The sequence below is a fragment of the Agaribacillus sp. DX54 genome, from assembly GCF_056858335.1.
Window position 1 is genome coordinate 1 of the sequence record NZ_JBXEQE010000042.1, and the last position, 46,305, is coordinate 46,305.

Below are 46,305 nucleotides of genomic sequence, written 5' to 3' on the forward strand. Positions count from 1 at the left end.
AATTGCAGGAGTCGGCGGTAAGGTGTTATCCAAAGAGTAGTCATACTATGACTCAAAGTCATAGTATGACTACCAACGTTTTTAGTTCAAACTACAATATTCACGATTTTTTTAGGTACAATAATCACCTTTCTAGGCGTTTTCCCTTCAGTCCAGCGTTGAATTACCTCTGAGGCCAGGACTTGCTTTTCAATATCTTCATGTGGCATATCCAGGGCGAAACTCATTTTAGCCCTCATTTTCCCATTGACCGACACAGGATATTCATAGGCTGCTTCTTTAAAATAATCTTCATTATAGCTGGGAAAAGAAGCGTTTAATATGCTTTCCTCATGGCCAAGTTTTGCCCAAAGCTCCTCCGCTATATGAGGGGCGTAAGGGGAAAGAATGACAACGAAATTTTCCAATATCTCCCGGTTGTTACATTGTAACCTCGTTAACTCGTTGGCACAGATCATGAAACTGCTTACAGAAGTGTTAAATGACAGTCTGTCAATGTCCTCCTCAGCCTTTTTGATGGTTTGGTGCATAATCTTCAGGGCCTCCTTACCGGGGGCCTCTTTGCTTACCCTGAAATTCCCCTGGCTGTCGTGGAAAAGGTTCCAGAATTTTCTCAAGAACTTAAATACGCCATCGATACCGTTGGTATTCCAGGGTTTAAATTGCTCCAAAGGCCCCAAAAACATTTCATACAACCGCAAGGTATCGGCACCATATTTTTCGACAATGTCATCGGGATTTACTACGTTGTGATACCTTTTGGACATTTTTTCAATTTCAGACCCGCACATGTATTTGCCATCTTCCAGTATAAATTCCGCATCTGCCAGATCAGGCCACCATGATTTGAATTTTTCGATATCCAGCATGTCATTATCTACCATATTTACATCCACATGCATGGCGCTGGTTTCGTATTGATCTTTGAGGTTTTTGCTAACAAACCGGTTGCTGCCTTGTATTCTGTACACAAAGTTGGACCGCCCCTGTATCATACCCTGGTTCACCAGCTTTTTAAAGGGTTCATCCACATTGACATAGCCAAGGTCGTACAAGAACTTTGTCCAGAATCTGGCATACAACAAGTGGCCGGTGGCGTGTTCCGACCCGCCAATATATAAATCGACATTTTCCCAGTATTCCTGAATTTCCTTGTCAACCAATGCGTCTTCATTATGGGCATCCATGTACCGGAAAAAGTACCATGAAGACCCCGCCCACCCGGGCATGGTGCTTAGTTCATAGTGAGAACCTTCCTGCGGCTTCCAGTCTCTCGCTCTTCCCAGGGGAGGTTCACCGTCTTCGGTAGGTTTGTAGGCATCTACCTCAGGCAATTCGAGTGGAAGCTGTTCCACCGGCAAAGGGTAGGGGATATCATCTTTGAAATAGATCGGCATAGGCTCTCCCCAATAGCGTTGTCTGGCAAAAATGGCGTCTCTCATTCTAAAATTTATCTTCGCTTCACCGATGGCCTGTTCTTCGGCTACCTCCACAGCTTTGTCGATGGCCTCCATGGCCTCCAGGCCATCAAGAAACCCGGAGTTCACCATTTTTCCTACCTTGGTGTCGTCTGCTTCATTCTCAATTTCCGTTCCTTCAATGATTTTAACAATAGGCAGGTCAAAATGCCTGGCAAAAGCATGATCCCTGGAATCTCCTGCGGGTACGGCCATTACCGCACCGGTGCCATAACCCGACAATACGTAATCTGCCACCCAGACAGGTACTTTTTCTCCGCTAAACGGATGAAGGGCATAACTTCCTGTAAACACACCCGAAATGGTCTTAACATCGCTCATACGATCTCGTTCAGACCGGTTTTGGGCGGCCTGGACGTAGGTACGGACCGCTTCCTCTTGTTCCCGTGTTGTCAGCTTTTCCACCAGCTCACTCTCAGGCGCCAGCACCAGAAAGGTAACGCCAAATATTGTGTCAATTCTGGTCGTAAATACTCTAATCTTCACTCCCTCCACTTCAGTAGCAAAATCCAGTTCCGCGCCGGTTGATTTGCCAATCCAGTTTCTCTGCATTTCCTTTAAAGGCTCCGGCCAGTCGATCACTTCCAGGCCCTGCAACAGTCTTTCGGCGTAAGCCGTGATCCTCATCGACCATTGTGGCATGTTTTTTCTTATCACCGGATGCCCACCCCGTTCGGAAAACCCGTCTTTTACTTCGTCATTAGACAGCACCGTACCCAAGGCCGGGCACCAGTTCACAGTTGTTTCCGACAGATAACAAAGCCGGTATTTCAACAAAAGCCGTTGCTGTTGACCTGTTGTCAATCCAGCCCATTCCTTTGCGGAAAACACCGGAGTATCATCGTCGCAGACTGCTTTTACTTTTTCGTTGCCATCCTGTTCAAAAACGGCTACAAGTTCACTTACAGATCTTGCCGATTCTTTTTCTTTGTCATACCAACTGTCAAATAATTGGATGGTAATCCACTGGGTCCATTTATAAAATTTGGGGTCACAGGTTTGCACTTCCTTGTCCCAATCAAATGAAAACCCCATGTTTTTCAACTGGGTTTTGTATTTTTCGATATTCTGCCTGGTCGTAACGGCAGGATGCTGACCGGTTTGGATGGCATATTGTTCAGCAGGCAACCCAAAAGCATCAAATCCCATCGGATGGAGCACGTTGTAACCTTTAATCCGTTTGAATCTCGCCACGATGTCAGAGGCGATATAACCCAAGGGGTGTCCTACATGAAGGCCTGCTCCGGATGGGTAAGGAAACATATCCAGGGCGTAAAATTTGGGTTTACTTTTGTCTACTTTGGATTCAAAGGTCTTATTTTCAGCCCAATAGGCCTGCCATTTTTTTTCAATATCCCTGAAGTTATATTCAGCCATAGGTTAACGAAGGATTTTTGATAACAAAATCAAGAATGCAAAAATAAGGGATTTCGGTTTATAATGAATGTTTATGTTTTGAATTTAAGAAAAATACCCTTTACCCCCCCATTAACCTTTACCAGGCGCGTTGTATAGCTGGTTGATTTTCACCCCCTACGGAACATAAAAGATGTAGCTCACACCCACACCCACACCCAAACTCACACTCAAACTCACACTCAATTCAGTTGTTTTCTGGTAATGATGCCTATGGGCCCTTCATATATACCGCCTTTGTCACCCATGTCGTAGACCCTTACGGCAATGGTGTTATAGCCGTTGAAAAGTAGCTGATCGGTTGGCAGTTTGTAAACCCTTAGCTCGAGCCAGGAACTGCTGATGCCAAATCTTTTTCCATCCCTGGTTTTGCCAATAAACTCACCGTTCAGATAGGTTTCATCATAATCATCAATTCTGCCTAAAACCAGAAATAATTCTTCATCTTTTAATTTGTCATCCAAAAAAAACGTTTTTCGGTACCATGCATGACCATCCAGTTCCCACAGGCCGATATTTCGCCACAGGCTTGGGGTAATAATGTCATTCCAGTCTTCATCATTCCAGTATTTGTTTTTCCAGCGGCTGTCATTTCCGATTTTAAATTTCCATAATCCCTGCAAATCCACGGCGGGCTCAAATTCGTTCACCATTTTGTAAATACCAACCCTGCCGTGCACAATTCCGCCTTCACGGCCTTCATCATATACCCTTACCGCTATCAAATTACTTCCTTTTGGGTTTAACACTTCTGCCGGAATGTAATACAGACGTTTGGCCTTATAAGCTGTGGAATAGCGCGGGGGGAACCCGCCGGAAAAGCCGATCAGTTTTCCATTGATATATACCTCATCAGCATCGTCAATGTAGCCTAGCATGAGGAAAACGTTTTTTTGATTCTTAGTTATTGCGCCGTCAAATTTCTTTCTGTACCAGGCATAACCATCGTAGCCGTAAAAGCCTTCATTTTCCCAGGCGGTAGGAACATAGATACTTTCCCAATCACTGTCGTCATAGTCAGGCATGGCCCAATGTTTATTATCTCCTATGGAAAACTTCCAATTGCCTCGCAGGTTCAGCAAACGCTCCAAGTCGCTTGCCACGGCAGACTGTGCCAGTAGCAAGGACATCATCATTGTTACCACCGGGTAAGTGTAATTTTTCATAGCGATAGTTCATTCACTGATGGTAATCCCCCCGTGCAGCCACCTTACTATACTTTTTATAAACTCTAATGCATTGAATCAAGTATTTAGATTGGGGTGAACTGCACTAGGGGGAATTAACCATATGTGGAATATTAAATGATTGTTTTTTGTATTCTACACTTGTAAAACTAACAAGTTTATTGCCATAGTCAATTTTGAAACCATGTTTCCTCATCACATCGGAGCCAATGATACCGACCACTTTCATACCCGTATTAGCGTGTAAAGAACTGATAATGTTGGTAAGATCAAAGGCAAAGAAATGCGTATAAATAAGACTTTTATCCATAAAAAGCTTTAAGCCGGTGGCCCTTTTAAAATCCCTGTAAGACCCACCCAGCCCTTCAATCATTATGGCCCTGCTTCTTCCCTGGATAATTTTATAGCCATATTTTCTGGCACTCCCGGTGTCTAATATGGTAAGGTCCGATCCTGTATCTAACAGAAAATAGGCTGTTTTACCATTTAAAACCCCTTTTACGATGGGCTTGCTTTTTAGGTTCACTATCTCGAGTATTTTAGGGTGTTGTGCCAGTGTAGTGAAATTGACTAGTAATAATCCGATAATTATGGTAGTTGTGAGTTTCATGACCTTAATTTGTGTTTTGACTTTTTGCGTTTTGACTTTGTGTTATATTCAAAGAAACCGGATTTTAATAAATCAGTTGTCATACGCCAGTAAAGGTTTGTAAAAAAATGTCATCGGATTAAATATAAAGTAAAAAACCGGTCATTTCAGGCCAAAAGTTTGTAACCAATGCCGTGGGCAGTTAGAATGATGGCAGGATGATTGGGGTTTTCTTCGATTTTTTGCCGTAGTTTTAAAATAAAGTTATCGACCGTACGGGTGGTCGGCTGTTCTTCGTATCCCCAGATTTTCTCCAAAAGCTCATTTCTGCTGACCGTCTCATTTTTATGAGCCAGCAGAAACTTCAGAATTTCAAATTCCTTGTGGGACATTTTGGTGTTTTGTCCATCTATTTTAGCTGAGTAACTCTGGAAATTAACACAAAGTTTGCCAATTGTTACCTCGTAGCCAGGACCTGTTTCCTGTGTGGGGGTGTTGCTTCTTCTCAGAACGGCCTTGATCCTGGCCAGCAGCTCACGGAGACTAAATGGTTTGGTAATATAATCATCAGCGCCCAACTCCAGGCCCAGTACCTTATCTATTTCCTCGCCTTTGGCAGTCAGCAAAATAATAGGGGTGTCGATGTTTTTACCCCTCACAGTGCGGCAAACATCAAATCCCGACAATTTGGGCATCATTACATCCAGTATGATCAGGTTATAATTGCCATCCAGAATCATTTTCAGACCCATTTCTCCGTCTTCGGCAATATCGACTTCATATCCTTCAAACTGAAGATTATCCGTCAATCCCATGCGAATATTGGGCTCATCTTCGACAATCAGTATTTTAGACATAAACAATAATTTTTGTTTCCAACACGTGCGGATTAAATTTTGGGTATCAATATCCTGAAGGTGCTGCCTTCGCCCAGGTTACTAATCAGGTCAATTTTTCCCTTGTGTGCATCTACGATATGTTTTACCAGGGACAATCCCAGCCCTGTCCCTTTAGTATTATGTATTTCCCCTTTCCCGGCACGGTAAAATTTGTCAAAAATATGCATTTTATCGCTCTTGGAGATGCCTATTCCATGATCTTTTACAGATACATAGGCAAATTCCCCATCGGTACCGGTTTTAATAATAATCGAGTTGTTTTCACCACTGTATTTCATGGCATTGTCAATCAGGTTAATGACCGCTTCCTCGATGGCCGGCCTGTCAACATGAACCGGAAGATTATCCTGCTGCTTTATTATTTCGTAAACAAAGTCATTATTCTTCAGGTGGTATTCATAAATCTTCAGCACATCGTCGACAATATTATTCAGTTCCTCATTTTTGAAGTGGTAAACCCTTTTATCAGCCTCCATTTTCGAAAAATTCAGAATTTTGTTTACGATGCCAGCCAGCCGGTTGGCTTCCTGACCTATTACCTTGTAATATTCCTTTTTTTTGTTTTCATCCCTGATCCTGTTCATCTGCAGGGTTTCAGCAAACATGCTTATGAGTGATAATGGCGTTCTGATCTCATGAGAGACATTAGATACAAAATCTGATTTGGCTTGGGCCAGTTGCAGGGCCTTATTAAGGTTTCGATAAACCAGCCACAGCCCGGCAAAAAGCGCCAGATTCAGCCCAATCAATAAAAGTATGTTGGTGGTAGCCCTTTCCTGTACCAGTGTTTCCATGGTTTTGCCTTTCAGGATGATGCTCAGGTAATAGTCAGGCAGTAACCAAAAGGCCCTTTTTTGCCCCTTAAGGTTGGCAGGGGTTGGCTCGGTGGCGTAAACTACAGAATTGTCCAGACCGTTGATGGCGGCGATGATAAACTTTTCCTGGCTTATTGCCTGTATTTTGGCCGCCAGGCCCTGCTCAATAAAGTACTGTGGGTGGATTAGAATTCCAGCGTACTGAAAGAAATCCTGATCCTGATCCAGCACAAATACCAGCAGATTATCGATATAAAAGTTACGCTCACCCAGCCCGATATGGCCCAATGGTTCCAGCTTTCTGTAGCCATTCTCCATGAAACCTTTTAATTTGTCCAACTTCCCTCTGTTAGTAAGCAGATTTTTCTTTAGTTGCGACAAGTAGGAATCCCTGGTAATGGTATCGGACTTGAAATAAATGCCGGATTCCTTTAAAGTAACATCGTTAAATAATACGATGGCATTCAAAGACCAGGATTCCTCCAACATTTTCCGGAAATCCAGGTCGCTATCCTTACTGATAGTATCTAACTGTGCCAATATCTTTTTTGACCAGCTTTCAGCAAGGTCGTTGGAAGACTGATTCACCGAAAACAGGATGGCATCCAGTTGGTTATTGTAGATTTCTTTGATCATTTCCTCGTCTTCACTCAGAGAATTTATCTCAAAAACGGTGTATGAAACAGCAGGAATCAGGAAGACGATGATTAAGACTACAGATATTTTGGGAAATGGTCCTTTCATTCAAAGGTTTCAATAAGTTAATTAGCGATTCCGGAAGTCTGAAATACATGACTTTAGGTTTTTTATCCTACGAAAGGACTGCTTGTAAAGATACATTTGCTAAAAGCTGTAAATTAAGTTAACTTCAAATTTCTATTCAACTAACAAAATGTTTAATTTATTTAAAAAAAGACCGGACAATGGAAAAAGTCTCTCATTACCTGAGTTATTCGATCTGAATGATAAACAACTTCAGGTGGGAGACAAGGTGGAGTCTTTAAGGTATGAACTGGGTAAAAGTGAGCTGATACTGGAAGGCGGGCAATACTATTATCAGTCACTCGAAACCGGTAAAAAAGTTATCTGGCTGAAAATGGTGGATGCTATTACAGAAAAACAAAAAGTAAAAAAACTGGAAGAATGAATTAGAAGGAGTGGTATGACCGGTTCTTTTGAAAAATGTCCGCTTTCGATACAATTTTTTCACTGAATAACGAGCTTATTTTCTTGTAAGTCATTGAAAATAAAAGATTTAAAATATCTGGTATATTATTTGAATTTATTGAAGTGTATTAATTAATTTAACAGAATGAGCACAACACAACAGAAACTTACCAGAACAAATAATGACAGAATATTAGGCGGGGTATGTGGAGGCATTGCCAAGTATTTTGGATGGGATGCTACCTTGGTTCGCATCTTGTACGTTGTCATTTCCATATTAAGCGCCGCCTTTCCCGGCACGCTTGTTTACATTATCCTTTGGATATTGATGCCTAAAGAATACTAGAAAACGCACCAGCAAGATTCACAAAAAAAATATCTATCTCATTAAACCTTTTAATACCACAGCTATCTAAAGTCCGAATTCGAATTTAAAAACACTTTAGAAAATTAATGTGGAATTAAAATGATAGATACCATGAAAAACTTTGCATTCACCTTCGAGTCTTTAAAAGGCACTTTTTTCTCCTTGACAGCAGTTTTCCTTTTAATGTTAACGGCTTGTGATTCCAACGATGAGTTGGTCTCAACAGAAATTTCATCGGCAATTACTTCCGATGAAGCTGTTTTGGACAGTTATTTTGAGGACACCGACGATGTGGTTTTTGAAGCTAACGATAAAGTGGCCGCGACCAACGGCAGGTCTGCCATGGATGATGACGAATCATTGACCAGGTGTGCCGAAATAACCCATGATGCGGGAAATAAAACGATAACCATCGATTTTGGCGATGGATGTGAAGGTCCCGGCGGAAAAATCAGATCCGGGAAGATAATTATAACTTACACAGACCGTAAATATGTGCCTGGCGCGATTTGGGTGTACACACTTGAAGATTATACGGTAAATGGTATTGCCCTGGAAGGTACCAAAACCCTTACCAATGTTACAGGGATCGAGCATGACTACCTAAGCTTTAACAAACTGTTTGAAGGAGGAAAAGCCACCTGGCCCGACGGTTCATTCGCTACCCGGGAAGTGAATAAAACCTTTACCTGGATCAGGGCACCCAGGCCTGTCAATGATGCGTTTCATGTAGAAGGAAAGGCGAGTGGTATTACAAAAGATGGTGTGGCCTACGAAGTCGGTATAGTTTCCAAGCTGATCTATAAACGAAAATGCAGGAGGGCCGGTGTGCATATAGCGGTTCAGGGTTTGAAATCCGTGGTGAAAGGCGATGAGGAGGTATTGATAGATTTTGGTGATGGGGAGTGTGACAATCTTGTGACGATCACCAAAAACGGGGAAAGTGAGATGGTCGACCTGACCGATAAAAGCAGAGATCGAAACAGCTAATGTAAAAATTCCTTTATAAAAAACCCTGGTGATTAGGCCGGGGTTTTTTTATGGTTTGTTTCCGGAGACCATTTTTTGTCCGTTTTTACAGAAAATTCGGGCGGATGTAACGTCATCTTTCTGATTTTTTTAAATTTTATAATTAAATGTCGCAACATATTTTTTTTGTTAACGTCTGAATTATAAACTTTGAAAGCAAAGCCAAGATTTAACACCAAACGTTATGAAAAAGATTAATTTAATTATTTTATCAGTTATAGTGATCGCTGTTTCAGCATTTACTTTTAACAGCGTGAACAAGTCAACGCCTGACGTAAAAAACGACCTTAAGATAGAAGCGGGAATTTATGAAGCGAATGTAAAATCAAGCAAAATTACCTGGCTGGGGAGAAAAGTCACTTCCAGCCACAACGGAACAGTAGCACTGGCTTCCGGTTCACTGGAATTTGATGGAAATGGATTAACCGGGGGCACATTCGAGCTGGATATGACCACCATCAAAAACATCGATTTGACAGACAAGAAGAAGAATGCCAAATTGGTGGGGCACCTGAAATCAGATGATTTCTTTTCCGTAAAGAGTCATCCCAAGGCCACCTTTAAAATTACTTCAGTTTCCCAGAAAAAAAAGGGTGACAACAACTATAAAATTGCCGGGGATCTGACTATCAAAGGCATTACCCATCCACTTTCATTTCCGGCTAAAATAGAGGGCAATGGAAATACAGTAAATGCTTTGGCGAAGATGACATTTGACAGGGCCAAATACAATGTCAAGTTTCAGTCCGGCAGTTTCTTCGAAAATCTCGGTGACAAGGCGATTTATGATGACATAGAGATGGAGGTTTCGTTGGTGGCCAATAAATAAAAACGAAAACTATTAGCGCAAATATATTTAACTGTTTGGAATTGTGTAGAAGAAAAACCACCTCTCGGAGGTGGTTTTATTTTATATCAACCAACTTAATCCCCGCCCATTTGTTGGATGAATGACAGTTACGTAGAAAAGCTATTATGAAAATAAACAAAATCATCGTTTGGACCTTTGCGGCCCTGATTTTGGGGATTGTTTACATTACTTTTAACCAACCGGGAGACGAAAGATTTTCTACCCGATTTAAGGAAATTACCTTTTTAAGGAATGAAAATAATACCGGCCCAATCAACCGGATATATGCTATTTATGTGCAGGATTCTGTCTGGCAGGACATAGAATCCTATGCGGCTACCAAACCTTACACCAAGTACGGTAGTACCAAAGTGTATTTTTTTATGGAGGATTATCCCGGAGAATCATTTTTATCCTGGCAAAAGCCAAACGTCCTGCCTTCCAGGCAGAAAGCCTGCATTGCGTTTTATCATAAAGAAAATAATGGGCGGGTGACATTTCGTAAGTATCCTTTCAACGGGGCTCGTAATTGAACCGGGATAAATATGAAAGGACTATCGGACATGGCAGATGAGTTAAATTTTTGTTAAGAAATGTTAAATCACTTTTTTATCTGGTTCGGGAAGAAATAAAGTTGTACATTTAAACCGTTAAAGTGTTTCCCAATGCTTAGGTCCACCGTATCGGTTTTACTAATTTTGCTTGTTGCGCTTTCCGGTAATGGGCAGGAAGTGGGTCAAACTGAGCCTGGCGGGTTGAAGATTGGGGAAAAGGCACCGGACTTCAATACAGTAGATTATCTTGGTAATAAGATAAGTTTAAAGAAACTTCTGAAAAGAGGGCCGGTGGTATTAATGTTTTACAGAGGCGCCTGGTGTCCTTATTGTAATAAACAACTGATGCAACTGCAAGATTCGCTGAAATTGATCAATGAACTGAGAGGCACCGTCATAGCTGTAACGCCGGAAACAGTTGAGAGTATAGGCAAAACGGTAGAAAAAACCAACGCGGAATTCAGGATCATCCACGATCAAAATCTTTGCATCATGAAAGCCTATGACGTGGCATATAAGTTGGAAGCCTCGGTGCTAAAGCGCTACAAAAAAACCGGTATTGACCTGGAGGCTGCCAATGGAAGTAATGGTGCTAATCTCCCGGTTCCTGCCACCTACATCATCAATCAGGATGGTTTGATTGTCTATGCCTTCTTCGACCCTGATCACACCAAAAGGGCTACCGTACAAAAAATATTGGAAAACCTTTGATCGATAGCCGTAATATCTTCAGAAATCCGGCTTAAGTAACCCTTGTTTCCACCTAACCACTCCATTGTTTCTTTTTCTTAGGTTGGGCATCCCGGAACCATTTTTGAATTACCTGTATAACTGGCTTGTTCTGAGGTGTGAAGCCTGAATTGACATTCCTTCTTTTCCCTGACTCATAAATGTGCCATTTCCATAAAAAGCCACCTTTAAACCACGGCTCGTTCCAGAAAGTCTGGTAAATGGACTCATAGGCGTTTAACTGGCCGTCCATGTTAACCGATAATGTATCCGGATTTACCTTCCAATGCCCAATAGTTGCATAATCTATGCTCTTGTAGCCGTATTCAGTGAAAATAACAGGCTTATCTACTTTTTTTGACAGTTGCCTGATTTCCTCATAAGGTTGCTTCCAGTATTCATTCAACTGTGATACAGAAGGTGTTTTTTGATTACCTAATGGAAAGTAAGCATCTATACCTATAAAATCCAGTTGGTCCCAGAAGGTGATATGCCGGTAATTATCCCAGTTGGCGGCATAGGTGAGTTGACCAGGGTAGATTTCCCTGACCCTGGCGATTAGGTTTTTCCAAAAAAATGACCTGGAAATTGCCGATTTCCTGCATTCTGTGCCGATGCATAGCAGGGGCACCTGGTACTTTGCGGCGATTTTCGCATAGTTGAGCATGTATTTTTGGTAGGATTCTTCCCAGATAAGCCACTTTTCTTCATCATCCGGCACAAAATCGCCGGCCCAACCTTGTCCTTTTACCCATAAGTGGGGTTTTATCATTACGCTCAAACCCAATTGCTGTGCCATTTCCACACTCGCTACCACCCCTTCACTTTTTTCGCCCCACCACTGCCTTTTCCCATCAAAATAAACCCGTGGGCTTTCAGTTGAAGTAAAGGCATAAGGTATGATGGAGATCCAATTAGCCTGTATATCTTTAATATTTTTCAATGCCATCGAATCGAAAGGGCTGGGCGGTGCTTCCAGGTTAACGCCTTTGATAAATAAATCAGCCCTGTTTTTTTCATTGTTTGACAGGTAGATGAATAAAAAAGGAAAAACTACCAGTCCCGGAAGGAAGCAATAAGTTAGGACTTTTTTACGCATGATCTAAAGCATATTACTTTAAATTACAAAATTTTGCCTAAACCGATTTGTTCAAGCCTTGTTTTTTTTGAAAAACATGATCAACAAGACAGGTAGAAGGATTAAATCTGCCAGTACCGCCAGCACCAGGGTCAGGCTGACCAGAAGCCCAGTGTAATAAGTACCTCCGAAACCGGATAGAATAAGGGTCAAAAAACCGCCGGCCAGAATTATGGTGGTGATAATAATAGCCTTTCCTGTGGAAAGATAAGTTCTTTTTAAAGCGTAGAGCAGTGATTTTCCTTTATCCAGTTCCAGTTTCAGCTTACTGATGAAATGAATGGTATCGTCAACGGCAATGCCAAAGGCGATTGTGAAAATAATGGATGTGGATAGTTTCAGGGTGATGCCGGAATACCCCATGATTGCTGCCACAACGATCAGTGGCATTACATTCGGGATCAATACAATAATTATCATCCTCACCGAACGAAACAGCAACGCAACAATCGCAGCAATCACCAAAAAGGCAATTCCCAGGCCCTCTATCATGTTTTGGGTGAGGTATTGATTGTTTTTGTCAATCAGTAATGACGTTCCTGTGATTTTTAATTGCACCAGGCTGGAATCAACATTTGACCGGAAAAATGCTTCGAGCCTTGCATTTCTCTCCAGTGACATTTTGCTGCCAATGTCTTTTATTTTGCCACTGATTCTCGATGTTCTGTAATCATCGGCAAAAAGTTTCAGATCAGCGTTATTGCTTTTTAAATAACGCAGGTTCTTTTGGATTTTTTTCCGGCCATTATTGTCATCGGGCAATCTGAAATATTGTGTCAGCCCTCCGTTAACGGCCTGGTTCAATGATTTAATTGCCTGTAAGGGTGAAATAATATTACGGGCCTCGTATTGGTCAGTCAAATAGGTTTCCACTTTTTCCAGTTGTTCCAATATCTCCCAGTCAAAGATATTCCTGCTGGTATCTTTGACCTTAATGGCTATTTCCAGGGGTCTGTAACCGCCGAATTTATTATCAAAAAAAATGAATTCCTTTCTCAACGGATCATCCTCAGGTATATCTTCGAGCAAAAATGTGTTGATCTCAACTCTGGAAATGCCGATCAGGGCTACGGCTATGATCACGAGAGACACATAGAATATAGTGCGGTAGTTGTTCAGTACGGCATTAAAAGCTTTCATTAGCAGCAGCAGCCAGCGCCTGCGGTTTTTTTCATTGTCGACTACCGGAGGTTTTTTAATCAGCATTAAAATAGCCGGTAACAGGGAAAATGCCAGTAAAAAAGCCACAAAAACACCAATGGCCGTATACAGTCCAAATTCCCTGATGGGTTTAATACTGGCCGTAAAGAGGGTGAGAAAACCAATTGCCGTGGTCAAAGAGGTCAAAAATGTGGCCAGGCCTACTTCCTTAAGTGTGATTCTTAATGCTTGCAGCCGGTTCAGCCCGGCCCGCAGTTCCTCAATGTATTTGGTGAGAATATGCACCACATCTGACATCGCTACCACAAACATGATCGAAGGCAACAACACCAGCATCACATCCAGCGGCTTGTTGAATAGGCCCATCACCCCCAGTATCCAGACCACCGAAAGCATAACCACTACCAAAGGTACGATGACATTCCAGACAGAACGGTAGGCAACGATCAGGAACAAGGTCACCAATACCACAGAAATACTCAGAAACACAATCAGCTCAAACTTCATTTTGTCGATATATACACCCTGGGCTTTTGCCTTTCCGGCCAGAAACAGGGGTGATAGTCGATATTTTCCGGCTAGGTACTCTATATCAGCTACCAGCGAATCGCCCTCCGGTTTCAGGATCATGGGTGTGTGTTTGAGCAATAACGCCAGGGCTTTGCCATCTTCGGCAAAAAAAGAACCTACCCATTTTCCTTCTTCATATATCCGTGTACTGTCCTGCTTGTACCTGTCCGGTTCATTAATATGGAGCACGGGGATTTTAAACAAACCGGCAGGGGAAAACACCGGATTAAAAAGTCTGGTGGGAGAGGCCAGGCTCAACACACTCCTGTGATTTTCCAGATCGGTCGTGAAGCTGTCCACTTTTTGCAGAAAGGAAGGAGCAAAAATTCCCGGATCATTTTGAAATCCGATTAAAAGGTAATCATTGTCGTTTTCAAATTTTTCCCGGAATTCCTGATAGTAGGTGAGGTCTTCATCCCCTATAGGGAAAAAGCTTTCGAAATCGTAGTCCAGTTTTAGTTGAGCAATGAAATATAAATGAACAAAAGTGAGCAGAAATATCGATCCTACTGTTATAAAAGCTACTTTTTTCCACATAGAATACAGTTCGGCATTGCGGCACCCCGCCTATTTGATTTGAAAGAGAACAAATTAAAAACAAAAGAGATTGAAAAGAATGCTTTTCCAAATCAAATTTTATATTCTTTGGATTTAAAGATACTTTTGATGAAATAATTGTTAATCTTTAAACGTAAATGAACATGTTTAACGCTACGGTATATGCTGAAAGACGGGAAAAGCTGAAAAAAAGTCTCGGCACTGGTCTTGTCCTTTTTTTGGGAAATGAAGAAAGCAGTATAAATTTCAAAGATAACTGGTATCATTTCCGGCAGGACAGCAACTTTTTGTACTTTTTTGGCCTGAGTTTGCCAGGTCTGGCGGCCGTTATAGATGTTGACAATGACAAAACCACGATTTACGGAGATGACTTGTCCATAGATGCGATAGTGTGGACAGGACCTCAACCCACCATTGCAGCGTTAGCCAGCCGATCCGGCGTGAGACACACAGGTACTGTCAAAGACTTAACCTTGTTGCTGTCCGGGGCGTCACAGGGCGCGCAAAAAATACATTACCTGCCGCCATACCGCCCGGAAAACAGCCTGAAACTGTCCGCCTGGCTGGAAATGGATCAGCAGGCGGTGTCAAAGGGACATTCCATTCCGTTGATAAAAGCCATTGTTTCCCAGAGGTCTTACAAGTCGGAATTGGAAATTACAGAGATCAATAAGGCAGTCGACATCACGGCAGATATGCACCTGGCTGCGATGACCCTGGTTGCCGAAGGGAAAAAAGAGGTCGAAATTGTCGGCGCGTTGCATGAAGTCGCCATAGGCGCGGGTGGTCAGTTGTCTTTTCCGGTCATCTTTACAAAAAACGGTCAGATCCTGCACAATCACTATCATGGGAATATGTTGCAGAACGGTGACCTTGTGCTTGTGGACTGCGGAGCTGAAACCACCAGTGGCTATGCCGGGGATATGACCAGAACTTTTCCTGTTGATGATCATTTTACCACCAGGCAAAAGGAACTTTATGAGATTGTTGTAAATGCCCATGATACAGCCGTTAAGGCCCTGGCGCCGGGCATGCCTTTTAGAGAAGTACACTTAACCGCCTGCAAAGCCCTGACGGAAGGTTTAAAAGGTGCCGGCTTAATGACCGGGGATGTGGATGAGGCGGTAGCTGCCGGGGCGCATACGATGTTTTTTCAATGCGGTCTGGGCCATATGATGGGGCTGGACGTTCACGATATGGAAGACCTGGGAGAACAATATGTAGGCTACACCGAAACCATGAAAAAAAGTACAGCGTTCGGTTTAAAATCACTGAGACTTGGCAAAGCACTTGAACCAGGGTTTGTGCTTACTATTGAACCGGGCATTTACATGATCCCCGAGCTGATTGACCTGTGGAAGAGCGACAACAAACATGCCGCGTTTATTAACTATGAAAAACTGGAAAGCTACAGGGATTTTGGTGGGATCAGGGTAGAAGAGGACTTTCTTATTACCGAAAGCGGTGCCCGGCTGCTGGGTAAACCAGTACCTAAAACCGTCGCTGAAGTTGAAAAAACCAGGGTCGAATCAAAAGGTCAGCTATCCCCAAATTTTTAGGCGTATGGGATTAAATCACAAGTGGCCATTCTTTGTAACCCCCCAATATAGGGGGTAAATATCTCTTTATACCGAACTTTTGGGTATAAAAGCCTACTTTTTCACAAAAATTATTTTTTTTTAAAGAATCGGCTTAGTATTTTGATCTATCTGATTCTTTATTTTGACTAACCCTGACCTACATAAAAACCTAAAGATTGAAGTTTACGCTCCCGAAAAAAGCAGCGATGAAAGGCCGGATGCATTTGCCTCAAAAGGTGATTTGGAAATATGGAGGAATTTTAAAAGAGGAAATGAATCTGCTTTTACTTTTATATACCGCCAATATTTCAAAAAGCTTTTTACTTTTAGTTCACAATTCATACAGGACAAAGAACTGATAAAAGATTGTATTCAGGATTTATTTATAGAACTCAGGAAAAACAGAAAAAACCTCTCAGATACCACCTCAATCAAACTATACCTGTTTAAATCCATTAAGAGAAAAGTGATTGTCTGCCAGAAAAGACTTCAGACCAACTCTTTCAATATTCAAAAGTATTTCGGTCATGATTTTAAGGTGACATTGTCTGCGGAGCATCTGATGATTAACCGGCAGCTTGAAGAACAAAAACTCCGGCAACTGAATATGGCCCTGAAAAAACTGACAAAAAGACAAGGGGAAGTGATCTATTACTATTTTTATGAAAACATGGATTACGGCCAGGTGATGGAAATGATGGATCTCAAAAACATTAAATCAGCCAGAAACCTGGTTTACAAGGCCCTGAAGGTACTAAAATCGGAAGTCGATCCCCAATAACTCAATAACTCGACTATCCATAACCCAGCATTTCATCATTCCACTATTCCACCACCCCACCATTCCTTTAACCCACTGTACCACCACCCCGATATCCCACCTCTCCCGCCATCCCATCACAGTTTTTTCCAAAATATAGATGTCATTTCACCAAACACTCCCTTATACTAATGAGGACGGAAAAGGTTTATGAATTACGAAAATTATCATTTGGAAGATTTTCTTCAGGATGAAGAATTCAAAAGATGGGTACAAAACCCTGATACGGAGTCTGAGATTTTCTGGAAAAACTGGTTGATTAGCCATCCAAATCAAAGGGAAACGATACTAAAGGCCCGTGAGCTGCTGCTTGCTTTAGATTTTGAAGCCACGGTGCCGGACGAAGAAGATTATAAAGAGGTCTTGCTTAATATACTGAAAGGTGAAGCTTCGACATCGATGGCACAAAAACAGGTTGGTGCGCGACCCAACTACTTCGCGAACCTGCATACTATGATTACAAGGCTGGCAGGGGTGATTATCATCCTGATTGCCACGCTGGTGGTTTACATTCAAACGCGGGAGCAGCCTGCGCCCCTGATTCAAGCGCCGGTGAAGTACATAACCAAAGAAAATCCTCGTGGACAGAAGTCCCAGATTTCGCTGCCCGATGGCACTGTACTTTGGCTTAACTCTGAAAGTAGGCTTACCTATCCTGAAAAGTTTACCGCCAGGCAACGTATCGTCGAACTAAAAGGTGAGGCTTTCTTTGAAGTAGCCAAGGAGCATACAAGGCCTTTTGTGGTCCAGATGAACAATCTGCATGTGGTGGCTTTGGGTACTTCGTTTAATATCAGCGCCTTTCCGGAAGATCAGAACGTGGCTGTATCATTGGTAAGCGGGAAAGTACTGGTGAAGGAAAATATTTCCACAAAAGATTTGCACAAGCCTCATTTTGAGGATGTAGTACTTGCGCCAGGGGAAAAACTGTTATATGATCTACAGGATTTCAGTATCCGGAAGAGCTATTACGATTTTAAATCAGACATTGTATGGAAGGATGGCACCATCTATTTTGAAAATGCCTCGTTCCGGGAGGTTAAGAATAAATTAGAGCGCTGGTTCAATGTGAACATTATACTCAAAAACGGAGTTGGCCAGCAATGGAATTACAGTGGGGAATTCCAAAGGGAAAGCCTGGACAGGATACTGCAGCGCATAGGGTTTGTGGAAGGGTTTGAATTTCAACAACGAGATCATGAAGTAATAATAATCTATGAAAATTAAACGCTAAAAGAAATGCTTATGAAGAAGACCCCCCTATGAAAAACCGGGGCCGGCAAAAAGCCGGTCCCGGTCTAAATCTATTGCAGTGACAAACCAGATAACAGGCGTTAACAATATCGCCCGGTTATCCTGTATTCAATGAAAAATCGCACAACTAACTTTACTAAATTATGAAAAGAAAACTACTCGCAATATTTATTATGGCTACAAAATATTTTGTTTTTAGCTTGATACTGCAAGCAATTTTCGCGACGGTTATTCTGGCAAATGATGTAATTGCACAAAAGTATTACAGCGTAAGAGAACAGCATCTGGCGGTTCAGTTTAGCGAGGTTTCAGTTATTGATGCCCTCAAAGAAATTGAAACCCGCAGCCAATTTAAATTTACCTATGACATCAAGGATATCGACAATGAGGTGAAAATCAATATGCCTTACAAACGCTATTCAATTGCCGATATTCTGATCCGGTTGTCGACGGAAGCATCGTTGCACTTCAAGCAAATCAATAATACCATTGACGTAAAGAAAATAAAGAAATCCAATAATGCGTCAAAGATAGAGGTAGTACTGCTTACTGAGATTTCCGGCAAAGTAACTTCGGTCGAAGGCGATCCTATTCCGGGGGTCAATGTAGTGGTGAAGGGAACATCTATTGGTACGGTAACCGATATTGATGGCAATTACCGGATCGATGTACCGGATGACGCTGAGACGTTGGTATTTTCTTTCATTGGATACAACGTGGAGGAAGTAAGTATCAACGGAAGATCTGTTGTGAATACAACCCTTGTTCAGGATTTAACTGAGCTGGCTGAGGTGATTGTGGTAGCTTACGGAACTGCTGAGAAGGGAACCTTTACCGGTTCGGCCACCCAGATCGATGCAGAAGCGCTGGAAGGCAGGGCTTTAACCAATATTACCTCTGCCATAGAAGGTGCGCCGGGCGTACAATTTTCACCGGCCAGTGGCCAGCCGGGTGACGCTTCACCCATCAGGGTAAGAGGAATTGGCTCAGTGACTGCTTCGAGAAATCCACTGTTTGTAGTTGATGGAGTGATATTCTCGGGAAGTCTTTCAAGTATTAATCCCAATGATATTGAGAGCATTACAGTCCTCAAGGATGCAGCCTCTACCGCGCTCTATGGAAGTAAGGCAGCCAATGGTGTAGTCGTGCTTACCACTAAATCGGGTAAGAGCGGGGAATCAAAATTTTCGCTAAATATCAGCCAGGGGGTGACCTCCCGGTCTATTGATGAATATGAGAGGGTGACTGCCGAGCAGTATTACCCGTTGATGTGGGAAGCGTACAGAAATAGCTTATCCATTTCGGGAAACATGCCTCAGGAGCAGGCTAATCAGCAGGCGTCGGACAGGATCTTCGGTTTGCTGGAAACCAATCCGTTTAATGTGCCCAACGATCAGATCGTGCTTCCCGACGGAAGTCTCAATCCTGAGGCGGAGCTGTTGTATCCGGATGATCTGGATTGGCAGGATGCTTTGACCCGGGGAGGATCGCGTACCAACGTGGATTTTTCCTATCAGGGTGGCACAGAGAAAACCAGTTACTTTGCCTCATTGGGGTATCTGGATGACAGGGGATGGATTCTTAACGCCGATTTTCAGCGGATCTCAGGTCGTATTAACGTGAGTAGTCAGCCAAAAGACTGGATTAAAACGGGTATCAACCTGTCCGGAGCCTCATCGGTATCCAATCAGGCAGCAGACGGAGGTAGCACCAGCTTTGTAAACCCCTTCTTTTCCACGAGAAGAATTGCTCCCATTTATCCAATCCACGAACATGATCCTATGACAGGGGAGTTTATCCTGGACAGAAATGGGGATAAAATATTTGACCTGGGCGATAACAGGGTAGGAAATACCAATGGAAGACATGCTATTCAGGAAACAATACTGAATCTGGACCGTGATAAAATTTTCACCTTAACTTCCAGGGCCTTTATTGATCTGTATTTTCTGAAAGATTTTAAATTTACTTTCAATGCCGGCCTGGATAAGCGATTCTTTAACAATGAAGAATTTGAAAACCCTATCGTGGGAGATGGTGCCCCTGACGGTAGGGCAGGCCGCGATGCCACAACAAGGACTTCCATTATTTATAATCAGCTTCTCAACTATACCAAAGATCTGGGCTTACACACCATTTCAGCCTTGGTGGGGCATGAAAGTTTTGAATATGAATTTAACTCCTTAACCGGAAATCGCAGGGTATTAATAGCAGATGGAAATAATGAACTGATAAATTTCACAACACCCACAGATCTCGAGTCTTTTACCAACAAATATACCACTGAAGGATATCTCGCACGTCTTAACTACGACTTCGCAGACAAATACTATCTGTCTGCTTCTTTTCGCAGGGATGGATCTTCGAGGTTTGACGAAAACACAAGATGGGGTAACTTTTGGTCTATAGGTGGTGCTTGGAGAATTGATCAAGAGGCCTTTTTCCCGAAAAACAGTTGGTTAAATGTATTAAAATTAAGGGCCTCTTACGGCGAGGTTGGTAACGACTCCAATCTGGATAATGATCCCAATAACAACGGTATAAGTTTTTTTGCCAATCAGGAGCTGTTTGCACTTGACAATAATAATGCCAGTGAACCCGGAATATTGTTTGACCAATTGGGATCCCCGAACCTGGAATGGGAGTCAAATTCTCAATCTGATGTGGCGATTGAGTTTGAATTATTCAACTACAGGGTATCGGGCAGTGTAGAGTATTATAACCGGAATACCGATGGCCTGCTTTTCGAAGTTCCGTTGCCTCTGTCAGTAGGTATTGATGACAGGTTTTCAAACATCGGTTCTATGTTCAACCGTGGAGTTGAGGTCAATCTGTCAATGGATATTATTCAAAACCAGTACTTTAACTGGAATTTAAATGTCAATGCCGCTACAATCAGGAATGAGTTTACCAAACTTCCCCAGGAAGAAATTATCACCGGGACTAAAAAACTGGTAGTTGGTGGGTCAATATTTGATTACTGGCTCAGGGATTGGTATGGTGTCGATCCTTCTGATGGTGCTGCGTTGTTTGTCCTGGATGACAATGCAGATGTCAATGATGCGTCGGTCAGGACCGTAGACGGCGTGCTGGTTACTACCAACCACAACAATGCAAAACGTGATTTTGTGGGTACTGCCATTCCGGATGTTTTCGGAAGTTTCACCAACACGTTAACCTACAAAAACTTTCGTTTAGGTTTCTTGTTTACCTACCAGATTGGGGGTGAGACCTATGATACCAACTGGGCCGGATTGATGTCTCCCGGGGACTATGGAAACACCTTTAGTACCGATATTCTTCGGCGTTGGCAAAGGCCCGGAGACATGACAGATGTGCCCAGACTCGATGTGTCTAAAGACGGTATATTTGACGCCGGCTCCGACCGGTGGTTGGTGAGTTCCAGCTTTATCTCCCTGAGGCAATTAAATTTCTCTTATGATTTGCCAAATTCCATTTTAAGCACCCTTGGCATAGAGAGTGCCCGTGTTTATGCCAACGGGGAAAATCTGTTCTTAAAGACCGAACGTGAAGGAATGGATGTTAACCAGAACTTTAATGGGACTACACAAAACAGGTTTACCCCCTCCAGGGTAATCACCATGGGTGTTAATGTGACATTTTAAAAATCAAGAAAATGAAAACGAACATAATCTGCTTTCTATTAATGGTTACCATGGTCTTTTTTTCAACCTCCTGCAGTGATGACTTTTTGGATCAGACCCCGACAGATGCTGTAACCGATGAAGCTGCTACGTCTACTCTTGACGGCTTATTTCTGGTGGTCAACGGGATTCACAGATTGTTATATACCAGACAAGGCTCAAACGGGCGAGGGGGTATTTCCGCCATGATGATTCAAAATGATGCGCTTGGTGAGGATATGGTTATGAATGCCCGTGCCAACGGTTGGTGGATCAACATGGCCAGTTGGAATGATCATACCAATGCCAATGATACCGATGACAGGCATGCATGGAGGGTTTTATACAAAGTGGTTAAAAATGCCAATATCATCATTGAAGCGGCTCCTGACGCTGTGGGCGAGGAGGAGAACCGGAATATTGTTTTAGGCCAGGCGCATGCTTACCGGGCTTTTGCCCATTTTCATATGGTGCGGTTGTATGCCCAAAGGTATGATGCCGCGGGATCAAATGACCATTTAGGGATACCGGTTATTATCGACAACGCTGTTGATGGCAGGCCCCGGGCTACGGTGCAAGAGGTATACACCCAGATTAATTCAGATCTTGATTTGGCTATCCCCCTCCTGGAGGACTATAACAGGCCCAACGCTTCTCATATTAACCAAAATGTTGCCATAGGCCTGAAGGCCAGGGTATCATTGGCCCAGGGTAACTATGCGGTAGCAGCGGAAATGGCTGCAATGGCCAGGGAAGGCTTTTCTTTGATGGACAGTACTACTTACGCATCAGGGTTCAACGATTACACAATCGATGAATGGATGTGGGGAGGTCATTATAATGAGGAACAAGGATCGCCCTTTACGAATTTTCACGCATGGATTTCCAGAAACTTTAGCTCGTCCAATATCCGGGGCAATCCAAAATCCATTAACAGTCTTTTGTACGATCAAATACCTTCTACCGATGTCCGTTCTGCCATTTTTGACCCCACTGGTGAGCATCCGAATTTGCCAGTCGGAATTGAAATAAGCAGCCGGCATAAACGCTTTCCTTATACCAATCAGAAGTTCCTGGCTTTCGGCACCGGAGACAGCCGCGGTGATGTCCCCTATATGAGGGCGTCGGAAATGTACCTGATCGAGGCAGAAGCCAAAGCAAGGCTGGGTGATCTTGATGCCGCTGAAGCCTTATATCCTCTGGCTTCAGCCAGGGATGCGGCCTACGTCTTGTCAACCAATACAGGCCAGGATCTGATCGATGAAATCCTGTTACAAAGGCGCTGGGAACTTTGGGGCGAGGGTTTCAGGTTTTTTGACTTAAAACGCCTGAACATACCTCTTGACAGAAACGGTGCCAACCACAATTCTGCACTGATCAATAACGTTATGTTCGTTCCGGCCGGTGACGTCAGATGGCAGTGGCAAATACCCCAGAACGAAATAGATGCCAACCCGACCATCGTCCAAAACCCGTCGTGAGATAAAAGTTAAAATGAAAATAAAAATTAAAATGAAAATAGGGGTGAATTGATTAATTTTAGTTCCTATTTTCATTTTAATCTTTGTTTAAATTTTAATTAATCCCCGATGAAGCAGTATTTGGACCTGATGTCGCATATTTTGAAAAATGGTGTAAAGAAAGAGGACCGGACCGGTACAGGTACCATTAGTATTTTTGGTTATCAGATGCGATTTAATCTGGGCGAAGGTTTTCCGTTGGTGACGACTAAAAAGGTCCATATGAAGTCGATCATCTATGAGCTGCTGTGGTTTTTGAACGGAGATACCAATATTAAATATCTCAATGAACATGGCGTTACCATCTGGGATGAATGGGCCGATGATCAGGGTAACCTGGGACCTGTCTACGGGCACCAGTGGAGGAGCTGGCCTGCGCCGGATGGTGAAAAAATTGACCAAATCAGCCAGGTTGTCCACCAGATTAAAACCAATCCGGACTCCCGCAGACATATCGTGAGCGCGTGGAATGTTCCTGAGGTCAATAAGATGGCCTTACCACCCTGCCATACATTTTTTCAGTTCTACGTGGCCGAAGGAACCCTTTCCTGCCAGCTTTATCAGCGATCTGCTGATGTCTTCCTCGGCGTGCCTTTTAATATCGCCTCCTATGCCTTGCTGACTTTGATGGTTGCTCAGGTTTGTGATTTGAAGCCCGGCGATTTTGTTCACACTTTCGGCGATGCCCACCTTTACTCCAATCACCTGGAGCAAACAAAGCTCCAACTGTCCAGAACCCCCCGCCCCCTGCCTGTCCTAAAGATCAATCCTGCGGTGAAAGACATTTTTTCATTTCAATATGAAGATTTCAGCCTCGAAAACTACAATCCACACCCCCGTATAAAAGCCGAAGTATCTGTATGAGTAATTAATTGATAATTGACAATTTACAGTTGACAATTTTTTGTTGAAATCAGGGTGCTTATAGCTTCTATTACTGTGTTATTTCGTTGTAGGTTTCGCGTGCCGTTTATGTCAATTTGTTGTTTGGCGATTATTTTGGTATAGAGGGGTTTTTGTATATCGACTGTCATGGTATTGAATTGACAATTGTCAATTTCTTATTAACACCAGGGTGCTTATAGCTTCTACTACTGTTTTACCTCCTTGTAGGTCGCCCAGGCCGTTTTCGTCAATTTGTTGTTTAGCGATTATTTTGGTATAGGAGCCTTTGGGTATATCGACTGGCATGGGTTGGTTATTTCCGTTGAAAAACACTAAAATATCCTGCCAGGTATCGCCGTTGGCATTTCCGGTGATTTGGAATCCAATGAGGTTATTCGCTTTTACAGGAAAGAACTCCAGGTGGTTGCGGATCATACGGCTGGTGGGCATACGGAAGGCCGGGTGGTTTTTTCGTAGTTTGATCAGCTTGCGATAATATTCATACACCTGACGGTTTGCCGATTTCCAACCCCAGTTGATGGCATTAATAGAATCGGGGGATTCAAAAGAATTTTCAACCCCTTGTTTGGTTCTCAGAAGCTCTACGCCAGCATGAAGGAAGGGCACACCCTGCGCGATTAAGACAATGGTATTGCTGAGAAGATGCATTTTTATCAAATCTTCCTCGCTGGCTTTGGGGTTGGCGATTTTTAATTTGTCATACAGTGTGTGGTTGTCGTGGCAGGATACGTAGTTAATCGTTTGCGAAGGCTCTCTGGCCCAGGGTGCTTTGGAGTAATTGACGGCTTTATAGTCTATCTGCGGATGCCTGATGGCTGCAACGATACCGAATTTCACACTTTCTTCCAATGCCTTTTCTCCGCTAACAAATCCTTTGGCCTCGTGTTCAGCCCAATGGCCCTTCACCCCATCTCTTAGATCGTCGCAAAAAGCAGCAATATCATTGAGCCCGTAGGTGTTGTGCTTCAGGGCACGTAAGCTGTCTGGCAGGGGGCTTTCCGAGGCTGTCCACCCTTCCCCATAAATGAATATGCCCGGGTCGGTTTTTTTCAATTCATCGCTGATCAGATTCATGGTTTCTATATCATGGATGCCCATCAGGTCGAACCTGAATCCGTCAATGTGGTATTCTTCGGCCCAAAATTTCACCGACTCTAACATAAACTTTCTCATCATTGGTCTTTCGGAAGCAGTCTCATTGCCACAGGCTGAGGCATTTGAAAAACCGCCTTTTCCGTTCTGTCGGTAATAATAATTGGGTACAAGCAAGTTGAAGCTGGAGTTTTCAGTGTCACCGGTATGGTTGTAAACGACATCCATGATAACACCAATGCCATAATCGTGTAAAGTCTTGATCAATTGCTTAAACTCTTTAATCCTTACATGCCCGTCACTGGGATCAGTGGCGTACGAACCCTCCGGGGTATTGTAGTTTTGAGGATCATAGCCCCAATTAAATTGGTTGGTTGCTAAGCGGGACTCATCCACCGATTTAAAATCAAATGAGGGTAACAAATGAACATGCGTTACCCCTAATTCCCGGATATGGTCGAGGCCGGTACTTTCGCCATTGAATGTGCTGGTACCGGTTTCGGCCAGTCCCAGAAATTTACCTTTATGGGTGATCCCTGAACCGGCGTGAACAGATATATCCCTTATGTGTAATTCATAAATGATGATATCAGTAGCCTGCTCGACTGCTGGCCGCCGGTCCGATTCCCATCCGGGCGGATTGGTGCGGGAAAGGTCTGCGATCATGCCCTTTTTGCCGTTGGTGCCGGTAGCTATGGCATAAGGATCGGGTGTTTCATCCAACCATTTGTTATCCAGTAAAATTTGAAAAGTGTAATATTTACGCAGCAAATCCCGGTTGATGGTCAACCCCCAGGCTCCTCCGCCAATATTGCCCAGGGCTCTTGTAAATAAAGGTTTTCGGTCGGCGTCCTTTTCATAAATGTGCACCCTGACTTTCTGCGCTGCCGGCGACCAGATTTTGAAGGTAGTTTTATGGCCGGTGTAGGTGACCCCTAAATCCTTTCCCTCGTAAACCGGATATTCGTCGTAAGAGGTATCACTGGTTTGATGTTCTTTACATGATGTTGTCAGGCGCATAATAATTAAAGCAATTACTGGTACATATAGTTTGGTTTTTAAGTACATATAGGCCTAAATTTACTTTGCTGACAGATTGATTTCAGCATATATATTCAACGATAGGGTTATACAAACGCTTGCTTCATGTAGTTACTTTGTTTTTCATGGAAGAATATAACCATTTATAACTTTATTGTTATCGATAACTAAAATATTATTTATCATTGAAAAATAATCCGGACAAGTATGGCAGAAAAAAGTAGTGTTTTTGACATGATCGGCCCAGTGATGATTGGCCCTTCGAGTTCTCATACGGCAGGGGTAGTCAGAATTGGCCGAACAGCCATCCGGGTATTGGGAGTAAAGCCGGCGGAAGCGGTTATTACTTTTTATAACTCCTTTGCACGGACCTACGAAGGACATGGAAGTGATAAGGCTATTATTGGTGGGTTGCTGGATTTCAGGACCGACGATCGTCGCATTAAAAAATCATTTGACCATGCTGCAAAAAAAGGATTAAAATATTCCTTTAAATCAGTAGGCAATGCTTCCACCTTGCATCCTAATACCATAAAAATCAATTTGCGGGCTGGAGAAAATGCAGTAGAGATAGTAGGTGAAAGCCTTGGGGGCGGTGTAGTGAATATCGCCGAAATCAATGGTTTTACAGCGAATTTTAGCGCTAATCTGCATACGTTGATTATCACTGCCGATGATGTGCGGGGCAGTATTGCCTTTATTGCCAACGTCCTGGCCCAGGATGATTGCAACATAGCCACCATGTCAGTTTCCAGAAAAGGTAAAAATGACCTTGCCTGCCAGGTAATTGAAATGGACTCCGGGCTCAAACCAATAACGCTTTCTTATTTAAGAAGCCTGAAATGGGTAGACGAAATAATTTATATACCAGATATTGACCTTTAAACTATGATGAAAATGATCAGAAGTTATCTTTTACTTTTTGGGCTGTTTTTTGGTCTGGGATGTATGGCTCAGAACAGCGAAAATGTGAAAAAATGGACTTTACAGGAATGTGTTGATCAGGCCTGGGAAAAAAATCTCACGTTACAGCTATCCAAGCTGACCGTCCGGGACCAGGAGGTAAACGTTAGACAAGCAAAAGCTGAAAGGTATCCGACCTTGAATTCCGGCGCCAACTACGGATTTAACTGGGGGCGAGGCATAGACCCCACAACCAACCAGTTTATTAGTCAAAGAGTTGGATTTACCGGGTTTTCTGCAAATACCGGGGTAGTTTTATTTGCCGGATTTCAAAGAAATAACATCATCAGGCGAGGTATGGTTGATTTGAATGCCAGTAAGAAAGACCTGGAAGATGCGCGTAATGATATCGCTCTGAATGTTGCTTCGCTGTATTTGAATGTGATATTTAACAAGGAACTGCTTAACAACAACCTGACTCAGCTAGCCTCTACCCGCCAGCAACTGGAAAGGACCAGAGCGCTGGTTAACGCCGGCTCCCTGCCAATTTCCAACCTGTTGGATCTGCAATCACAATTGGCTACCAATGAGGTCAATGTGATCAATGCCGAAAATGCCCTGAACCTTTCTCTGTTAGATTTAAAGCAGGCGTTGCTCATACCGGCGGGTGAACCTTTTGATATTGTTGTGCCTGACCTGGAAGTCGATCAGGAGGCGATAGTGGGATTAGATATTGAGGAAATATACCGGGGCTCCTTAGCAGTGCAACCCGATATCAAGAGTGCGGATTTGAATATAGAAAGTGCTGCAAGAGCTGAAGATATTGCCAAGGGTGCTATGTATCCCCGACTTTCCCTTAATGGAAGCCTTGGTTCCAATTATTCGGATGCAGTCGATAACGAAAGGAACCTTATTGATGGCACCAGGGAGGTGATAGAACCTATAGGTTTTGTTGAAAATACCAACGAAGTGGTTTTGACTCGAAGGACTGTGCCTAATGTGGTGGGTACGGATAATAATTATTCGGTGACAGAACAGTTTGACGACAATCTCAACCAGTCCCTAAGTCTGAATGTAAGTATTCCGATTTTTAACGGGCTGGCGACCAGGTCAGATATTCAGCGTTCCAAAATTCAAAAGCAAAGGGCTGAAATAAACGCCCGGCAGGTGCGTCAGACCTTGAGACAGGTGATCGAGCAGGCCTATTATGACGCCGTGGCAGCTTCAAAAAATTACGAGGCAGCGCTGAAACAGGTGGAGTCGCTGGAGGAATCTTACAGAGTAGCCAAGCAACAATACGATTTGGGTGTGATTAATTTTGTGGATTATCAGGTGGCGGAAAACAATTTATTCCAGGCAAGATCTGACTTGGTAAGAAATAAATATGATTTGATTTTCAGAATTAAAATATTAGATTTTTATCAAGGTAAAACTATAACTTTTTAAATGATGGCAAGACCAAAAAGAAAGAAAAGCAATAACCTAATTTATATACTGGTCGGTTTTGTGATGGTGTTATTGCTGGTGGTGATTGTGGGTAAATCACAAGGGTGGGTAGGCAAATCCAAGGAGATCGAAGTGAATCTATCCGAAGCCGAAAAGGTGACAATCGTCGAAAAGGTAAGTGCTTCCGGTATGGTTCAACCCGAAGTTGAAATTAAGCTAAGCCCTGATGTTTCCGGTGAGATCATCGTCCTGAATGTAGAAGAGGGCGACTCGGTAGCGTACGGGGATTTGTTGGTAAGGATTCGCCCCGACAATCTGGAATCGGCCCTGGAGAGGACCAAGGCTGCCCTCAATCAGCAGAAGGCTAACCTGGCCAACGCCAAAGCTGCATATGCAAGTTCACAGGCCAATTTTGACAGGGCAAAACTGGAATTTGACAGACAGAAAAAACTGTGGGACCAAAAGGTCATTTCCACGGCCGACTGGGAGTTGGCACAGGCCAATTTCATAGCTGCTGAAAATGATAAAAGATCGGCTTTCGAAAACGTGAGAGCTTCGGAGTTTATCGTAAAAAGCTCTGAGGCATCCGTATCAGAAGCGGCCGAAAACCTGAGATTAACCAATGTATACGCTCCCTCAGGAGGAACGGTTTCCAAGTTAAGTGTTGAAAAAGGGGAGAGGGTTGTAGGCAGTAATATGATGTCAGGTACAGAGATGCTGCGTATTGCCGACCTCACGCGGATGGAAGTACGAGTGGATGTCAATGAAAACGACATTATCAGAGTAGCAATGGGTGACACTGCGATCATTGATGTGGATGCTTACTCATACATGGATAAAAAGTTTAAAGGAATTGTCACCTCTATTGCCAATACGGCCAACGAAAAGGTATCAACCGATGCGGTGACCGAATTTGAGGTGAGGATCCGTATTTTAAATAGTTCTTTCCAGGACTTGTTGGAGGAACGTAATATTAAAACCCCTTTTCGTCCGGGCATGACCGCCAGTGTCGATATAGTCACAGAGCGGAAGGAAGAGGTATTGTCTGTGCCGCTGGCTTCGGTGACCACACGCGATCCCAAGAAAATGGATAGGTTTAATAATGATGGCGATGATGAGGAAGATGATACGGAAAGCAATCGCCAAACCGGTGGTGTGGGCGATGATATCAAGGAGGTGGTGTTTGTCAACAATGAAGGAGTAGCAAAGATGGTTGAGGTGAAGACCGGTATCAGTGACTTCGATAATATTGAGATATTAGAAGGCGTCAATGCGGGTGATGAGGTGATTTCGGGGCCTTTTTTGGTGGTGTCAAAAAGGATTAAGGATGGTGACAGGATTAAGAAAAGTGAGAAGGGGAAGGGGAATAGAAGGGGGAGGAGGGGTAATGATGGGTGATTAATTTAGAATTGACAATAAACAATTGACAATGGGGGATTTGGCAGTGGGTTTTGGGGAGTAGCGGGGGTTGGAGAGGGATAATTTGGAATTTACAGGAGGTTCTCGAGATATTTGTAGCCGGTTCCGGTGTTGAGAAGGAGGATTTTTTGATGGTGGCCGATGAGTTTGTCATTTGTGAGTTTGCGTAAGGCCATCCAGACGGCGGCACCTTCGGGGGAGATCATGATGCCTTCGTGGCGGGTAATCTCTTTCACACCTTGCAGGATTTCATTTTCGCTCACTGCCAGGGCAATACCACCGGACTCCCGTAATACTTTCATGATCAGGTCTTTGCCAAAGGCATTAGGAACCGCCAGGCCGTTGGCAATAGAGGTACTGTAGCTTCTTTTGCCGGCCATATTCTTTTGGTTAAATGCGTCAACAATGGGGGAGCAACGGTCAGATTGTACTACAATCATTCTCGGTAAATTGCCTTCGATCCAACCGAGGTCTAGCATTTCCTGAAAGGCCTTCCAAATGCCAATCAACCCGGTACCTCCACCGGTAGGATACAAAATAAAGTCGGGTAGTTGCCAATCCATTTGCTCGGCGATCTCGTAGCCCATGGTTTTTTTTCCTTCCAGGCGATAAGGTTCTTTGAGTGTAGATACATCATAAACATTCCTGGTGGCTTTTATCTTTGCAACTTCGCGGCCGCATTGATCTATCAGCCCATCTACCAGTATCAATTCTGCGCCAAAAAGCCCGCACTCATCTTTAAATATTTGAGGTGTTTTTTTGGGCATTACCACGGTAGCATTTATTCCTGCCGCAGCACAGTAGGCACTCATGGCTCCGCCGGCATTACCTGCTGTGGGTACGATACAATCGCTTACCCCAAGCTCCAGGGCCTTTGAAATAGCCATGCTCAGCCCCCTGGCTTTAAAAGAGCCTGTAGGATTATGACCCTCATCTTTGAGCCATAAGTGCTCATATCCGTACCTGCGGCTCAGATTCCTGAAAGGTAAGACAGGTGTTAATCCCTCCCCAAGGCTCACAATGTGGCTACTGTCCCTGACAGGAAGCAGGGCCGCGTACCTCCACATGTTCGATGTTTTGGTTGCCAACCGGTCTTTTGAAATACCCCCTGTCAAATCATACTTCACCAACAGTGGTTTTTGGCATTCCAAACAGTAAGATTGTACATCGGCTGCATCATACGGCTTGTTGCATTGTGAACAGACGAGAAATGACTCCGGGGCCAGTTTAACCTTTTCAAACATCATAGTTCAAAAATATTGCCCCTGACACAACTATTATAACAATTAAAATGATATTTATTTATAAGCTATAACGGTTGGTTATAATGAAGCCTGGCCGTTTTTATGAATTCCCTGATTATTCCCGCCTTACCTTCACCCTGTCTCATAATAAAATAGAATTTTCGGTAGATGGAAAGGCCTTCAATTTCCACCTCTTTCATGGTTTTACTTTCCAGCTCTGACAAGACCGATCTTCTTGGCAGAAAGCCCAGGCAAACATCTTCTTTCAGGAAATTTTTCAATGCCTCTGTCCCACCGATTTTGACTGTTACATTTAACTCCTTCGGTTTCACCCCTTTTTGCCCTAATGCCTGATACAATGCCGCCAGCGTGCCCGACCCTTGTTCCCTTAAAGCCAGGGGTATTTGCTTTAAATTTTCGAGTTGAATGGTACGATTGGCAAACGGGCTGTGAATAGAACAAACAGCAATGACTTCATCGTCGGTGAAATACTGGTAAGATACCGCACTGATTTTGTGATCACCTTCTATCACCCCCAGGTCAATTTCCCTGTTGAGGAGGGCTTTTAACACATTTTCGGCATTTCTGTTGAGCAGGCGAATCTGGATGTTGGGGTATTTCTTGTGAACCAGCGATATGATTTTAGGAAGAATATACAACGAGATGGTGGTACTTGATCCGACATTCAGCATGCCCCTTGCTTCTTCCAGTTTTTTGATCACCCTAAGGTCAAACTCGATGCCGTTTTGTATAATTTTTGCCTGGTGTAAATACTCCTGAAGCTTTTTTCCGGCCTCGGTAAGCATGATGGCGTTACCTTGTCTTACAAACAAACTGATTCCCAGTTCATGTTCCAGCTTTTTAACATGTTTGCTGACTGCAGGCTGTGTCAGGTATAATTTCTTCGACGCCTTCGAAAAGCTCAGGCAATTGGCTACTTCGAAAAATACCTCGTAGCTTGTTGACAGCATAGTTGTGGTGATTGAATGTGTTTTACTAATTTAGTGTAATTCCATGATAGTCATAGTATAACTTTGAATCATCCTATGACTGGTAACGAAAAACGCGCTGAAAACGATCAGAAAACCGGTGAAAAGTCAGTCAAATGCCGTCCACCACCCTCTGCCCTCAAAAAACCCTGACCCAGGTCACTTAGCCGGCTAATGATAATCATTGAATATGACCGTAATAAATAATTAATTTAAGACAAACAATTTTTTAACCTGTGAAAAATCCATCTGATCCGTCACTTATTACACTGGATGTTGATTTTCCTATCTGGGATTATTTTTTTACCGTTGCCCCTTTGGTGGTGGTAGGTTCAAAAGAGGGGGAAGTTTATGATCTTGCGCCAAAACACCTGGCAATGCCGATGGGATGGAGCAATTACTTTGGTTTTATGTGCACCCCGCGGCATGGAACCTATCACAACATCAAACATCACAAAGTCTTCACCGTAAGCTATCCGCAGGCAGATCAAATTGTCAATACCAGTCTTACGGCTTCTGCAAGGGTCGATAAAAGTGGTTTCAAACCAATTTTAGAGACTATGGAAACCATTCCCGCCGAAATAATCGACGGTATATTTCTCAAAGCATCTTACCTGTTTTTGGAATGTGAATTAGACAGGATTATCGATGTGAATTAGACAGGATTATCGATGGATTTGGAGTTAACAGCCTGATTACAGGCAAGGTGATAGCGAGTCATGTGCACAAGGATGCTTTCAGGCCATCATTGGAAGACGATCAAAAATTATTGTTTGACTCTCCGCTGATCACCTATCTGAACCCGGGCCGTTTTTCAATTGTAAAAGATACCAACGCTTTTCCGTTTCCGGCAGACTTTAATAAATAATTATGATTTCCGTACTGGCATCTTCGATAATGAACCATCTTGATCAATGCAAGGGGGAAATGTCGCATCTGCTTGAAAAGCTGTCCAGGCTGGAGTCGCCTTCCACCGTTAAGGAGTCCCAGCCCCCTGTACTCAAGTTAATCAGCATGGCTTTATGGGAGACAGGCTATGAAGCCAGGCATTACCCGGGCAAAAATACCGGTGGCTTTCTGCTGGCCAGTCCTGTAGCCCGTCGTAAGGGACGACCATTGCAACTGCTGCTGGGCCATAGTGACACTGTATGGCCTCTCAACACAGTGCAAGAAATGCCTGTGGGTGTAAAGGATGGAAAAATGTACGGCCCTGGTGTTTATGATATGAAAGCAGGCATTGTACAAATTATTTATGCGCTGAAGACTATCAGGGAATTGCGGTTGAATTATACAGTTACGCCGGTTGTATTGATTAATACTGATGAAGAAATCGGTAGCCATGAGTCCCGTGCAGCCATACGCCGGCTGGCAGCAATTGCCGACAGGGCCTTTGTGTTAGAGCCTTCTTTAGGCCCTTCTGGCCGGTTAAAAACTACCAGAAAGGGTATCGGACGGTTTAACATTACAGTAAAAGGCAAGGCCGCTCACGCTGGTCTGGAACCGGGAAAAGGCGCCAGTGCTATCGTGGCGCTTTCTGAAGTTATTCAGCAATTGTTTAAACTGAATAATCCGGAGAGAGGCATCAGTGTCAATGTGGGCATGATTGAAGGTGGCATAAGCCCCAATGTGGTAGCTCCGGAAAGCAAAGCGGTAGTTGACGTTCGCGTACCTACTCAAAAGGAAGCCACTGAAATTACCGAAAAAATACAGAATTTGAAGTCAGCCGATCCCGACATTACCATAGAGGTAAGTGGAAAAATAGGGAGACCTCCTATGGAGGCCACACCCCGCAATTTAAGACTTTGGAATCAGGCCAAAAAAGCCGCCAGCGCCCTGAACATACCCATTTCTCAGGCCCAGGCAGGCGGGGGTTCTGATGGAAACATCACCAGTCTTTATACGGCCACTCTGGATGGGCTGGGAGCCGTAGGCAGTGGTGCCCATGCCATTCACGAAAATGTAGCACTTGACAAAATGCCGGAAAGGACCGCTTTACTTACCCTTTTGCTGCTTTCCGAACCGGTCACCAGCCGCAATAGAAACTGACCATGGACAGCCGTTACATATTTACCTCGCTCACTCGTATTTCCAGCCTGCCTGATGGGAACTTTCAGGTAAAGCCTTTGTCTAAAGAGCAATGGGAAACCGGGGATTATGTGGTATGTTCAGTAGAAAAACCCCGGAATGTATTAAAAATTGAATTAGTAAACGGCAGGATGGCCGACGCCGGCCTGGGGGATTTGCTGGTGGGTGTATTCGGTATCAGGTCGGCTACCATGGAGGCCACCGGCACCTTGGAAGCCGTAGGTAATGACCATATGATGCATGCACTCACCGGCGCTGGTTTATTTGGAAAAATGACCAGCAGGTCCACTCTACTCCCGGATTTGATCCCCATAAAGTACCGGGGCCATGTGCACATTAACGGCAGGAAGCAACGTATGCGGAATTTTTTGAAACCTTTACCAAAGAAAAAGTATCGAACCCCGACGGTGGTTATTGTAGGCTCCTCCATGTCGGCCGGCAAAACTACCGTGGCCCGAATTATTATCAGGCAATTCAAGATGGCCGGTTTATCGGTTTTAGGGGCCAAACTCACCGGCGCCGGCCGCTATCGCGACGTACTTAGCATGCATGATGCCGGCGCTGACTGGATATACGATTTTGTGGATGCCGGCTTGCCTTCTACCATCTGTGATGAAAAAGACTATGTTGATTCAATGACCCCTGTTTTTAGCCATATGGCTGCAAAGCATGCCGATTTGGCGGTAATTGAAATTGGTGCCTCACCCCTGGAGCCTTACAATGGCAGGAAGGCTGTAGAATTGATAAGCGGTAATGTGCAATGTTCGGTGCTCTGTGCATCCGACCCTTACGCCGTACATGGAATTATGAACGCTTTCCATTTTAAACCCGACATTGTTACCGGCCCAGCCACCAACACCCAGGCGGGAATAGCCCTGATTGATAAACTTTGTCACGTTTACTCCCTCAACCTCATAGACCCCAAAACCACCCCCAACCTCCGCAAAATCCTGGCCCGTAAACTCAATATCAGTTTTGAAACCGGAGCCCTGCGCTAGCTGCATATTTTTCCTTTCAGTCAAAACCTTTTTCTTCCAGTCCTGGCATTTTTCCTCCCGGGGCTGTCCTCTATGTTGAAAAATAAGCTTCGGATTAAATTCACATTGACTTATGAAATCTGCCCCTGATTGTCACTGTAAGGAAACAACAATATTCGATTGCAGCTCCTCTAAGGCAGTTATGATATAACATACAGTCAAACTATAACCTCTACAAATTACTATTGGTTATTTGATTACATTGAAAGGCTAAGCAACCACTTTCGGGAAACAACGAAACCCCATCACGTGGAAAAATCCTCATCATCCAACCCGAAATCCTTTTTGAGCCTGGTTTTCATCTCTTCATATTCAGCCTTCACGATGAGCATCTGCAAAATCCGTTGGTCATAGTTTTTCACCTGTTCGGTAACAAAGGCATCTTTATCCTGCAAAACAGTTTGTTTTTCGCGCTTCTCTCTCCTTACACGAAAAAAACCAAAAACTACCAAAAAGGATAACACAACTGATGCACCACTCAGACCGTATTTCCAATAGTTCTGCTTGTTAATAGAGGCATAGAGCGTACGGCGTTCCTGTTCAAATTTATCCTGGCTGATTCCCGCCTGAACATGGTAACGTCCGGTGGTTTTATTCAATTGATCTTTCAAATCCTGTAAGGCACTAAGCTGTTGCTGCTGTAAATTCATGTAATAGGTTACATCTTTGTAAGGAATAGGGGATTCGTATTTCGGATCGTTGGCAATCATGGTGATTAATTCTAAAGCTTCAACCAATTTTTGACTGGGTTTAGTCAGATTCATGTTCGCAATGCCCTGATCAAGATATTTTCTAGCCATCTCAATTTGATCATACTCATAGGCAAGTCTTGCCAGTTGGGTTAACGTCTCAAGAGAGGATTCATGATTGCCTAAGTTATTTTTTATCTTTATGGCCTTATCAAAGTAATAGGCCGCCGAATCGCGTCTCCCCTCTAATAAATGCGTCTCTCCAATATTGTTAAAGGCGATGGCTCTTTTCTTGTCATAATCTTCTGGTTTATTTAAAACCGTAATTGACTTATAATAATAGTCTCTTGCCAAAACATAATTATGTTGATCTTTAGCGGCCCATCCCAACCGGTTGTAGATCATTGACCGGTGGGCGTCCATTTCATCCTGGCACACCTCGAGCGCTTGTTTCAACCGTTTTGTAGCAATATCAGGCTGTTTTTTCTCAATATAACGGGTAGCTATTTCATATAACGCTTTACTGACCTTGCCATACTGTTTTGCTTCTTTATAAAAGTCTTTGGCTCGCTCCAGATAGTTTAAAGCCTTATCGTATTCGTAAACTTTTGCAAAGATTTGACCGATGTTAAAATAGGCTGTAGCCTGACCACCAATGTCCCCTAATTGCTTATTGATCCTTTCCAGATCAAAATAGTATAGAATACTTTGATCCAGATTGTCCTTTTTTTTATGCGCCCATGCCAACTCTATGAGAGCGAAAACCATGGCTTCATCATTTTTTGTTTCATGGGCAACCTTCCTCAACCATTGGGCATATGCTATTGTTAAGTCGTGATTTTTCTCACTGAATTTTTGAACGTATGCCGTGAGGGAATCTATCTGCCGATCTGAAGACAAATGCTTCCAGGGGTTAGATCCTGCATTCAGTGAATTGCAAACCCCTAAACCGAAAAAGAATATCACTAAACAAAGGTTTTTCATAAAAATTGTATGATTTAATAGCTGTTGTTACGAAGATACGTATTTTTTACGGTTTTTAAAAAAGCAGGTGAAAACAGTCTCATATGATGTTTAATGCAGATATTTTAAAGCAGTGTTATTATGGCATTATCTACTCGGGACCAGTGGGCCATCCAATAAGAGCCACTATAACCAAAGGAGGTGAAATGCTATTTAATTTGGCATTTTATAACACCTCCTGCCCACTCAAGGGGGCAGTGTTAGTCTGAATAGTTATAAGTAAATGATAATCAAAAATTTATATAAAAATAAAATTGCTCCGATTACAAATAGCGTGATCGGACGTTCCCGCCATTGGTCTTTTGACCAATCAATGAGTCTCTTAAAAAACTAATGACCAGGATCAGCCTTTGACTAAAGCTTGAGATGGTTAATGTTTTTAACTTTGGTCAACTGTATCCTAGTTAAAAACTTGCCTGATTACAACCTATAATTGGAAAACTATTGCCACCAATCCGGACATAAATAAAGTAACATTGGTATATGTAACCCGTATCCATTGCAGGGTACAGGAAAATATGTTATTCATGCATGAAAATAAGCAAGGCGGACGAACTTCGCCCGCCTCTGGTTTTACCCCTTATCGGTTGCCCTTATCCTCTGCCTCTTCACCTTCTGTAAGTGAAGCTTGTTCAGTTTCCACAACCTGCGGCTGTACGTCATCAATAGCATCTTCATTACAAGCGGTGAATGCGAGAGGAGCCAGTAAGATCACAAACATAATAACTAACTTTTTCATGTTAATAAAATTTAGATTGGTTAAAATTGATTAAATAGAATAGACCACCGGGCCGTTCCCGTGAGGAGGCCTGACAGCCTACAGTTTCCCTAAACCATAACTTTAAATAATTTAGGATGTGTAAAATGGATTCCATAGTAGTCGCCGGTTGAAGGCCTAAAGGTTTGGTAAAAAGAAATGACATATTGCCACCTTCCTGCCTTTGCCGGTCGAACAGGGTTACATCAAAAAAAAAAGATTTTAACTGGTTACATTAATAATACAATTGCTGGCATAACAAATTAGCCGGATTCAAATTACTTCCTGTGACAACCACAGGTCTTATTTCATTTCCGTTTTTATGTTGTCTGTAGATAGTAAACAAAGTACAAATAATTTACATAACAACCTAATTTTAAAGCTTTTATCTTTGTTTTCTTCTCAGCTTTGCTGTTGGTTTGGGCTGCACTTACAAAAAATGCGGAAATATTTGGAATTCTGCCACTGAAAGTTGTATTTTAGATAACCATCCAATTTAGTGAACAGTCATTTTTCAAATATTTTAAGAGCTATGGAAACGAATGACACCATTAACGAGCTGTTTCAGAAGTTCGTTGATAAAACCCTCACTTCTGAAGAGCGTGAAAGGTTCTACACCTATCTGATGGACCCTGATAACAGCGCTCAGATTAAACAGCTACTGAATGAATTATGGGACTATGTGAAACTAACTGCTAACCGTGAAGAAGACGATGCTGACAAGCAGATTACCGGAAAGCTGGATCAAAAAGGTGAGGAACTTGACAAATACATTGTGGAAACTGCCAAACGATTTTATGAAATCAAGACAATCATAAAAAAACTAACAAGCGGATGTTGAGTTTACCAGACAGTACCTGAGCTCAAAACACTTCGATTTATGCCCGCCTATTACCCTACAGAAAAAAGCAATAATGCTTTGGAATTCTGCTGTAAACCATCGTAATTTACGACCAAGTCAGAATGAACCAAACATCGGCAAATCATGAAAGGCTATGGGAATGAATAAAGAAATCAACCAGTTATTCCAGCAATTTGTGGATAAAAATATTGACAAACAGGAATGGGAAAGGTTTAGCATCTGTTTACTCGATCTGGAAAATGACCCTCACCTTCTAAGACTCCTTAATGAGTTGTGGGACTACATGGAAATAACGGTGGGTGCTGAAATCGAGCATTTGCTCTGAAAATTGTTTTTACCTGGCAGGATATCGGGCAGATTAAATTATAGCATTTAAAGCGCAAACCGTCAATCATATCCGGAATTGCGGTAAACTCCACAGTAATCAAGTAAAAAAATTACTTATACCCGGGAGTTCAGACAGTAATACGTGTATTAATTTGTACACGGACTGTACAAATGGAGATTTGCGAAATTAAAAAATGTTACTTTCATGATAAACAACGTCGACCAATTATTTCAGAAGTTTTTTGACAAGAACCTCAAAACCAAAGAAGAGCTGGAAAAATTCTATGCCCTTCTGTAGGATGACCAATCTCACGCAGAAATTCTGGGAATTCTTGCCAAATTGTGGGATTACATGGAGATAAACGAAGTGCACCACACTAGTTGTGAATTCGAAAGGAAGTTGCTGCAGTTAAAAATCAGGGAAGAATTCCTCAAACAGCTCGAAGAAGAGAACAGACAGTTGAACCGGAAAATTGCCCACATCCTCAAAAAAGTTGAGAAAAAAAACACCAACCTGGGCTTGCAACTGGTAGCAAAGGTAAAAGGCGTTTTCCGAAGGATAAAGAATTTTTTTGAATGAGCGGCATCCAATTTTACCGAATTCCAGGCATAAATTTATTTTTACCTGTTAAGATAAATTTTTTTTCCAAAAATAGAACCTGAAAAAATTGACGAAAAACATAGGATTACATAAAACCTGCTGAAGCGACTAAAATTATTGAATTATATGAGTTGTGTACTTATGACAGGTCAAATAAAAGGGTCTGAATGTCTTGTTTTTCAGTAAGTTGTAGATTTTTTGATGTTAAAATTACTTAAGACTATTGTGTCATTCTATAGCTATTAAGCACCTGTTGCGGTCAAAAATCTCGAATTTTTTTACATAAAATCTTGAAATCTTTTCCAGAATGTTTATCTTGTATAGTTTTTAACATCATAATTTGTTAATCGAAACTTAATATATACAAGGTGAACATGGGGAGTACTACTGGTGGAAAATCGACAGCAAGCAACCTGGATAATTCTGAAAGTCAGTTGATTAAAAGAATAAAGGCGGGAGATGAAGATGCCTTTATGGATATTTATAAGCATTATCAGGTCAGGCTTAAAGCATACGCACTGGTTATCACAGATTGCCGGTATCTGGCGGATGAAATGGTTCAGGAAGTATTTCTGAAGATATGGTTGACCAGAAGCAAGCTGAATCCCGAACTTAACTTTAGCCATTATATCTTCAAGATCACCAGGAAACTCGCTTTTGATCATTTAAAGAAAGTTGCCCGTAATGAACGCTTGAAAAAGGAACAGGCCGCGAACATCAATCATGCCGCCAGCAACAGTACCCAGGACGCCTTCACCTTCAAAGAGTATCAACGTATTCTGAAAGATGTTATAGCGGAACTTCCTGCCCAAAAAAGACTGATTTATGAATTGTCACGGAACGAAGGGAAAAGCAACAAAGAAATAGCTGCTGAACTTCATTTGACAGTAAAAACGGTTCAGAATCATCTGGGCCTGGCGCTTCGGGCTATTAAGGAAAAGTTGAAAGCCAATGCTGAAATCCCGGTTTCTTTTTTGTTGTTGGCTTTAAGCATCTGATTCCTTTTTCTACTCACATTGCTCTTTTCTTAAATGCTCCACCCACCTAATCCGGTGCCAGAATCTTCTAGCCTCAATCTGGTATGCTAAAGAGGTATTTCCTATTGGTCCACTTACTTGCAGACAAAACCTGTTTCCATTTTTTTAGTAAATATTGCCCTGCTTATCAGCAACTCAAAAAAAAACTAAATTATCGCTGGGAGTTTTTACCCCATGAAAAGTATTTCTTACAAAGGCCCGGAAAACACTAAAAGGACGTTTGGCAAACTATGCGCTTGTTATGAAAATGAAAAATGAGATTAGCTTTTTGTTTCAAAAATTTGTCAACAAAACGATTAGTAAAGAAGAATTGGAAAAATTTAATACTTACCTGAAACAATCAGACTATGACCCTCGGATCAGGCAACACCTTTCGGAGTTGTGGGATTACTTTGAACTGGCAGAAAAATATAAGTCCATCAATTTTCCAAAAGAAAGCAGCAAAGACCTGGACAAGAAAAACAGGCGGCTTGAAGAACTTATAAAAGCATCAAAAGGACATGATTATGAAATAGAAAGGGCTATTAAAAAAATCGGCAGGGCAGAAAGCGACCTGAATTACAAAAGAAAAAAAACGGGATTTTGGAATTGGCTCAAAAGATTTTTCATTATTTCGGTGGTTGCCGGTGGTGCCGGGATGTGGTATTATCTCTCCCATGAAGGTATAGTTGTGTCACCTGAAGTTGCCTATGTAGAAAAGGTCAGTCAACATGGACAAAAGTCCACAATCCCTCTTTCTGATGGTTCCCAGGTCAAACTTAATTCAGGCAGTAAGCTTATCTTTCCCAAGCTTTTTGAAGGTAATACCAGGGAGGTTTTTCTGGAAGGTGAGGCCTTTTTTGAGGTGGAAAAAGATCCCGGCCGCCCCTTTATTGTCCGTTCAGGTGATCTGGTTACGACGGTACTAGGCACCTCGTTTAACATCAAGGCTTACCCTGGCGAAGAAGCCATTGAGGTGACTGTGGCCACAGGAAAAGTGAAAGTACAGAAGGATGCTGCCAAAGATCAGGATAATATTATGGCAAATCAGGAACTGGAGCTTACACCTAACCAGCAAGCGGTATATAGTCTGACCGGTGACGATCTTACCAAGCTGGAGGTAGATGCTGAGAAATATTTGGACTGGTCCAATGGTACGCTTCATTTTGAAGAAACAAGGTTTGAAGAGGTAATTGTAACCTTATCGCGATGGTATGATGTGGATTTTGAGTTGATGAATGAAGGGTTAAATGACTGCCTGATCATTGGAGAGTATAATAACGCCTCATTGTATACCGTACTTGAGAGTTTAAAGGTAGCGCTGGGGATTGAGTATCAATTTACTGCAGATGGGGTAAAAATTGATGGAAAGGGATGTGATGGGTAGGATTTGAAATAAGACTTTTTAAACGAACAGATGGATATTTTTTAAAACTGTAAACTACTTAAACAAAAAAATATAGAAACCGATCAGAGGCTGTCCAAGTGTTGTAGCAAATGTTGGCCGAAAGATCAGGTGATCTAATTAAAATCAAATCGTATGAGCAAACCTTTACGTTTCACAAGGATCCTTGTAATTATGAGTAAATCCTTTTTGTATGGTATAATACTTACCTGCTTGTTTACAAGTATACTGCTGGCCAATGACGGTAATGCGCAGCACAAAAACATTAAAGAGGTCATGGTCTCCGTCGACTTGCAAGATGCCTCACTAAGGCAGATGATCAATGTCCTGGAGGTCCAAACCGAATTCAAGTTTATTTATTCAGGCGACCTGCTATCCAAAACCAGTAACCACAGGATTACTCTCAGCGCCGACAACAAAAGCATCGCCTACGTTCTACAGCAAATTGCCAGCGCCACCGGCCTCATATTCCAGCAAAACGACGGCGCCATCGCCATCGGCACCGAGGCGCTCAAAGAAAAAGAAGGCCCCAAAAAATTAACACAACCTGTGCTCGAACAAGACATCAGTGGAAAGGTGACAGACGTAGAAGGCGCACCGCTGCCCGGGGCTAGTGTGTTGGTTAAAGGTACTAGTATAGGGGTGATTACAGATGCGGATGGGAATTATAGATTGTCGGCGCCGGATGATGCTACGACTTTGGTTTTTTCTTATGTTGGTTATGAACGGCTAGAGGTAGCAATTGGGGGAAGAGTGGTGGTTGATGTATCGCTGATGTTGGATGTGACTACGTTGGGAGAGATTGTCGTGAGTACGGGATATTGGGATTCAGATAAACGCGAGAGTACGGGAAACATTGCTAAAATTTCCGCCGAAGAAATAGAAAAGCAACCAATAAGTAATCCTCTACAGGCATTGCAGGAAGAGTTGCTGGCGTATTCATTGAACAGTCTACAGGTCTGCCAGGTGGGGGGTTTAATATACTAATACGAGGAAGAAACAGCATTAGGGGTGACGGCAATAACCCATTGTATCTGGTTGATGGTGTACCATTTCCAGCTTCACCCTTATCATCGAATGTGTTAAGCTCAGAGATAATCCCAGCAGCAAATCCCCTTAATGTAATCAACCCCGCTGACATTGAAAGTATCGAAGTACTAAAAGATGCAGATGCAACATCTATTTATGGTTCAAGAGGAGCCAATGGAGTAGTATTAATTACTACAAAAAAAGGAAAGGCTGGAAAAACAGTAGTGGATATAAATATGAGTCAAGGTTTCGGAAAGGTAACTAATACGATGGATATACTCAATACAGAGCAGTATTTGGAAATGAGAAGGGAAGCTTTTGCCAACGATGGAACAGTCCCTCAACCATGGGAACATGACTTAACTCTTTGGGATTCCACTAGATATACGGATTGGCAAAAACTTTTTTTCGGAAGAACTGCACATTTCACAAATGCACAAGCTTCAATATCCGGAGGCAGCGCCAATACTCAATTCATGTTTAGGGGCGGGTATTCTCGACAAACGACCGTCTTTCCGGGCGATTTTGCCTATCAAAGGAGGTCGGATCTTTTAAATATTAATCATTCATCATATGACAAGAATTTTACTGCATCACTTTCTGTGAATTATGTGGATGATAATAACAATCTTCCCGCTTTACAACTAACACGTAATGCAGTTACTCTTCCACCCAATGCTCCTGCTATATATGACGAAAATGGTGATTTAAATTGGGAAAACTTAACTTGGATAAATCCTTTTGCATCTCTGCGCAGAAAATATGAAAGCAATACAAATAATTTGAATACAAACGCCATCTTAAGTTACCAAGTATCGGATGGATTACGAATTAAAACAAATCTTGGGTTTTCTCAAATACATTTGAAAGAAATAAATACTGAACCAATTAGTTCATTTAATCCGGATTGGGCACGTACTTCTGGTTCTGCAAATTTTGGAGAGAATACGGTTAAAACCTGGATTATTGAACCTCAGGTAGAATACCAGAGAAATATAGCTAAAGGTAAGTTAAGCATTTTAATTGGTAGTACTTTTCAAAAAAGTGTTCAGGAAAACCAAGTATTGATTGCATCTGGGTTTCCAAGTGATGATCTAATTGAAAATATTCAATCAGCTGCTGATTTTAACTCCTCTAGTAACCATTCGGAATATCGTTATAATGCGGTTTTTGGAAGGATAAATTACAATTGGGAGGGTAAATATTTGTTTAATCTTACAGGTCGCAGAGATGGTTCAAGTCGCTTTGCACCTGGTAATCAATTTGCTAATTTCGGGGCTTTGGGAGTGGCTTGGGTCTTTTCCAACGAAGACTTTGTAAGAAATAGTCTACCCTTTCTCAGTTTTGGGAAGTTTAGAGGAAGTTATGGAACCACAGGAAATGATCAAATTGGTGATTATGGTTACCTGGATACGTATTCTTCTACAGTTTTACCTTACCAGGATGAAATAGGTTTATTCCCCGTCCGTTTACCAAATCCAGATTACAGGTGGGAAACTAATAATAAACTTGAATTCGGGATGGAATTGGGCTTTTTAAACGATCGATTTTTTTTGACGGCCAGTTGGTACCGTAATCGGTCATCTAATCAATTAGTAGGTTTGTCATTACCTGTTATTTCTGGATTTTCTTCTATTCAATCTAATCTACCTGCAACAGTTCAAAACACTGGTTGGGAGCTTGTATTAAATACCATCAATACTAAATCTGATGTTTTTTCATGGACAAGCAGTATAAATATCACAATACCACGCAATAAACTTTTAGAATATCCAAATTTAGAAGGCTCGCCTTTTGCTAACACTTTTGTAGTCGGAGAGTCTCTAGATATTACTAAAACCAATAGATTTCTAGGAGTAAATCCACAAAATGGTGTTTATGAATTTCAAGACGAAGACGAAGATGGAAATATTTCATTTCCTAATGACGTACAAACGGTAAACTTCCTAGGTCAGGATTTTTTTGGTGGTGTTAATAATACTTTAGTTTACAAAGGGTTTCAACTGGACATTTTTTTTCAATTTGTAAAACAAACGGGGTTTGATCAACAAGTAGCTTTTACGATGCCTGGTCTTGTAGGCAATCAACCGGAAACTGTTTTAGAACGCTGGCAAAACCCTGGTGATATCAGTAGTATTCAAAGATTTTCCCAATCTTTTGGTGAAAACTTTATTTCATACTCTGCGAGAAACGAAAGCGATCAAGTTGTAACAGATGCCTCCTTTATTAGGTTAAAAAATATTTCAATTTCTTACCAGTTACCGTCACTTTGGTTAGAAAAGATCTATTTCAAAAATGTTAGAATTTATGCTCAGGGTCTAAATTTAATAACTTTTACAGATTATGAGGGTATAGACCCTGAAACCCGAAGCATTTCCCTATTGCCACCTTTGAGAACTTTTACAGGTGGTATACAGCTAACCTTTTAATTTGATAGTTATGAAATTTAAACATTCAATCCCCTTTGGCTTCATGAATTTTACTTCACCTAACTTAAGGTTATTACTTTATATAATCCTCTTAACTTTCTGCTTTTCATGTGAGGACTTTGTAGAGGTAGACTTGCCCCAATCTGAACTTGTAGGAGAGACAGTTTATTCTGAAGACGGTACGGCAATCGCAGCAGTTAGGGGTATCTATAGTAATATGATTAGTAGTAACTATTTTGCTAGTGGCAGTGCCACGAGTATTACTTTTTTATCTGGACTGTCATCTGATGAACTTGACAATCACTCAACAGATATTGACAGCATAGCATTGTTTAATAATGGGCTGATTGCAACCAATGGGCATGTTCAACTCACCTGGGAGGATGCTTATAAATATATTTATCATAGTAATGTTGTAATTGAAGGATTGTCAAATTCAACGGAAGTAACGGAGACAATCAAAAACCAGTTGGAAGGTGAGGCTAAATTTATAAGGGCATTTTGCCATTTTTATCTGGTAAACCTATATGGCGACGTCCCTTTAATTACAGATACGGATTATAAGGTTAATACAATTACTTCAAGAACTTCAATAGAACTAGTATATAAACAGATCAAAGATGATTTAAATGACGCACAAATTCTATTGGCAGATGATTATTCCTTTTCTAATGGGGAAA

39 protein-coding genes are annotated in these 46,305 nt (G+C 42.4%); 27 read left to right on the forward strand and 12 right to left on the reverse strand.

The window, feature by feature from the left end:
• Positions 1–86: 86 nt before the first annotated feature.
• The 5 genes from leuS to AC04NP_RS27375 all read right to left on the reverse strand — a co-directional run bounded on the left by leuS (position 87) and on the right by AC04NP_RS27375 (position 7,128).
• Positions 87–2,855, reverse strand: coding sequence for a leucine--tRNA ligase (gene leuS / locus AC04NP_RS27355; RefSeq protein ID WP_482863265.1), 2,769 nt, complete (start codon positions 2,853–2,855; stop codon positions 87–89).
• A 221-nt stretch (positions 2,856–3,076) separates the two neighbouring features.
• A complete protein-coding gene (locus tag AC04NP_RS27360; protein ID WP_482863266.1) occupies positions 3,077–4,060 on the reverse strand; it encodes a beta galactosidase jelly roll domain-containing protein in 984 nt (327 codons plus the stop codon).
• 106 nt (positions 4,061–4,166) lie between these two features.
• Entirely contained in the window at positions 4,167–4,691 is a 525-nt protein-coding gene (locus AC04NP_RS27365) for a pepsin/retropepsin-like aspartic protease family protein (RefSeq protein ID WP_482863267.1), read from the reverse strand.
• 146 nt (positions 4,692–4,837) lie between these two features.
• Complete coding sequence (locus AC04NP_RS27370) at positions 4,838–5,527, reverse strand: response regulator transcription factor (protein ID WP_482863268.1); 690 nt, start codon at positions 5,525–5,527, stop codon at positions 4,838–4,840.
• Between the two features lie 32 nt (positions 5,528–5,559).
• The gene (locus tag AC04NP_RS27375) at positions 5,560–7,128 is read right to left on the reverse strand and encodes a sensor histidine kinase (RefSeq protein WP_482863269.1); all 1,569 of its coding nucleotides are present in this window, start codon (positions 7,126–7,128) and stop codon (positions 5,560–5,562) included.
• A 148-nt stretch (positions 7,129–7,276) separates the two neighbouring features.
• Between AC04NP_RS27375 and AC04NP_RS27380 the strand changes: the two genes are divergently transcribed.
• From AC04NP_RS27380 to AC04NP_RS27405, 6 genes are all read left to right on the forward strand, one after another.
• The gene (locus tag AC04NP_RS27380) at positions 7,277–7,531 is read left to right on the forward strand and encodes a hypothetical protein (RefSeq protein WP_482863270.1); all 255 of its coding nucleotides are present in this window, start codon (positions 7,277–7,279) and stop codon (positions 7,529–7,531) included.
• Between the two features lie 165 nt (positions 7,532–7,696).
• Entirely contained in the window at positions 7,697–7,897 is a 201-nt protein-coding gene (locus tag AC04NP_RS27385; protein ID WP_482863271.1) for a PspC domain-containing protein, read from the forward strand.
• 132 nt (positions 7,898–8,029) lie between these two features.
• Positions 8,030–8,908, forward strand: a complete 879-nt coding sequence (locus AC04NP_RS27390; protein ID WP_482863272.1) for a hypothetical protein — start codon at positions 8,030–8,032, stop codon at positions 8,906–8,908.
• A 223-nt stretch (positions 8,909–9,131) separates the two neighbouring features.
• A complete protein-coding gene (locus AC04NP_RS27395) occupies positions 9,132–9,776 on the forward strand; it encodes a YceI family protein (RefSeq protein ID WP_482863273.1) in 645 nt (214 codons plus the stop codon).
• Between the two features lie 146 nt (positions 9,777–9,922).
• Positions 9,923–10,330: a hypothetical protein gene (locus AC04NP_RS27400; protein WP_482863274.1), complete on the forward strand. Its 408-nt coding sequence runs from the start codon at positions 9,923–9,925 to the stop codon at positions 10,328–10,330.
• Between the two features lie 132 nt (positions 10,331–10,462).
• Positions 10,463–11,062 (forward strand): peroxiredoxin-like family protein, encoded by a 600-nt coding sequence (locus AC04NP_RS27405; RefSeq protein ID WP_482863275.1) that lies wholly within the window; start codon positions 10,463–10,465, stop codon positions 11,060–11,062.
• 52 nt (positions 11,063–11,114) lie between these two features.
• Here AC04NP_RS27405 and AC04NP_RS27410 read toward each other — a convergent pair whose 3' ends face one another.
• Positions 11,115–12,179, reverse strand: coding sequence for a glycoside hydrolase family 113 (locus AC04NP_RS27410; protein WP_482863276.1), 1,065 nt, complete (start codon positions 12,177–12,179; stop codon positions 11,115–11,117).
• A gap of 51 nt (positions 12,180–12,230) precedes the next feature.
• Positions 12,231–14,486, reverse strand: a complete 2,256-nt coding sequence (locus AC04NP_RS27415; RefSeq protein WP_482863277.1) for an efflux RND transporter permease subunit — start codon at positions 14,484–14,486, stop codon at positions 12,231–12,233.
• Between the two features lie 158 nt (positions 14,487–14,644).
• Here AC04NP_RS27415 and AC04NP_RS27420 point away from each other — a divergent pair, with 158 nt between their 5' ends.
• From AC04NP_RS27420 to AC04NP_RS27445, 6 genes are all read left to right on the forward strand, one after another.
• Positions 14,645–16,066, forward strand: a complete 1,422-nt coding sequence (locus AC04NP_RS27420; protein ID WP_482863278.1) for an aminopeptidase P family protein — start codon at positions 14,645–14,647, stop codon at positions 16,064–16,066.
• A 163-nt stretch (positions 16,067–16,229) separates the two neighbouring features.
• Positions 16,230–16,868: an RNA polymerase sigma factor gene (locus AC04NP_RS27425; protein WP_482863279.1), complete on the forward strand. Its 639-nt coding sequence runs from the start codon at positions 16,230–16,232 to the stop codon at positions 16,866–16,868.
• 189 nt (positions 16,869–17,057) lie between these two features.
• Positions 17,058–18,134 (forward strand): FecR family protein, encoded by a 1,077-nt coding sequence (locus AC04NP_RS27430; protein WP_482863280.1) that lies wholly within the window; start codon positions 17,058–17,060, stop codon positions 18,132–18,134.
• Positions 18,135–18,304: 170 nt separating this feature from the next.
• A complete protein-coding gene (locus tag AC04NP_RS27435; protein WP_482863281.1) occupies positions 18,305–21,787 on the forward strand; it encodes a SusC/RagA family TonB-linked outer membrane protein in 3,483 nt (1,160 codons plus the stop codon).
• 11 nt (positions 21,788–21,798) lie between these two features.
• On the forward strand, positions 21,799–23,286 hold the full coding sequence (locus AC04NP_RS27440) for a RagB/SusD family nutrient uptake outer membrane protein (protein WP_482863282.1): 1,488 nt from the start codon (positions 21,799–21,801) through the stop codon (positions 23,284–23,286).
• 108 nt (positions 23,287–23,394) lie between these two features.
• Entirely contained in the window at positions 23,395–24,189 is a 795-nt protein-coding gene (locus AC04NP_RS27445; protein ID WP_482863283.1) for a thymidylate synthase, read from the forward strand.
• Between the two features lie 189 nt (positions 24,190–24,378).
• On the opposite strand, the gene pulA is transcribed toward AC04NP_RS27445, so the two are convergent.
• Positions 24,379–26,391 (reverse strand): type I pullulanase, encoded by a 2,013-nt coding sequence (gene pulA / locus AC04NP_RS27450; RefSeq protein ID WP_482863284.1) that lies wholly within the window; start codon positions 26,389–26,391, stop codon positions 24,379–24,381.
• Between the two features lie 180 nt (positions 26,392–26,571).
• On the opposite strand from pulA, the gene sdaAB reads away from it, so the two are divergent.
• The 3 genes from sdaAB to AC04NP_RS27465 are packed head-to-tail and all read left to right on the forward strand — an operon-like array spanning position 26,572 to position 30,111.
• Complete coding sequence (sdaAB, locus tag AC04NP_RS27455; RefSeq protein WP_482863285.1) at positions 26,572–27,249, forward strand: L-serine ammonia-lyase, iron-sulfur-dependent subunit beta; 678 nt, start codon at positions 26,572–26,574, stop codon at positions 27,247–27,249.
• A gap of 12 nt (positions 27,250–27,261) precedes the next feature.
• A complete protein-coding gene (locus AC04NP_RS27460; protein WP_482863286.1) occupies positions 27,262–28,713 on the forward strand; it encodes a TolC family protein in 1,452 nt (483 codons plus the stop codon).
• Positions 28,714–30,111 (forward strand): efflux RND transporter periplasmic adaptor subunit, encoded by a 1,398-nt coding sequence (locus AC04NP_RS27465; RefSeq protein WP_482863287.1) that lies wholly within the window; start codon positions 28,714–28,716, stop codon positions 30,109–30,111. It begins immediately after the preceding gene.
• Positions 30,112–30,203: 92 nt separating this feature from the next.
• Here the strand turns inward: AC04NP_RS27465 and AC04NP_RS27470 are convergent, their stop codons facing one another.
• Positions 30,204–31,379, reverse strand: coding sequence for a threonine synthase (locus AC04NP_RS27470; RefSeq protein ID WP_482863288.1), 1,176 nt, complete (start codon positions 31,377–31,379; stop codon positions 30,204–30,206).
• A gap of 62 nt (positions 31,380–31,441) precedes the next feature.
• Positions 31,442–32,347 carry a LysR substrate-binding domain-containing protein gene (locus tag AC04NP_RS27475; RefSeq protein ID WP_482863289.1) on the reverse strand — a complete coding sequence of 302 codons (906 nt, stop codon included), beginning with the start codon at positions 32,345–32,347 and terminating at the stop codon, positions 31,442–31,444.
• A gap of 254 nt (positions 32,348–32,601) precedes the next feature.
• Here AC04NP_RS27475 and AC04NP_RS27480 point away from each other — a divergent pair, with 254 nt between their 5' ends.
• The 4 genes from AC04NP_RS27480 to AC04NP_RS27495 are packed head-to-tail and all read left to right on the forward strand — an operon-like array spanning position 32,602 to position 35,448.
• Positions 32,602–33,024, forward strand: coding sequence for a flavin reductase (locus AC04NP_RS27480; protein ID WP_482863290.1), 423 nt, complete (start codon positions 32,602–32,604; stop codon positions 33,022–33,024).
• Positions 33,025–33,071: 47 nt separating this feature from the next.
• Complete coding sequence (locus AC04NP_RS27485) at positions 33,072–33,233, forward strand: hypothetical protein (protein ID WP_482863291.1); 162 nt, start codon at positions 33,072–33,074, stop codon at positions 33,231–33,233.
• 2 nt (positions 33,234–33,235) lie between these two features.
• Complete coding sequence (locus tag AC04NP_RS27490) at positions 33,236–34,411, forward strand: M20 family metallopeptidase (protein WP_482863292.1); 1,176 nt, start codon at positions 33,236–33,238, stop codon at positions 34,409–34,411.
• Positions 34,412–34,413: 2 nt separating this feature from the next.
• Complete coding sequence (locus tag AC04NP_RS27495) at positions 34,414–35,448, forward strand: hypothetical protein (protein WP_482863293.1); 1,035 nt, start codon at positions 34,414–34,416, stop codon at positions 35,446–35,448.
• Between the two features lie 284 nt (positions 35,449–35,732).
• On the opposite strand, the gene AC04NP_RS27500 is transcribed toward AC04NP_RS27495, so the two are convergent.
• Both AC04NP_RS27500 and AC04NP_RS27505 read right to left on the reverse strand, forming a co-directional pair.
• The gene (locus AC04NP_RS27500; protein ID WP_482863294.1) at positions 35,733–37,160 is read right to left on the reverse strand and encodes a tetratricopeptide repeat protein; all 1,428 of its coding nucleotides are present in this window, start codon (positions 37,158–37,160) and stop codon (positions 35,733–35,735) included.
• A 619-nt stretch (positions 37,161–37,779) separates the two neighbouring features.
• Complete coding sequence (locus AC04NP_RS27505) at positions 37,780–37,938, reverse strand: hypothetical protein (RefSeq protein ID WP_482863295.1); 159 nt, start codon at positions 37,936–37,938, stop codon at positions 37,780–37,782.
• 550 nt (positions 37,939–38,488) lie between these two features.
• Here AC04NP_RS27505 and AC04NP_RS27510 point away from each other — a divergent pair.
• The 8 genes from AC04NP_RS27510 to AC04NP_RS27545 form a co-directional block, all read left to right on the forward strand.
• Positions 38,489–38,797 (forward strand): hypothetical protein, encoded by a 309-nt coding sequence (locus AC04NP_RS27510; RefSeq protein WP_482863296.1) that lies wholly within the window; start codon positions 38,489–38,491, stop codon positions 38,795–38,797.
• 160 nt (positions 38,798–38,957) lie between these two features.
• Positions 38,958–39,143: a hypothetical protein gene (locus AC04NP_RS27515; RefSeq protein ID WP_482863297.1), complete on the forward strand. Its 186-nt coding sequence runs from the start codon at positions 38,958–38,960 to the stop codon at positions 39,141–39,143.
• Positions 39,144–39,497: 354 nt separating this feature from the next.
• Positions 39,498–39,725 (forward strand): hypothetical protein, encoded by a 228-nt coding sequence (locus AC04NP_RS27520; RefSeq protein ID WP_482863298.1) that lies wholly within the window; start codon positions 39,498–39,500, stop codon positions 39,723–39,725.
• 395 nt (positions 39,726–40,120) lie between these two features.
• The gene (locus AC04NP_RS27525) at positions 40,121–40,744 is read left to right on the forward strand and encodes an RNA polymerase sigma factor (protein WP_482863299.1); all 624 of its coding nucleotides are present in this window, start codon (positions 40,121–40,123) and stop codon (positions 40,742–40,744) included.
• 280 nt (positions 40,745–41,024) lie between these two features.
• A complete protein-coding gene (locus AC04NP_RS27530) occupies positions 41,025–42,149 on the forward strand; it encodes a FecR family protein (RefSeq protein ID WP_482863300.1) in 1,125 nt (374 codons plus the stop codon).
• 153 nt (positions 42,150–42,302) lie between these two features.
• Entirely contained in the window at positions 42,303–43,154 is an 852-nt protein-coding gene (locus tag AC04NP_RS27535) for a carboxypeptidase-like regulatory domain-containing protein (protein WP_482863301.1), read from the forward strand.
• On the forward strand, positions 43,127–45,625 hold the full coding sequence (locus tag AC04NP_RS27540; protein ID WP_482863303.1) for a SusC/RagA family TonB-linked outer membrane protein: 2,499 nt from the start codon (positions 43,127–43,129) through the stop codon (positions 45,623–45,625). Before AC04NP_RS27535 ends, AC04NP_RS27540 begins: the two co-directional genes overlap by 28 nt.
• A gap of 10 nt (positions 45,626–45,635) precedes the next feature.
• On the forward strand, positions 45,636–46,305 hold a 670-nt coding region (locus tag AC04NP_RS27545), incomplete at its 3' end, for a RagB/SusD family nutrient uptake outer membrane protein (protein WP_482863302.1).

Excerpts from the sequence above, each read along its gene's own strand:
- pulA (WP_482863284.1), bottom strand. The coding sequence starts at position 26,391 with ATGTACTTAAAAACCAAACTATATGTACCAGTAATTGCTTTAATTATT.
- AC04NP_RS27525 (WP_482863299.1), top strand. The coding sequence starts at position 40,121 with ATGGGGAGTACTACTGGTGGAAAATCGACAGCAAGCAACCTGGATAAT.
- AC04NP_RS27390 (WP_482863272.1), top strand. The coding sequence starts at position 8,030 with ATGAAAAACTTTGCATTCACCTTCGAGTCTTTAAAAGGCACTTTTTTC.
- AC04NP_RS27445 (WP_482863283.1), top strand. The coding sequence starts at position 23,395 with ATGAAGCAGTATTTGGACCTGATGTCGCATATTTTGAAAAATGGTGTA.
- AC04NP_RS27385 (WP_482863271.1), top strand. The coding sequence starts at position 7,697 with ATGAGCACAACACAACAGAAACTTACCAGAACAAATAATGACAGAATA.
- AC04NP_RS27495 (WP_482863293.1), top strand. The coding sequence starts at position 34,414 with ATGGACAGCCGTTACATATTTACCTCGCTCACTCGTATTTCCAGCCTG.
- AC04NP_RS27530 (WP_482863300.1), top strand. The coding sequence starts at position 41,025 with ATGAAAATGAAAAATGAGATTAGCTTTTTGTTTCAAAAATTTGTCAAC.
- AC04NP_RS27515 (WP_482863297.1), top strand. The coding sequence starts at position 38,958 with ATGAATAAAGAAATCAACCAGTTATTCCAGCAATTTGTGGATAAAAAT.
- AC04NP_RS27400 (WP_482863274.1), top strand. The coding sequence starts at position 9,923 with ATGAAAATAAACAAAATCATCGTTTGGACCTTTGCGGCCCTGATTTTG.
- AC04NP_RS27370 (WP_482863268.1), bottom strand. The coding sequence starts at position 5,527 with ATGTCTAAAATACTGATTGTCGAAGATGAGCCCAATATTCGCATGGGA.
- AC04NP_RS27460 (WP_482863286.1), top strand. The coding sequence starts at position 27,262 with ATGATCAGAAGTTATCTTTTACTTTTTGGGCTGTTTTTTGGTCTGGGA.
- AC04NP_RS27490 (WP_482863292.1), top strand. The coding sequence starts at position 33,236 with ATGATTTCCGTACTGGCATCTTCGATAATGAACCATCTTGATCAATGC.
- AC04NP_RS27505 (WP_482863295.1), bottom strand. The coding sequence starts at position 37,938 with ATGAAAAAGTTAGTTATTATGTTTGTGATCTTACTGGCTCCTCTCGCA.
- AC04NP_RS27375 (WP_482863269.1), bottom strand. The coding sequence starts at position 7,128 with ATGAAAGGACCATTTCCCAAAATATCTGTAGTCTTAATCATCGTCTTC.
- AC04NP_RS27360 (WP_482863266.1), bottom strand. The coding sequence starts at position 4,060 with ATGAAAAATTACACTTACCCGGTGGTAACAATGATGATGTCCTTGCTA.
- AC04NP_RS27415 (WP_482863277.1), bottom strand. The coding sequence starts at position 14,486 with ATGTGGAAAAAAGTAGCTTTTATAACAGTAGGATCGATATTTCTGCTC.
- AC04NP_RS27465 (WP_482863287.1), top strand. The coding sequence starts at position 28,714 with ATGATGGCAAGACCAAAAAGAAAGAAAAGCAATAACCTAATTTATATA.
- leuS (WP_482863265.1), bottom strand. The coding sequence starts at position 2,855 with ATGGCTGAATATAACTTCAGGGATATTGAAAAAAAATGGCAGGCCTAT.
- AC04NP_RS27470 (WP_482863288.1), bottom strand. The coding sequence starts at position 31,379 with ATGATGTTTGAAAAGGTTAAACTGGCCCCGGAGTCATTTCTCGTCTGT.
- AC04NP_RS27435 (WP_482863281.1), top strand. The coding sequence starts at position 18,305 with ATGAAAAGAAAACTACTCGCAATATTTATTATGGCTACAAAATATTTT.
- sdaAB (WP_482863285.1), top strand. The coding sequence starts at position 26,572 with ATGGCAGAAAAAAGTAGTGTTTTTGACATGATCGGCCCAGTGATGATT.
- AC04NP_RS27405 (WP_482863275.1), top strand. The coding sequence starts at position 10,463 with ATGCTTAGGTCCACCGTATCGGTTTTACTAATTTTGCTTGTTGCGCTT.
- AC04NP_RS27535 (WP_482863301.1), top strand. The coding sequence starts at position 42,303 with ATGAGCAAACCTTTACGTTTCACAAGGATCCTTGTAATTATGAGTAAA.
- AC04NP_RS27410 (WP_482863276.1), bottom strand. The coding sequence starts at position 12,179 with ATGCGTAAAAAAGTCCTAACTTATTGCTTCCTTCCGGGACTGGTAGTT.
- AC04NP_RS27475 (WP_482863289.1), bottom strand. The coding sequence starts at position 32,347 with ATGCTGTCAACAAGCTACGAGGTATTTTTCGAAGTAGCCAATTGCCTG.
- AC04NP_RS27380 (WP_482863270.1), top strand. The coding sequence starts at position 7,277 with ATGTTTAATTTATTTAAAAAAAGACCGGACAATGGAAAAAGTCTCTCA.
- AC04NP_RS27420 (WP_482863278.1), top strand. The coding sequence starts at position 14,645 with ATGAACATGTTTAACGCTACGGTATATGCTGAAAGACGGGAAAAGCTG.
- AC04NP_RS27430 (WP_482863280.1), top strand. The coding sequence starts at position 17,058 with ATGAATTACGAAAATTATCATTTGGAAGATTTTCTTCAGGATGAAGAA.
- AC04NP_RS27440 (WP_482863282.1), top strand. The coding sequence starts at position 21,799 with ATGAAAACGAACATAATCTGCTTTCTATTAATGGTTACCATGGTCTTT.
- AC04NP_RS27500 (WP_482863294.1), bottom strand. The coding sequence starts at position 37,160 with ATGAAAAACCTTTGTTTAGTGATATTCTTTTTCGGTTTAGGGGTTTGC.
- AC04NP_RS27520 (WP_482863298.1), top strand. The coding sequence starts at position 39,498 with ATGGAGATAAACGAAGTGCACCACACTAGTTGTGAATTCGAAAGGAAG.
- AC04NP_RS27395 (WP_482863273.1), top strand. The coding sequence starts at position 9,132 with ATGAAAAAGATTAATTTAATTATTTTATCAGTTATAGTGATCGCTGTT.
- AC04NP_RS27365 (WP_482863267.1), bottom strand. The coding sequence starts at position 4,691 with ATGAAACTCACAACTACCATAATTATCGGATTATTACTAGTCAATTTC.
- AC04NP_RS27510 (WP_482863296.1), top strand. The coding sequence starts at position 38,489 with ATGGAAACGAATGACACCATTAACGAGCTGTTTCAGAAGTTCGTTGAT.